48 protein-coding genes, 2 pseudogenes and 1 CRISPR repeat array are annotated in these 48,666 nt (G+C 41.4%); of the genes and pseudogenes, 31 read left to right on the plus strand and 19 right to left on the minus strand.

Annotated elements, in window-relative coordinates:
- Positions 1–52: 52 nt before the first annotated feature.
- Positions 53–1,471: a CRISPR direct-repeat array (repeat unit 32 nt; unit sequence GTCGCACCCTGTACGGGTGCGTGGATTGAAAT).
- A 537-nt stretch (positions 1,472–2,008) separates the two neighbouring features.
- Positions 2,009–2,248 carry a hypothetical protein gene (locus UB32_RS06345; RefSeq protein ID WP_044392162.1) on the plus strand — a complete coding sequence of 80 codons (240 nt, stop codon included), beginning with the start codon at positions 2,009–2,011 and terminating at the stop codon, positions 2,246–2,248.
- Positions 2,249–2,394: 146 nt separating this feature from the next.
- Here UB32_RS06345 and UB32_RS06350 read toward each other — a convergent pair.
- Positions 2,395–2,595: pseudogene (locus tag UB32_RS06350) on the minus strand (transposase); the annotation flags it as partial.
- 112 nt (positions 2,596–2,707) lie between these two features.
- Positions 2,708–3,172, minus strand: a complete 465-nt coding sequence (locus UB32_RS19350; protein WP_084221741.1) for a cell wall hydrolase — start codon at positions 3,170–3,172, stop codon at positions 2,708–2,710.
- A 348-nt stretch (positions 3,173–3,520) separates the two neighbouring features.
- Here UB32_RS19350 and UB32_RS06355 point away from each other — a divergent pair, with 348 nt between their 5' ends.
- The 14 genes from UB32_RS06355 (at position 3,521) to UB32_RS06420 (ending at position 18,993) form a co-directional block, all read left to right on the plus strand.
- Complete coding sequence (locus tag UB32_RS06355) at positions 3,521–4,330, plus strand: SDR family NAD(P)-dependent oxidoreductase (RefSeq protein ID WP_044392163.1); 810 nt, start codon at positions 3,521–3,523, stop codon at positions 4,328–4,330.
- Between the two features lie 10 nt (positions 4,331–4,340).
- Positions 4,341–5,393, plus strand: a complete 1,053-nt coding sequence (locus UB32_RS06360) for a ketopantoate reductase family protein (protein ID WP_044392164.1) — start codon at positions 4,341–4,343, stop codon at positions 5,391–5,393.
- Positions 5,377–6,036, plus strand: a complete 660-nt coding sequence (locus UB32_RS06365) for a GntR family transcriptional regulator (protein ID WP_044392165.1) — start codon at positions 5,377–5,379, stop codon at positions 6,034–6,036. The genes UB32_RS06360 and UB32_RS06365 overlap by 17 nt, the downstream gene beginning before the upstream one ends.
- Before the next feature lie 13 nt (positions 6,037–6,049).
- Positions 6,050–7,066, plus strand: coding sequence for an ABC transporter ATP-binding protein (locus tag UB32_RS06370; RefSeq protein WP_044392167.1), 1,017 nt, complete (start codon positions 6,050–6,052; stop codon positions 7,064–7,066).
- Positions 7,020–8,015, plus strand: a complete 996-nt coding sequence (locus UB32_RS06375; RefSeq protein WP_044392169.1) for an ABC transporter ATP-binding protein — start codon at positions 7,020–7,022, stop codon at positions 8,013–8,015. Before UB32_RS06370 ends, UB32_RS06375 begins: the two co-directional genes overlap by 47 nt.
- Before the next feature lie 20 nt (positions 8,016–8,035).
- On the plus strand, positions 8,036–9,049 hold the full coding sequence (locus UB32_RS06380) for an ABC transporter permease (RefSeq protein ID WP_044392171.1): 1,014 nt from the start codon (positions 8,036–8,038) through the stop codon (positions 9,047–9,049).
- A 15-nt stretch (positions 9,050–9,064) separates the two neighbouring features.
- Positions 9,065–9,883, plus strand: coding sequence for a nickel transporter permease (gene nikC, locus UB32_RS06385; protein ID WP_044392173.1), 819 nt, complete (start codon positions 9,065–9,067; stop codon positions 9,881–9,883).
- An 89-nt stretch (positions 9,884–9,972) separates the two neighbouring features.
- The gene (locus tag UB32_RS06390) at positions 9,973–11,613 is read left to right on the plus strand and encodes an ABC transporter substrate-binding protein (RefSeq protein WP_052806973.1); all 1,641 of its coding nucleotides are present in this window, start codon (positions 9,973–9,975) and stop codon (positions 11,611–11,613) included.
- A gap of 75 nt (positions 11,614–11,688) precedes the next feature.
- A complete protein-coding gene (locus UB32_RS06395; RefSeq protein WP_052806974.1) occupies positions 11,689–12,633 on the plus strand; it encodes a M14 family metallopeptidase in 945 nt (314 codons plus the stop codon).
- Positions 12,633–13,940, plus strand: a complete 1,308-nt coding sequence (locus tag UB32_RS06400) for an amidase (protein ID WP_052806975.1) — start codon at positions 12,633–12,635, stop codon at positions 13,938–13,940. The genes UB32_RS06395 and UB32_RS06400 overlap by 1 nt, the downstream gene beginning before the upstream one ends.
- Positions 13,941–13,955: 15 nt before the next feature.
- Positions 13,956–15,095, plus strand: a complete 1,140-nt coding sequence (locus UB32_RS06405; protein ID WP_044392175.1) for a M20 family metallopeptidase — start codon at positions 13,956–13,958, stop codon at positions 15,093–15,095.
- Positions 15,096–15,118: 23 nt separating this feature from the next.
- Entirely contained in the window at positions 15,119–15,838 is a 720-nt protein-coding gene (locus UB32_RS06410; RefSeq protein ID WP_157841617.1) for a creatininase family protein, read from the plus strand.
- A 13-nt stretch (positions 15,839–15,851) separates the two neighbouring features.
- Positions 15,852–17,096 carry a hypothetical protein gene (locus tag UB32_RS06415; protein WP_128721502.1) on the plus strand — a complete coding sequence of 415 codons (1,245 nt, stop codon included), beginning with the start codon at positions 15,852–15,854 and terminating at the stop codon, positions 17,094–17,096.
- 145 nt (positions 17,097–17,241) lie between these two features.
- The gene (locus UB32_RS06420; RefSeq protein WP_241768439.1) at positions 17,242–18,993 is read left to right on the plus strand and encodes a M28 family peptidase; all 1,752 of its coding nucleotides are present in this window, start codon (positions 17,242–17,244) and stop codon (positions 18,991–18,993) included.
- A gap of 20 nt (positions 18,994–19,013) precedes the next feature.
- Here UB32_RS06420 and UB32_RS06425 read toward each other — a convergent pair whose 3' ends face one another.
- The 3 genes from UB32_RS06425 to UB32_RS06435 form a co-directional block, all read right to left on the minus strand.
- A complete protein-coding gene (locus tag UB32_RS06425) occupies positions 19,014–20,672 on the minus strand; it encodes a sensor domain-containing diguanylate cyclase (protein ID WP_044392183.1) in 1,659 nt (552 codons plus the stop codon).
- A gap of 115 nt (positions 20,673–20,787) precedes the next feature.
- A complete protein-coding gene (locus tag UB32_RS06430; protein ID WP_044392185.1) occupies positions 20,788–22,059 on the minus strand; it encodes an MFS transporter in 1,272 nt (423 codons plus the stop codon).
- Between the two features lie 88 nt (positions 22,060–22,147).
- Positions 22,148–23,455, minus strand: coding sequence for an alkaline phosphatase family protein (locus UB32_RS06435; protein WP_044392187.1), 1,308 nt, complete (start codon positions 23,453–23,455; stop codon positions 22,148–22,150).
- A gap of 12 nt (positions 23,456–23,467) precedes the next feature.
- Here UB32_RS06435 and UB32_RS20275 point away from each other — a divergent pair, with 12 nt between their 5' ends.
- The gene (locus UB32_RS20275) at positions 23,468–23,659 is read left to right on the plus strand and encodes a hypothetical protein (RefSeq protein WP_044392189.1); all 192 of its coding nucleotides are present in this window, start codon (positions 23,468–23,470) and stop codon (positions 23,657–23,659) included.
- A 145-nt stretch (positions 23,660–23,804) separates the two neighbouring features.
- Here the strand turns inward: UB32_RS20275 and UB32_RS06445 are convergent, their stop codons facing one another.
- Positions 23,805–24,023 (minus strand): hypothetical protein, encoded by a 219-nt coding sequence (locus UB32_RS06445; protein ID WP_044392191.1) that lies wholly within the window; start codon positions 24,021–24,023, stop codon positions 23,805–23,807.
- Between the two features lie 181 nt (positions 24,024–24,204).
- On the opposite strand from UB32_RS06445, the gene UB32_RS06450 reads away from it, so the two are divergent.
- Complete coding sequence (locus tag UB32_RS06450; protein ID WP_044392193.1) at positions 24,205–24,753, plus strand: GNAT family N-acetyltransferase; 549 nt, start codon at positions 24,205–24,207, stop codon at positions 24,751–24,753.
- Positions 24,754–24,935: 182 nt separating this feature from the next.
- On the opposite strand, the gene UB32_RS06455 is transcribed toward UB32_RS06450, so the two are convergent.
- Positions 24,936–25,154 carry a hypothetical protein gene (locus UB32_RS06455; RefSeq protein WP_044392195.1) on the minus strand — a complete coding sequence of 73 codons (219 nt, stop codon included), beginning with the start codon at positions 25,152–25,154 and terminating at the stop codon, positions 24,936–24,938.
- Between the two features lie 97 nt (positions 25,155–25,251).
- On the opposite strand from UB32_RS06455, the gene UB32_RS06460 reads away from it, so the two are divergent.
- The 7 genes from UB32_RS06460 to UB32_RS06485 all read left to right on the plus strand — a co-directional run bounded on the left by UB32_RS06460 (position 25,252) and on the right by UB32_RS06485 (position 32,333).
- Positions 25,252–26,121: a formate/nitrite transporter family protein gene (locus UB32_RS06460; protein ID WP_084221744.1), complete on the plus strand. Its 870-nt coding sequence runs from the start codon at positions 25,252–25,254 to the stop codon at positions 26,119–26,121.
- Positions 26,114–29,095, plus strand: a complete 2,982-nt coding sequence (gene fdhF, locus UB32_RS06465) for a formate dehydrogenase subunit alpha (protein ID WP_044392196.1) — start codon at positions 26,114–26,116, stop codon at positions 29,093–29,095. The genes UB32_RS06460 and fdhF overlap by 8 nt, the downstream gene beginning before the upstream one ends.
- The gene (locus UB32_RS06470; protein ID WP_044392197.1) at positions 29,070–29,567 is read left to right on the plus strand and encodes a DUF1641 domain-containing protein; all 498 of its coding nucleotides are present in this window, start codon (positions 29,070–29,072) and stop codon (positions 29,565–29,567) included. The genes fdhF and UB32_RS06470 overlap by 26 nt, the downstream gene beginning before the upstream one ends.
- 12 nt (positions 29,568–29,579) lie before the next feature.
- The gene (locus UB32_RS06475; protein WP_044392198.1) at positions 29,580–29,792 is read left to right on the plus strand and encodes a heavy-metal-associated domain-containing protein; all 213 of its coding nucleotides are present in this window, start codon (positions 29,580–29,582) and stop codon (positions 29,790–29,792) included.
- Between the two features lie 23 nt (positions 29,793–29,815).
- Positions 29,816–29,956: a hypothetical protein gene (locus tag UB32_RS20005; RefSeq protein ID WP_157841618.1), complete on the plus strand. Its 141-nt coding sequence runs from the start codon at positions 29,816–29,818 to the stop codon at positions 29,954–29,956.
- A 63-nt stretch (positions 29,957–30,019) separates the two neighbouring features.
- The gene (gene fdhD, locus UB32_RS06480; RefSeq protein ID WP_044392199.1) at positions 30,020–30,814 is read left to right on the plus strand and encodes a formate dehydrogenase accessory sulfurtransferase FdhD; all 795 of its coding nucleotides are present in this window, start codon (positions 30,020–30,022) and stop codon (positions 30,812–30,814) included.
- A 352-nt stretch (positions 30,815–31,166) separates the two neighbouring features.
- The gene (locus UB32_RS06485) at positions 31,167–32,333 is read left to right on the plus strand and encodes a TraB/GumN family protein (RefSeq protein ID WP_044392201.1); all 1,167 of its coding nucleotides are present in this window, start codon (positions 31,167–31,169) and stop codon (positions 32,331–32,333) included.
- Between the two features lie 449 nt (positions 32,334–32,782).
- Here UB32_RS06485 and qoxD read toward each other — a convergent pair whose 3' ends face one another.
- The 4 genes from qoxD to qoxA are packed head-to-tail and all read right to left on the minus strand — an operon-like array spanning position 32,783 to position 36,658.
- Positions 32,783–33,082 carry a cytochrome aa3 quinol oxidase subunit IV gene (qoxD, locus tag UB32_RS06495; protein ID WP_044392203.1) on the minus strand — a complete coding sequence of 100 codons (300 nt, stop codon included), beginning with the start codon at positions 33,080–33,082 and terminating at the stop codon, positions 32,783–32,785.
- A gap of 1 nt (position 33,083) precedes the next feature.
- A complete protein-coding gene (qoxC, locus tag UB32_RS06500; protein WP_044392204.1) occupies positions 33,084–33,689 on the minus strand; it encodes a cytochrome aa3 quinol oxidase subunit III in 606 nt (201 codons plus the stop codon).
- On the minus strand, positions 33,679–35,658 hold the full coding sequence (gene qoxB / locus UB32_RS06505) for a cytochrome aa3 quinol oxidase subunit I (protein ID WP_044392205.1): 1,980 nt from the start codon (positions 35,656–35,658) through the stop codon (positions 33,679–33,681). Before qoxB ends, qoxC begins: the two co-directional genes overlap by 11 nt.
- Positions 35,648–36,658 carry a cytochrome aa3 quinol oxidase subunit II gene (gene qoxA / locus UB32_RS06510; RefSeq protein ID WP_044392206.1) on the minus strand — a complete coding sequence of 337 codons (1,011 nt, stop codon included), beginning with the start codon at positions 36,656–36,658 and terminating at the stop codon, positions 35,648–35,650. Before qoxA ends, qoxB begins: the two co-directional genes overlap by 11 nt.
- A 462-nt stretch (positions 36,659–37,120) precedes the next feature.
- Here qoxA and UB32_RS06515 point away from each other — a divergent pair, with 462 nt between their 5' ends.
- Positions 37,121–38,014, plus strand: a complete 894-nt coding sequence (locus UB32_RS06515) for an oxidoreductase (protein WP_044392207.1) — start codon at positions 37,121–37,123, stop codon at positions 38,012–38,014.
- A 50-nt stretch (positions 38,015–38,064) separates the two neighbouring features.
- Here the strand turns inward: UB32_RS06515 and UB32_RS06520 are convergent.
- The 4 genes and pseudogenes from UB32_RS06520 to UB32_RS06535 form a co-directional block, all read right to left on the minus strand.
- Positions 38,065–38,382: pseudogene (locus UB32_RS06520) on the minus strand (DUF421 domain-containing protein); the annotation flags it as partial.
- Positions 38,383–38,554: 172 nt separating this feature from the next.
- Positions 38,555–38,755 carry a cold-shock protein gene (locus UB32_RS06525; protein ID WP_044392209.1) on the minus strand — a complete coding sequence of 67 codons (201 nt, stop codon included), beginning with the start codon at positions 38,753–38,755 and terminating at the stop codon, positions 38,555–38,557.
- Positions 38,756–38,943: 188 nt separating this feature from the next.
- Positions 38,944–39,156, minus strand: a complete 213-nt coding sequence (locus UB32_RS06530) for a capping complex subunit for YIEGIA (RefSeq protein ID WP_044392211.1) — start codon at positions 39,154–39,156, stop codon at positions 38,944–38,946.
- Between the two features lie 4 nt (positions 39,157–39,160).
- A complete protein-coding gene (locus tag UB32_RS06535; protein ID WP_044392213.1) occupies positions 39,161–40,072 on the minus strand; it encodes a YIEGIA domain-containing protein in 912 nt (303 codons plus the stop codon).
- A gap of 86 nt (positions 40,073–40,158) precedes the next feature.
- Here UB32_RS06535 and UB32_RS06540 point away from each other — a divergent pair, with 86 nt between their 5' ends.
- The gene (locus UB32_RS06540) at positions 40,159–40,821 is read left to right on the plus strand and encodes a YitT family protein (protein ID WP_241768441.1); all 663 of its coding nucleotides are present in this window, start codon (positions 40,159–40,161) and stop codon (positions 40,819–40,821) included.
- Here UB32_RS06540 and UB32_RS06545 read toward each other — a convergent pair whose 3' ends face one another.
- The gene (locus tag UB32_RS06545) at positions 40,822–42,039 is read right to left on the minus strand and encodes an MFS transporter (protein ID WP_044392246.1); all 1,218 of its coding nucleotides are present in this window, start codon (positions 42,037–42,039) and stop codon (positions 40,822–40,824) included. It lies immediately after the preceding gene.
- 50 nt (positions 42,040–42,089) lie between these two features.
- Complete coding sequence (locus tag UB32_RS06550; RefSeq protein WP_044392215.1) at positions 42,090–42,590, minus strand: DUF3231 family protein; 501 nt, start codon at positions 42,588–42,590, stop codon at positions 42,090–42,092.
- Between the two features lie 152 nt (positions 42,591–42,742).
- Here UB32_RS06550 and UB32_RS06555 point away from each other — a divergent pair, with 152 nt between their 5' ends.
- The 3 genes from UB32_RS06555 to UB32_RS06565 are packed head-to-tail and all read left to right on the plus strand — an operon-like array spanning position 42,743 to position 45,288.
- Positions 42,743–43,723 carry a sulfonate ABC transporter substrate-binding protein gene (locus tag UB32_RS06555; RefSeq protein ID WP_044392217.1) on the plus strand — a complete coding sequence of 327 codons (981 nt, stop codon included), beginning with the start codon at positions 42,743–42,745 and terminating at the stop codon, positions 43,721–43,723.
- Between the two features lie 22 nt (positions 43,724–43,745).
- Positions 43,746–44,510 (plus strand): aliphatic sulfonate ABC transporter permease SsuC, encoded by a 765-nt coding sequence (ssuC, locus tag UB32_RS06560; RefSeq protein ID WP_044392219.1) that lies wholly within the window; start codon positions 43,746–43,748, stop codon positions 44,508–44,510.
- 19 nt (positions 44,511–44,529) lie between these two features.
- Positions 44,530–45,288: an ATP-binding cassette domain-containing protein gene (locus tag UB32_RS06565; protein ID WP_044392221.1), complete on the plus strand. Its 759-nt coding sequence runs from the start codon at positions 44,530–44,532 to the stop codon at positions 45,286–45,288.
- A 10-nt stretch (positions 45,289–45,298) separates the two neighbouring features.
- On the opposite strand, the gene UB32_RS06570 is transcribed toward UB32_RS06565, so the two are convergent.
- Both UB32_RS06570 and UB32_RS06575 read right to left on the minus strand, forming a co-directional pair.
- Entirely contained in the window at positions 45,299–45,574 is a 276-nt protein-coding gene (locus UB32_RS06570) for a YqhV family protein (RefSeq protein ID WP_044392223.1), read from the minus strand.
- A gap of 146 nt (positions 45,575–45,720) precedes the next feature.
- Positions 45,721–46,311 carry a biotin transporter BioY gene (locus tag UB32_RS06575; protein ID WP_044392225.1) on the minus strand — a complete coding sequence of 197 codons (591 nt, stop codon included), beginning with the start codon at positions 46,309–46,311 and terminating at the stop codon, positions 45,721–45,723.
- Between the two features lie 196 nt (positions 46,312–46,507).
- Between UB32_RS06575 and UB32_RS06580 the strand changes: the two genes are divergently transcribed.
- Together UB32_RS06580 and UB32_RS06585 are read left to right on the plus strand one after the other, a co-directional pair.
- Positions 46,508–47,236 (plus strand): response regulator transcription factor, encoded by a 729-nt coding sequence (locus UB32_RS06580; protein ID WP_044392227.1) that lies wholly within the window; start codon positions 46,508–46,510, stop codon positions 47,234–47,236.
- Complete coding sequence (locus tag UB32_RS06585; RefSeq protein WP_044392229.1) at positions 47,226–48,599, plus strand: sensor histidine kinase; 1,374 nt, start codon at positions 47,226–47,228, stop codon at positions 48,597–48,599. Before UB32_RS06580 ends, UB32_RS06585 begins: the two co-directional genes overlap by 11 nt.
- Positions 48,600–48,666: the final 67 nt, after the last annotated feature.

Consider the following 48,666-nt stretch of genomic DNA (forward strand, 5'->3'; position numbering starts at 1 on the left):
CGGGTGCGTGGATTGAAATATCTCCTTTGCGATCTGCTTCTAAAGCTTCGCTGTCGCACCCTGTACGGGTGCGTGGATTGAAATGTATGATTTCTTGCGTCGCAGGTCCTCTGCCAGGTCGCACCCTGTACGGGTGCGTGGATTGAAATATGCCACAGAAGTCAAAGATGCGGATGCAGACATCGTCGCACCCTGTACGGGTGCGTGGATTGAAATTTTACAACTCGTTTGGTCCGTCCGATGCGTACGTCGCACCCTGTACGGGTGCGTGGATTGAAATATGTCCGTGACCCGATTACAAATGAACGAACGGAAGGTCGCACCCTGTACGGGTGCGTGGATTGAAATTCCTGCGATTCGCCAATCGTTCTTCCTCCGCTTTGTCGCACCCTGTACGGGTGCGTGGATTGAAATCGGATGGATGACCGGGAAGCATGCTCCATCTGTGGTCGCACCCTGTACGGGTGCGTGGATTGAAATAAACTTATCAAAAGTGGAGCCTATGACTATTAAGTCGCACCCTGTACGGGTGCGTGGATTGAAATAAAATAATCACCTCATATTTTTTATTATTTAAAGTCGCACCCTGTACGGGTGCGTGGATTGAAATCATCCACCCGCGCCAAACGCGTTAGCATGGATAGAGTCGCACCCTGTACGGGTGCGTGGATTGAAATAAAAAATAAACCCACAAAACGAATCGAGTTTGAAGTCGCACCCTGTACGGGTGCGTGGATTGAAATTTTTCTCAAAGAACTCAATGAACTCATAATCATTGGTCGCACCCTGTACGGGTGCGTGGATTGAAATATCCGTCGTCACCAAGCCCCGGATCGAATACGACGTCGCACCCTGTACGGGTGCGTGGATTGAAATACAGATGTGACGGATAAGCAAGTGCTAGCTCGCGTCGCACCCTGTACGGGTGCGTGGATTGAAATAAATCTTTTATGATGGCTTTATCCCTCTCTGTTGTCGCACCCTGTACGGATGCGTGGATTGAAATTAATAACTCGGCTTGTGATAACTTGGATAAGTCGTCGCACCCTGTACGGGTGCGTGGATTGAAATTTTTCTTTGGTATAGAATGAGTATTCAAACTTTGGTCGCACCCTGTACGGGTGCGTGGATTGAAATCAGAAAGTGAAAAACAGCCATTTATACTGCTCTGCGTCGCACCCTGTACGGGTGCGTGGATTGAAATAAACAATTTGGCAATTGAGAAATCAGAATAATAGGGTCGCACCCTGTACGGGTGCGTGGATTGAAATCGCAAAGTTTCGGCAGCAGGGGGGTACGCAAAATGTCGCACCCTGTACGGGTGCGTGGATTGAAATCCAACCTCCGAAATAAAGATTCCGTGTCTGCGGCTTGTCGCACCCTGTACGGGTGCGTGGATTGAAATTTAATATTGTTCGTGTGGGTATATCTGTCCCATGTCGCACCCTGTACGGGTGCGTGGATTGAAATACATTATAATCAAGGGCAATCTCCCACAGTCTGTGGTCGCACCCTGTACGGTGCGTGGATTGAAATGACACATATGAAGCATGGACAAATTGGAATCAATGTCGCACCCTGTACGGGTGCGTGGATTGAAATCAAAATCCTAATTGATAGCCTGTAGTAAATTCTAGTCGCACCCTGTACGGGTGCGTGGATTGAAATCCATTACCAATTGTCGGTAGATTCATATACCGACATCGCACCCGTATAGGGTGCGTGGATTGAAGTGAAGAATCAGATACTATGGTATCTGATTCCGATGTTTGGCATTGTGTTCGTGTCTTTTGTTCTAGGTGAGGTGCTATTGAATTCTTGACGGTTCCTTATTTATGAAGGCTCACTATTGGTTAATCGCTTGTCGATTGTCAAAGACTTCTATTATTCCGATTAATTAAGTAATTAATGAATTAAAGGTTCTTGCAGGTGTGACTTTTGCTATACTCCATTGAGTAATCTATATGCTATGTTAATAGTGTTAAATACGTCATAAAGGAGTTTTTTTATGAGTTGTGGATGTTCTCAATTGAAGGATGGCAAAGCCATTGTCGACCATGTGAAAAGCAAAGGAAAAGAAAAAAATAAGCCGCGCATTGCCCATCAAATCGCCTGTGAATGCGGTGAAATGTTCACGATGGAAACGGTGATCACTAATTGCCCTAGCTGCGGCATGACATACGGCGTTACCCCGTGCAGTTCCGGGGATATCAATAAAGTGAAAGCAGCAGGAGTTCTGTATGCTTAATCATAACCACCCTTCCAAAGGGTGGTTTGCACAAAGGCTATAAGCCTATATTACCGGCCAGCGTCTAAAGGCGCTGGCTTTCATATAGAGCATTCAAGCCTCATTGCCTTTGCCTCTTTTGCATACCCCTTAAAGGAGTTCTTGTATTACTTGCCACCCTTAAAAGGGTCTTCGTATTCTTTCATACTTAATTTATCGAGAGCAATATCATGCTTTTCTTGCTCCTGTAAATACTTCCTTATTGTGGCCTCATTGAGTCCAACTGTACTAACATAATATCCTTCAGCCCAAAAATGACGATTTCCAAACTTGTATTTTAAATTTGCATGCTTATCAAACATACTTAAGATCTTTGCTATATAATTTGGCAGAAAAATGCAGGCTAAAAACAGTGCCATTTCTCGAATTATTTCTTGGGAAAGCGCAAAATATGACTTTCTTTTCAATCTTTGTCGAGTTTTAGGAATAGAATTTCCTCTGTGGATGTCTTGTGTAAACACCTTCACATGTATTCGCCTTTGGTTCATAGTAACAATGTTGTTTGTACTGTCCTGACCTAGGCTGATCATACCATGTAGGTGGACATGGTGCGTATGGATTGAAATACCAGAGTGCATACTTGGAAGGATGTTGTCTCCAATAATCCAAAGTTTGCTTTGCCAATCTTTTTTCCACACTTCTTGCCCTGTTATAAAAGACATTTCCTTTCTGTACTGCTTCAAACGAATAATTTCCACCCTGGATTTGGAAGATAACAGACGGTATCGTACGTAGATCTGTAAAATCCAGGCAATTGGATAATAATCGATTAACTATTACATTGCCCACCATCATCATTCCCAACTTACCTTCACCCTCGGCTTCTGCCCTCATCATCCTTGCCATCAATGCAACATCACTGTCTGTATACTTAACCCTTGGCATTTTAATCACCTCTACATAAGTATATTTATTACAGCCCGTCATCATGATAAATGAAAAAGTATGGGAGAAAAGGTTACACGGAATGTTTTTGAAAAAACATTTTTCGCTTATACATTAACTAGAGTAAATAAAATGATTTTCATACATGATAGTGATCTCTTTAGTTAAAGAAAAGAAATTTGTGTTTCTATAATATTATCGTTCCGAACTAATCTACTAGAACAATTAATATACAAAAATAGCATATTATTTTTAATATTAAAAATTTTCTAAAATTAATCTTTACAGAAGTAGGGATTTTGTTATATAGTGTTACCAATATACAGGATCTTACGAAGGGGTGATAGTGTGAACCAAAGTGTCAACAGTTTACAATCAACATTTTTCACGGAAAAAGTGGTACTGGTTACAGGAGCTGCACATGGAATTGGCAAGGGAATCTGCAAAGCGTTTCTAATGCACGGGGCAACTGTGATTGCTACGGATAAATTGAACAAGGAACTTGCGGAAGTAAAAAGAGAACTTAATGATTTTAATAAAAATGAGAACCGTTTCGATACATATTCTTGTGACATCACAGAAGCCAAAAGTGTGAAAGAGTTGGTGGAGAATACAATTCAAAAATATAAAAAGATTGATATTTTAGTAAATAACGCTGGCGGTGTCTGTGGCCAAATTCATCAGCCAGTTGAAGAAGTAACCCCGGATCAGTGGAGAAAGATAGTTGCTGTCAATTTGGATGCTGTTTTTTATATGACAAAGGAAGTTGTTCCCTATATGAAAAAGCGGCATTATGGCCGGATCATTAATATTTCAAGCGGGGCTGGACGCAGTACAAGTCTCACAGGAATTCAAGCCTATGCAAGTGCTAAGGCGGGGCAGATCGGTTTCACGAGACAAATGGCTCAAGAACTTGGCCCATATGGAATCACTGTCAATAACGTAGCACCAGGATTTGTCATTTCAAATCCTTCTACCAAAAAACAGTGGCAAAGAATGACGGAGGAGGAACAGACAAATCTAATCAAATCCATCTCAGTGAAGCGACTAGGAGAACCTGAAGATATTGCTCATCCGGTGCTGTTTTTTGCATCAGACTTTGCAAGCTATGTGAGCGGTCAAACCATTTCAGCAGATGGCGGTCAACAACTTTTTTAGGAGGTGTCTAATGGAAATCACAGTGATTGGTGCAGGCGCTATTGGCGGTGTACTAGGAGCCCATCTTATCAAGGCAGGCAATAAAGTAACATTTTGCGAAAAAGATCAGGAACATGTTTATGAAATGAATAGCAGCGGTCTACGAATCGAGGGACCGGATGAAACATTTACAGTAGAATGTGATGCTTATACTCCACAACAACTAGCAAAAGGAAACAACATTCTTGATACAGTTTTCCTTTGTGTTAAAGCACAGCATACAAAAGAAGCACTTGAGCCATTTTTACATCTTATTAAAGAAGAAACCATAGTCGTTTCTTTCCAAAATGGGCTGTGCGAGACTGAAATTGCCAGATTAATAGGAAAAGAAAAAACGATTGGCTGTTTCGTTAATTTTTCGGCGGACTACTTAGCGCCAGGCAGAATTCTTTATGGTGGAGTCGCAGCCCTCTATCTAGGGGAATTAGATGGAAAAATTAGTAAGCGAGTAATGAATTTGCAAAAAATACTTGAGTGTTGGGGGCCCGCCCAGATTACGGAAAATATTTGGGGTTATCTCTGGGGGAAAATGTCCTACGCTGGACTTTTATACGCGACAGCATTAGTTGATGAAACTATGGCGGCCGTTGTAAGGAAAATGGACCTTAGGGATACATTGATGGAGCTTTGTTCCGAAATACTGGAGGTTGCCGATAAAGAGGGCGTTAAGTCTATCGGTTTTGATGATTGGGTTCCCGAACTTGTCTACCCCAGAGAGAGTCGCAATCAACAAGTTCTTGACAACCAGCTTGAAAAGCTTGCACAAAGAATGGCGTCAAATAAGAAAACAAAAAGTGGAATCTGGAGAGATCTTGCTGTCCGAAAAAGAAGAACAGAAGTTGATTCTCAGTTGGTTCCCATTTTAGAAATAGGAGCAAGCCATCAGATACCTATGCCGTTAACGGAATTATTAGTGAAATTCATCAAAGAAATAGAATCTGGTACGCTCCAAATGGATTGGAGTCACTTATACAAACTTAAAGCCTTATATGAAAGTGGAGAAAAATATGCTGTTAAATCATGAAAATCTTTCTGACCATGTAGCGAAAATCATTAGAAAAATGATTCTAAACGGTTCATTAAAACCTGGAGAGAAAGTGAATCAAGCTCAGCTAGCTGAAAGTCTTAATATTTCAAGGGGACCGATAAGAGAGGCATTGAGATCGTTACAAAATGAAGGTTTGATCAAGCATGAAACGAATAAAGGAACGCACGTTACGACGCTTTCGTCTCAGGATGCATATGAGATTTATACGCTTAGGGCATTGCTTGAAGGCAAAGCAGCAGCGCTTGCAATTCCAAATTTAAACGGCAACGATTACAACAAACTGGAAGTTCTGATCGAAGAATTCAAAAATGCGATGGACGAGAAGGACTTGGAAACGGAAGCCAAATGTGACATCGATTTTCACCGCTTAATTGTCAATGCTTCCAAACATACAAGATTGATTCACATGCATCAGCAGCTGGACACACAAGTGGGAGCTATGTTTTTAACTGTTGCAAATACCCTTCCTATGAGAGCTGCTCTTGTAGTAGAAAACCACAAGAAATTACTTGATGCATTAAAGTCAAAGGATACAGTTAGGGTTAGCAGAGAATTTTCTAATCATTATGTCCACGCACTGAATGAACTAAAAGAAGGATATGACCTTCTGACAATATAAAGGTGGTGTCTTCATGTTACTCGAGCTGAAAAACGTGTCTCTTTCTCTTAAAAGAGATGGAAAATACGTGAAAATCCTAGATGAAATTTCTCTTCAAGTAAATAAAGGAGAAACAGTAGGAATTGTAGGGGAGTCAGGATGTGGAAAAAGTATGACGGCATTATCGATCATGCGCCTATTGCCAGAAAAAGCAAAGCTTGAAGGAGGCATCCTTCTTGAAAAAGAAGAAATATCTTCCTATTCTAAAAGGAAACTGGAAAAAATCAGAGGTGATAAAATGGCAATGATTTTCCAAGATCCTTTGACATCCCTGAATCCCCTTCACACAGTAGGCAGGCAGATTGAAGAAACGCTAATTCTTCATACGGATTTGAACAAGGAGCAACGAAAAAAACGTGTTATTGAGCTTTTAAACGAAGTAGGTTTGCCAAGAGCTGATGAAATTGCTTCGGATTATCCTCATCAATTATCTGGTGGAATGAGACAGAGGATCATGATTGCTGTTGCCATGGCATGCAACCCGAGTCTTTTAATCTGCGATGAACCAACGACTGCACTTGATGTAACTGTCCAAGCACAAATTCTTGATCTTATGAACCATCTTAAAGACGTGAACGAGATGGGAATTATTATGATTACCCATGATCTCGGTGTAGTTGCAGAGGTATGTGACCGCGTCATTGTCATGTACGCCGGAAAAATTGTCGAGCAGGCTGAGATAAAAGAGCTTTTTATAAATCCAAAGCACCCCTATACAAAGGGACTTCTTGATTCCATACCAAAACTTGCGATGAAAAAAACAAAACTTGGATCTATCCCGGGTATGGTTCCTTCTCCAGATAAAATGCCCAAAGGATGTCGCTTTTATGAACGTTGCAGCTCAGCAATGGAGATTTGCCGAGAGAAAACTCCTCCAATGAACTTGGTAGGAGAAGAGCATTTAGCAGCTTGCTGGTTATTTGAAGAAAAGGAGGGAGAAGCAAATGCCTCTTCTAGAAATAAAGGACTTGAAGCAACACTTCATCATTAAAAAAGGATTTCTAGGCGAGAAGAAGAAAGTGAAAGCCGTCAATGGAGTAAGCTTTAAAATGGAGCAAGGTGAAACGTTAGGAATTGTTGGTGAATCCGGGTGTGGAAAATCAAGCCTTGGCCGAACAATCCTCCAGTTAATTAAACCCACCTCCGGCGAAATTATTTTTAGCGGAAAAAATATCACCCACCTTCCAAGGAAGGAAATGAAAGCCTTGCGAAAGGATATGCAAATTGTCTTTCAGGATCCCTATGCTTCACTGAATCCAAGAAATACTGTTCGGACAATCCTTGAAACCCCTCTAATTGTTCATGGTGTAGGAAGCAGACTGGAAAGAGCAAAAATAGTCGAAAGCTTGATCGATAAAATAGGGATTCGTAAAGATCAGCTTGACCGATACCCTCACGAATTCTCTGGAGGACAAAGGCAAAGGATTGGAATTGCCCGTGCGCTCACATTGAACCCCAAATTAATTATAGCAGATGAGCCTGTTTCAGCACTTGATGTATCGGTTCAGTCTCAGGTACTGAATCTAATGGTTGATCTGCAGAAAGAATTTAATTTGAGCTACTTGTTTATCTCTCATGACCTTTCCGTTGTACAGCATATATCTGACAGAGTAGCTGTAATGTATTTAGGTAAAATAGTGGAAATCGCTGATGTAGAAGAGCTCTATCGAAATCCGTTACACCCCTATACAAAGGCTTTGCTGACTGCTGTTCCTCTTCCTGATCCAACAAAAAAGCGTGACAGAATTATTTTGCAAGGAGATCTGCCAAGTCCAACTAACCCTCCAACAGGCTGTGCTTTTCATACACGCTGTCCAGTAGCTACTCCTGAATGCAAAGTAGAAACGCCTGAGCTCAGGGAAAAAGTGATGGGACACTGGGCTTCTTGTATCCATGTACATCCTGAGCAGAGTTCCAAATCAAAAGTGAACATTTCTTAATCTTGAAGGAGGAGAGCTAAATGGATGCATTACGTTATACGCTAAAAAGAATTCTGCTCATGATTCCCATTCTAATCGGAATTAGCATGTTAACGTTCTTTATTTCGAATACTATACCCGGAGATCCAGCCCGTTTGGCTGCTGGTCCATATGCAGATGCAAAAGTAATCGAGGAACTACAGGAAAAAATGGGACTGAATGATCCAGTGTATATTCAATATTTCCGTTACATGAAAAGTTTGTTGCAAGGGGATCTTGGGAATTCTAACTATTCACATCAGCCAGTCATGGAAGATATCAAACAGTATTTCCCGGCAACCCTGGAATTAACTTTCTTCTCAATGTTTATCACAATTTTGATTGGTATTCCTTTAGGTGTAATAAGTGCGAGTAAGAAAGATAAAATTGCGGATCAATTTGCCAGAGTATTGGCACTTATTGGGGTAGCGATGCCGGCATTTTGGTTGGGTATCATCCTTCTATTATTCTTTTATTTAAAGCTAGGGGTATTGCCTGGTTCTGGCCGTCTAGATACAGGTCTAGCTCCCCCTGAAACGATTACAGGTATGTACACCATCGATGCCATTCTAACTGGGAATTGGACAGTTTTTACATCAGCGGTAATTCATTTAATCCTGCCGGGCATCACACAAGCAGCTGTTACAATCGGGATGATTACAAGAATGACACGGTCTTCCATGTTAGAAGTATTAAGGAGCGACTATATCAGAACAGCATTTGCAAAAGGAGGATCAGAAAGGCGGGTGCTGTATGGCCACGCATTAAGGAACGGGATGATGCCGATCATGACACTCCTCGGCATGACTTTTGGCCACTCACTCGGAGGGAGTGTCCTTGTTGAATCGGTATTCTCATGGCCCGGACTAGGAAAGTATGCAGTCAATGCCATTACCTATCTAGACTTTCCAGCTGTTATGGCCGTAACGATTCTTATCGCTGTTCTGTTCATTATTGTAAACCTTGTTATCGATATTCTCTATCAAGTTGTCGATCCTCGACTTAATTATGAGTAAAAGGAGGTAGGAAAAGTGAGCAGACGGATTCTGCAAAGTCCTTTAACAATAGTAGGGATTTTTCTAGTAGCACTAATCATTATATTAGCTATATTCGCACCATGGATTGCTCCAAGGGATCCCCTAGAGGTAAATCTTGGGCAAAAATTGCTGCCTCCTAGTTCAGAGCACTGGTTTGGAACAGACGAAGTTGGAAGAGATATTTTAAGCCGGATTATCTTTGGTACAAGAATCTCATTAAAGATAGGATTAATGGTCGTATTAATATCCTTCCCGATTGGGACCATCCTTGGAGCCGTCGCTGGCTATGTTGGTGGTATAGTAGACCAGATCATTATGAGGCTTACGGATATCTTTCTTAGCTTTCCAGGTATCATCCTATCAATGTCTATCGCCGCAGCTCTTGGACCATCGATTGAAAATGTTCTGCTAGCATTGGCTATCACCTGGTGGCCATGGTATACACGGATTGTTCGCTCGTCTGTTCTATCCATTAGGAGCTCAGAGTTTATTGAATCCGCCAAAGCAATTGGAGCAAATCCACTCAGAATTCTTTTTAAAGAGATCATTCCTAATGCTATTGCTCCAGCTAGTATTCAAGCGAGTCTAGATTTAGGTTTCGTTATTCTTGCAGCAGCAGGACTTAGTTTTATCGGTTTGGGGGCGCAGCCTCCGTCTCCTGAATGGGGAGCCATGTTATCCTCAAGCAGAGAAATTTTACGGGATGCCTGGTGGGCAGCTACATTCCCCGGTTTGGCGATTCTGTTGACTGTCTTAGGATTTAACTTATTGGGTGATGGTATGAGAGATTTGTTTGATCCTAAAAACAGGTAAATATATTAAAGGGTAGAAAGGGGGGATTTTTGCTTTTTGAAGCTTAGCAAGTAGAAAGAAAGTTCATTAAAAAAACTGGGGGGAAACTAATGAAGAGGAAAAGTATTTTATTTAAGGTGATGACCATGGCGTTGATCCTATTGCTTGCGTTGACTGGATGTAACAAATATAACCAGGATTCGGCAACACCTGCAGGGGGAGAAAACAAAGATCAGAAGAATGAAACGCCAGCAGAACCTCAGGGTTCAGGAAATCCAGAAGTCTTCAATTTCGCCACCAACCAGGATATACCTCACCTTGACCCACATGGCACTGCTGCTAATACCTCATTTCGTGTTACTTATATGCTTTATGATCGGCTTGTAACTTATGATGGTACAGATACAGAAGTAAAACCTCAAATTGCAGAAAAGTGGGATATATCTGATGATGGATTAACGTATACATTTTACCTGAATAAGGAAGCGAAGTTCCACGACGGATCTCCGGTTACGGCTGAGGCTGTTCAATATTCATTTACCCGGGCAATTGATATCGGGAAATCTGCCGCCGGTCAATTTCACAAGGTTATTTCAAAGGATAGCTTTGAGATCGTTGATGACTACACAATCAAAATCACTTTAGATCAACCTTTTGCACCTTTCTTGAAAACGTTGGGGACCGTTTTTGCCAACATCGTGAATCCAAAGCTTGCTGATAACCACGGCAATGATCTTGGCGAAAGTTATCTTGCTGATAAAGAAATGGGTTCTGGTCCATACGTTCTGGAAAGCTGGGATCGCGGCCAAAAGATAGTTTTAAAAGCAAATGAGGATTACTGGGGAGAAGTACCTAAGTTAAAAACCGTCAATATCATGATTGTCAATGAACCTTCAACCGCAAGATTAATGCTGGAAAAAGGAGAAGTCGATTTACTGGACTACACTATGCTTTCTCCTGATGTTATGAAGCAGATGGAAGGGACAGAAGGAATCGATATTATCACACAACCTGGGTACCAGATTGATGATATTGCAATTAACATGGAGAAGAAACCCCTTGATAATGTTAAGGTACGACAGGCATTGGCATACGCAGTAAACTACGATTCTATTAATAATGATATTCTTCTAGGAGCCGGTAAGCGTATCGGCGGAATCATTCCTGAGGGAATGTTCGGTTATAATCCAGATGTAAAACAATATGATTTTGACCTAGATAAAGCGAAAGCTCTTCTCGAAGAAGCTGGACTTGGAAATGGTTTTGAAACGGAAATCTTGATCTCTGAGAATAATGAGGTGCGTAAGAACATTGCAGTCATGATGCAATCAGACCTAAAAAAGATAGGCATAGACCTTAAAATCAAAACATTGGCATGGCCGACTTTCCTAGAAACCGTTACTTCTGGAGGCCATCAATTAGCACTGGCTGCATGGACACCAGATTATGCTGATCCTGATTATAATCTCTGGTATTTTGCTCATTCTTCCAGCAAGGGTCCCGGTTTTAATCTAGCGTTTTATGAAAACAGTAAAGTCGATCAGTTGCTTGAAGAAGGCAGAAAGACTGTTGATGAAGGTAGACGGGAGGAGGTTTATCAGGAAATCCAAGCTATTATGAGTGAAGAAGTACCGTATATCTTCCCTGCACAGCGATTAGTACAGGCTACACAAAGATCATGGGTAAAAGGGTATGAAATCAACCCGATGAATACATGGTATGTACCGTTCCAGAAGATGACGAAGGAATAAATGATCAACCGACCGCAGAACTTCATCATATGTATGTGGTCGGTTTGTTTCATCAAAGTCAGGAGGGAAAAAACAATGTGGAGTTTTGGAAATTTCGATGTTGATAAAGGAAAGAAAATTAAAGGGTACCTGGAGTTTGAGGATATGGAAGAAAAACTTCCTGTCTTTCTCATTAATGGAGAAAGGGAAGGGCCAACCGTGCTTGTGTTAGGTGGTATACATGGATGCGAATATACTTCCATTGACGCTGCATTGGAACTAGCAAGGGAATTGAAACCTAGTGAAATAAACGGGAAATTAGCAGTTATCCCTATAGCCAACCCAGCAGCGTTTTACTCTAGAAGTATTTATGTACACCCTGAAGACCAAAAAAACCTTAATCGGATGTTCCCTGGAAAAATTGATGGAACAGTCTCCGAGAGATTAGCATATTCCCTAAATAAAACTGCGATTCAAGCAGCTGATTATTTGATTGATCTTCATGGTGGAGACATGATTGAAGCGCTTGTTCCCTTTACTATCTTTCAAGTTACTAATGACAAAGTTTTAACAGAGCAATCAAAAAAATTAGCCTCTTTGTTGGGAATTGAATACGTAGTTGGTTCAACCGGTCAGGTTGGTGGATCTACCTACAGTTCAGCGGCAGAGCAAGGAAAAGTTGCCATTATTGCAGAGGCAGGTCAACAAGGCATACTAGATCATGGTAAATCTAAACTTCTTCAAGATGGGGTGAAAAACGCCTTCCGTTCAATAGGCATGATGAATGGAGATGTATTAGTATCTCAATCGAAACAGTTGCGAACCTTTAACTGGTCATTTGCCGATTACTCAGGTTTATGGTATCCAACAGTCGAGATTGGTCAAAAGGTAAAACAAGGAGATTTGATTGGAAAAATCACCAATGAATTTGGGGATACCGTAAAGGAATATCATGCAGGTGCTGGCGGGATCATCCTTTTTCTCGTCACAGCACTGGCGATTAATAAGAATGATCCATTACTGGCGATTGGTAATGAATAATGAAATGGTCTGAACTATCGATTTTAGAAGTGGCTGATTTATACAGGAAAAAAGAATTGTCTCCGGTTGAATTTGTCGGCAGAACTTTTGAAAAGCTTCATGAACTCGAATCTGGACTGAACAGTTTTATTACGGTCTTGGAATCTGAAGCGATGGAAGCAGCGGAAGAAGCTGAGAATGTATTTTTAAGAAATGAAACGAAACATGTTTTATACGGCATTCCGTACAGCGTGAAGGATCTCTATTATACAAAAGGTGTCAAAACGACATGCGGGTCCCGGATTCTGAAAGATTATATTCCTGATACCACTGCCCCATTGGTATCAAAGTTGAACAATTGCGGTGCAGTTCTCATTGGAAAAACAAATATGTTGGAGTTTGCCTATGGAATTGTTCACCCTGATTATGGCCAGACAAACAATCCGTTTGATGTGTCAAAGACTGCAGGAGGATCCAGCGGTGGATCGGCTGCATCGGTGGCCGCCGGGATAGGGTTATTTTCCCTTGGTTCAGATACAGGAGGATCGATAAGGATTCCCGCTTCTTATTGTGGGATCTCAGGGCTTAAACCTACAAAGGGTATGCTATCGCTCGAAGGAATATTTCCTTTATCACCCTCACTCGACCATGCAGGTCCCATGGCAAGAAGTTCCGAAGATATATTGGTGATAATGGATGCACTTGTGCCGGACTTTCTAGCTGCAAAGTTTCCAAACAATCATCAAAAGATCATTGGAATTCTTCCAGCAGAAAAAATATCAGAAGTTACAGCCGAGGTAGCAAGTATTTATAAAGAGGCATTGGAAAAAGTTCAGAAACTGGGATGGACTTTACAGGAAATCGACTTAAAATATTTAGATTTTACAGAAGAGATGGTTATGAATGTGCTTTTACCTGAAGCGGCTATCATTCATGAAAAATGGATCTCCCGGAAAAACGAATATGCTCCTTTAACCTATAAACAGATTGAAGCTGGTATAGTACATCGATCGCTTGATTACTTAAAAGCGAAAAATGAATTAGTGAATGCCAGGGAGGATGTAGATCGAGTATTGAAAGACGTGGATTTTCTGCTCACTCCTACAGTACCTTATCCTGCCCCTGATGAGGACCCGCCCCTTGAGGGAGATAATGAAATGAAATTTACCGGGCTATTCAATGTAACAGGACATCCAGCTATCACGATTAATGCAGGGTTTACTAACAGCAAGCTTCCGGTTGGACTACAGCTTGTCGGCGGATGTTTCGAGGACAAAAAAATGATTGAAGCAGCAATGGAAATAGAGCATATGCTATCCAATCAATGAAAGGAAACTAGATGCATGTCTGCTATTTTAAAGTATCTTAAAGAGCACAATAACCAAATTACTGACACTTTGTTTCGGTTGACAAAGGCCGAGTCGCCTTCCCACACAAAAGCATTGGTGGATGAGTGTGGTAACATCCTCAGAGAGGAATATGAGAGACTGGTAGGCGGTTCCGTTGAAAAAATCGAAAAAGGAGAAGTAGGCAATCAATACAAATTTACGTATGGAACTGGGGACGAAGAAGGTCAAATTCTAGTAATTGGGCACATGGATACGGTTTGGGACGTGGGGGCACTGCCAATAAAACAGGAAGGAGACCTGCTTTATGGTCCAGGTGTCTTTGATATGAAAGGCGGTCTCACGATTACACTTTGGGCATTAAAGGCTTTGAAAGAAACGGGTGCTCAGCTTAGCAGAAAAATCATCTTTCTGGTTACTAGTGACGAGGAAATAGGAAGTATCCATTCGAAGGAAATCATTCTAGCAGAAGCAAAAAAAAGCTCCGTCGTATTTGTTCCGGAATCAAGTATCGGACCGGATGGGGCAGTAAAAACCGAAAGAAAAGGAGCAGCGCAGTTTCTCATGAAAGTGGAAGGGATTTCCGGGCATGCAGGGATCAATGCGTGGGATGGTGCAAGTGCTATAGAAGAACTGGCTCACCAAATACTAGATTTAAAAAAACTAGCAAATCGTGAAGAAGGAATTTCAGTTAATATCGGTGTTGTGAATGGTGGAACTCGAGGAAATGTCATTGCAAAGGAAGCATTTGCAGAAATTGACGTTCGTATTACGAAAAAGGCACAGGTAGAAAAGATTACAGAAGCAATTTTGAATAGGCCAGTTTTTATTAATGGAACAAATGTCGAGGTGCTTGGAGAAATCGATCGATACCCTCTTGAACGGACAGAAGCAGTGATTCAATTATATGAGGAGCTGAAGGGAATTGCTTCAGCCCATGGATACGATTTGGAGGAAGGAGCATCCGGCGGCGCAAGCGACGGGAATTTCACCTCTGGGATTGGCATCCCAACAATCGATGGACTTGGTCCACTTGGGGATGGAGCCCATTCAGAGCAGGAACATGTCGATTTGTCTAATCTTCCATACAGGTCAGCCCTGCTGGCTGAGATTATCCAAAAATATGCTAACAAATAAGAAGGAAGTGCTGATTAATGTACATGATGGATTTAACTGCAGCGAAATATAAAGAGATAAAAAAGTCTGTGGATACAGTATTACTGCCTATTGGGATGATTGAAATGCATGGGCACCATTGTTCGCTTGGAACGGATGTTTGGATACCACGTGAATTTGTTCGGCGCTTGGACGCGAAAATTGGAGATCGAGTAATGATGGCACCTGAAGTTGCTTACGGTCATTCTTGGAGTCTTGCTCCCTTTGAAGGAACAATAGATATTTCTGCAGAAGCTTTTTCACATTATGTCTTCGAAATTGGAAAAGAGTTCCACCGGAATGGATTTGAACAAATAGTTTTGTTCAATGGGCATGGTGGAAACATTCCAAGTTTGGCTATTGTAACAGAAAAACTTGCTGATTTAGGAATGAACGTATTAACTATTAATTGGTGGGTGGATTATCGTGAACAAATCCTTGAAATTACGAAAGGACCTGGTCACGGAGGGGAAGATGAAACTTCCTTAATTCTGGCCATTGATGAAAAACTTGCTGATCCTACACTTGCTGGTAACAACCAAATAAAGATGAATCCGAAAATTAAGTTCGAGAAATCTGGCCTGAAATTATTTAAAGATGGCTATTTAGGCAATGCTGGAGCAGCAACGGCTGAAAAAGGTGAAAGATTATATGAAATGATGCTTGAACTTGTCATATCCGATCTGGAAGATCTATGGAGGGTAGCATATGAATCGCTCTATTAAGGAGGAAAAAAAGATGTTGAGATGGTCAGATGAAGCAGTTGGAGAAAAAATTGTGAATATCGTTGTCAGTTTGAATGAGCAGGCCCAAAAATTATATAGCCAGGAAGTAGCTACAGCTAGTTATAGTGACGTGAAGCCTTCGCTTTTTAGCTTTGATAAGATTGGTGATGAACTGGATGAGGTAGAAAATGCACTACTATCGAAAGAAGGCCATGAAGGAGAATATATGAGAGCGATGACGAATGGATTCCGTTATTTTGCTCGAAGTCTGCAGGGTGATAATGTCCCATATGACGAACTAATTGCCAACATCCAAGAATTGCCGACCACCTTAATAACCAATCAGCAAATAGAGCATGCAAGAGATCTTGTTGAAAAAGGTTTGTCAGATATTGGATATAAAGGAAACTTATTTGAAAAAACAGCGGCCTGGCGTTCCGATACATTGATTGATCCTGAACAGGTGACAACTGTAGCTGAAAAATTTCGTGAAACTAGTAAGCTAGGAACAATGAAGAGAGTGGTTGAACTGCCAGAAGAAGATGGAATCGATTGGATTAAGTCGACCAGGGGAGTTTTTTGGAGCGGATATTCAAAGTATACAGGTAGCTTCCGAGGGAATTTAACTTTTAATATTGACCGGCCATGGACAGAGCCAATTCTAGCACAAATCATGGCACATGAAGGCTATCCTGGACATCAGGCATTCTACTGTCGGTGGGATTACTTATACCAGCAAGGAAGACTACCACTTGAAGCTTCGTATTACCTAATCAACAGTCCAACCAATGCATTGTTTGAAGGTGGACCTGAAACAGCCTTGAGTTTTCTTGGCTGGGATGATGTAAATGAAGAAACTCCTGGTGTGACAGATGAACAAAAACAACAGTATTTGCTTGCAAGGAATTATCTAGATTACCAAAGGATGTTTACAACTAACGCCTGCTATCTGTATAATCTCGGCAAGGTATCCAAGGAAGAAACGATAGATTATTTAATTAACAGAGGTGGCATTACCGAGATTGAAGCAAACAACGCCTTCCGGTTCTTCTCGGATCCTATACAAAAAACTTATTTCCCTTGCTACTATTATGGCCGCTGGATGGTAGGGAATGCCTATAAAGAAACTCCTAAAGAAAAACGAAAAGAGTATTTCACTATTCTCTATGACACACCACATACAACAAAAACTTTTATCAAAGCCATCAGCAAGCTTCACGGGGAAGAATTTAATGCATTTCATACGATGAAACAATAAAAACGGGAGACTTTTTATTAAGCTCCCTTTCTTTGTAATATTTCTAGTCTGTATGAAAGTATTTTATCCGATAACTAAAAAATCGATGAATATATTGGAATTATCCAGAAATGAATTCCTAGAATCGGATTAAAGGGGTGGAATCTTGGATAAGTTGACGGTAGTGGAAAGAGAAATCCTATCTCTTATAGATTCAAATCAATTGATGGATTATAACAAGGAAATTGCCAAAGAAGTAAGGCTGTCAGGATCTGAGGAAGAGCTCCGCGCTTTCAAGTTTGTTCAAAAAACTTTGAAAAGTTTCGGCTTAGAAACGGAACTTTCTTTTCATGAAGCATATATTTCTCTGCCGGGAAAAGCGAGATGCATGATAGGGGATATCGAACTTCCTTGTATTACTCATTCCATGGCTCCGTCCACTGAAGAAGGTGGGTTAAGAGGCGAGCCTGTTTACATTGGTAAGCTTGAGGAACGTAAACTTCCTCAAATTTACAGGAAAATCCCTGTTATTGAAGGGATTGCAAGTCCGGTTGAAATAGGAAAGCTTTATGAAGCGGGTGCTATTGGAGCTATTTTTATTAATGGACCTTACACACATGAGATGATTGTTTCGACTGTTTGGGGAAGTCCAACTACTGAAAACATCTCTCAATTGCCGAAAATTCCTGTCGTTTCTATTAATGATGACAGTGGGGAAATTCTTTTACAACTCATTAAAGAGGGCAAGGACCAGGTGGAACTACAAACCGTGGTTGAAACAAAATGGACAGCAATACCAACATTGACTGCTGAATTGAAAGGCAAAGAAGAGTCTGACCATTTTGTTTTATTTAGTGGACATATTGATTCGTGGCATTATGGAGCAATGGATAATGGCTCAGCAAATGCTACAATGTTAGAAGTGGCAAGAGTGCTTTCAAACTACCAAGAGCAGATGAAACGGTCGCTACGTTTTGCTTTTTGGTCTGGACATTCACATGGAAGATATGCCGGATCACAGGCATACTGCGACCGTCATTGGGAAGAAATTCACGAAAATTGTGTCATGCATTTTTATATTGATTCTGTAGGAGGAAAGGGAGCTACCATTCTAAGCGAAAGCAATTGCATGAGCGAAACGAAGGATATAGCGTCCCATTATGTGAAAGAGATTTCCGGACAGGATTTTATCGGAAGCAGATATGGAAAATATGCAGACCAATCCTTCTGGGGAGCGGGGGTACCTTCATTGTTCATGGGGATGTCAGAGCAACCGCTATCAAATGATCCGAAATCTCAAAAAGTGTTTCAAGTTTTTGCTGGTAAGGAGGCAGGAGGATTTGGCTGGTGGTGGCATACCGTTGAAGACACAATCGATAAAATAGATCCTGAGAATCTAAAACGAGATTGTGAAATTTACACCCTCTCTATTTTTAAAGTATTAACTGATTCTATACTGCCTATTAATCAGCTGGAAGCAGTAAAAGAAATCAAAAAAACAATGAGAGATTATCATGCTGTTGCAGGGGAGAAGATTGATTTTAGTTTATCGCTAGAACGCTTGAACCAACTAGAGGATACTCTTTCCAAAGCATATACCATTTTGTCGTCATCGGATCTGCCGCCTGAAAAACAGAAAGAAATAAATAAGAGAATTATAGCAATCTCTCGCATTTTGGTGCCTCTTAACTATGTTAAATCCGATATTTTCGAACATGATGCAGCTATAGGTACACGACCAATACCAGCACTTTCTCAAATTTACAAAATTACTGACTACGAAAAGGGAACACAGGACTACCATTTACTGCAGACATCGATAATTAGACAGATTGCGAAAGTGAACTATTATCTAAAAAGATCACTCGTTGAGGCTAGAGATTTATTAACTACAGTATCAAAATCGAATAGGCTATAATAATCAACCTCCAAATAAAATCACCTGCCAGGCGATTGTGCACCTGGCAGGTGATTTATTTTTGAACTCCGATGAAAGGTAAACTGGTTTTTTCCAGCTTTTTTAGAAGCATACAGTGCTTTGTCTGCATAACTAATGACAGTAAAGGGATCAAGATCGTGCTCTGGCCAAATTGCGCATCCGATACTGCATCCAACCGTAAGCCGTTCATCCATGATGTGATAAGGTTGGTTTATGTTATGGATGAGTTCGTTCGCAATATTTGCAAGACCAGATTCTCCTGACTCTGATGGTGTATCGAGTATTACAAGGAACTCATCGCCGCCGAGCCTGTAAATCTTATCCGTCTTACCTGTACTTTCTTTCAGTCTATTCGCTACTTCCTGAAGCAATAAATCCCCAGCATGATGTCCATGCGTATCATTGATGTTCTTAAAACCGTCCAGATCCAAGTACATAAAAGACAGAGACTGATTCGTCAATTTTGCTATTTTCATAAAATGATCAAATGCTACACGGTTACCTAATCCGGTTAATTGATCCTGATGGGCGAGGGTTTCCATTTTTCCTAAATTGGACTCGGTCTGGAGCAAAGAGTCTACGAGATCCCGAATAGAACCGGATAGAAATTCAAGGTCTTTTATTCCTTTTATATAAGGAATGACTGCTTCATTCCCCGTTCTCAGGCTATGGGCTGCTTTTGAAATTTTCTTTAAAGGATTGGTAACGTAACCGGCAAGAAACCAGCCGAAGATTGCAAAGATGACAGCAGAAATCGTGCCTATTTTGATAATGTAGGATTTCAGATGATCAACAGGCGAAAACGCATGCTCTGTTGGGATGCGGACAATTACTTTCCAGCCGAGACCAGTATAATCATAATTTCCATCCCCGACGGCAAATCCAGTCAGATATTCTTTACCATCTGGCCATTTTTCCACAAGCCAGCTGTTAGCTCCCTTTTTTGCACGATCAACGCTTTGGATCTCAAGAACTTTTCCCAACATTTCGTCTGGTCCCAACAGAATGGTATCGTCCAAACCGCTTACCACAAACACTTCCGCTCCACTTAGTTCGTCTTTTAAAGGTTGGACAACCGCATCCTTTACTTGCTCTGACCATTCCCAGCTTAAATGCGCTGCCAGCACTCCGGTAATATTTCCATTTTTATCAGTCAAGGGCCTGCTGATATCGACGAATTGCAAAGGTTCTTCAGAGGTGCTTGACAGCAGGTTCGTAAGGAGGAAGGCATCATGGACATCCCCCGTATATGTTCCTTTTCTTCCTTCTTGATAAACTGGTCGATTTGATATGTCAGTGCCAACCAGGATTTGGTCTGACGCTGCAACCACCTTACCGGCTGAGTCAGTCATTCCAATCCAGGAAAATACGTGTATGCTTGATTTTAGTTGATCCATTAATGCTTGAGCTGTTTGGAGATCCTCCTGTGATCTAATATCATCTATTTGGCTTAAGACTTCAACCTCTCCAATGCGTGACCACATGAATGAATCAAGCTTATCTGCCATAAGAAAGGCAGTAGTAGACAGACTATTCCCAATTTCTCTTTTGATTGTTTCCCCTGAATGTCTGCTGATCGCTATGCTCAACAGCATGGTAAGCGCAATAATGATGACACCAAAAAATAGAGCCATATAGGCTCGAAGATTGATTTTCATATAAAAATTCCTTTCGTGCACATGCAAAAAATCTCTACTTGTTTATTTCGACATATTTTGTAGATTCTTTAGTAGAGTGTTATGTAAATTTTTAAACGAGTCCCCAGATGGATGGTCATGCCAATTCGGGCATATGGGCTTGTTTTTCCGGTTCTGGGACGAACGAGAGTATGATCATGCCAATGACAAAGAGAATGACGAGGCTTAAAACACCAATGCTTGAATTTCCTGTAAGCTGTGCTGTCAGACCAACCATAAGCGGTCCCATAATCGAAGCAAACTTCCCAAAGATATTATAGAAACCAAAAAATTCATTTGCATTTGCTTTCGGGACCAATTTTGCAAAATAGGAACGGCTTAGTGCTTGGATGCCACCCTGTGAAGTCGCGACAAGCATTGCTAGAATCCAGAAATCAGTCGTGGTTTCAAGGAAGTAGGCGTAAATACAGACAAAAATATAAACGATGATTCCAACATAAAGCATTTTTTTCCCAGTAAACCGTTCGGATAATTTACCAAACAAAATTGCAAACGGCCAGGCAACAACTTGCGTAACGAAAAGGATGATTAATAGGTTGGTAGAACTGATTCCTAGATCCGTTCCATAGGCTGTTGACATCGTAATAATTGTTCCCACACCGTCAATATAAAAGAAATAAGCTAATAAAAATAGAAATAATGCCTTATATTGGCGAATTTCCTTGAAAGTTTTCCCTAAACGTCTAAAGCTTTGCAGAACCAACTGGGGTTCACGCTCGATATAATGCTTCTGCTGGACATTTTTAAACAAAGGAATCGAGAAAAGCCCCCACCATAACGCAGTGATAAGAAAAGACGTCTGGCTTGCCAAGGTCATCGAAACCGGCAATACCTTTGTCTGAGCGAGAATAATGATCGCGATGCTGATGATAAACGGGATCGTACTTCCGATGTAGCCCATTCCATACCCGCGTGCAGACACTCGATTCATCCTTTCATCGGTCGTAACGTCCACGATGAACGCATCGTAAAACACATTGGACCCGGTCGAACCAAGTACTGCTAATGTATAAATCACCAGAAGCATGAGCCAGTTTTCGTTTGGCACAAAAGCTAGTCCAGCAGTAAATACAAGTCCCAATGTGAAGAAAATAGTGAAGAATCGTTTCTTCATTCCTTGGTAATCTGCGATCGTTCCGAGAATCGGTCCAATCAAGGCGAGAATGAAGGTGGCGATGGCAATCGTATATCCAAGATAAGCTGTTGAATTCGACAGGCTAACACCTGCTTCGGTTGCAGAAGCCTTGTAAAACAGTGGGAAAACAGCTGTAGAAATGATGATCGAATAAGCCGAACTAGCCCAGTCATAGCGGATCCAACTGCTTTCTTCCTTCGAAAAACTTTTCATCTTTTTGCCCCCAATACCTTTATATTTTTGAATTGCACGTCCCACTTGAATTCGCCTTTAAATCTGGAATTACCTCTATTTTCATTTTTTACAGATCCAAAAGGTCTTCGATAACCCGGCCGTCTGTATCGCCAAGGTCCAGTCCAAGCAAACGCGCAAAGGTAGGACCTTCGTCCACAAGATGCATGGAACGGACGGAAATTCCGGGGCGAATTCCTTTTCCTGCTGCAAAGAAAACGGTGTGATAATCAGCTTTTTCAGGGGAATAGCCATGACAGGCAAGCGTATATTTTTTGCTCAGGGCATCCTGTTCGCTGACATCTTCTATGTAAGCACCGTCGAGGGCCTCGCTAAAATAGAAGCCTCGGGCCGCTTCAAGCATTTTAAAGACGGTACCATCTGCACCCATCCTATTTGCTTCCTGGCCGGTGATAATTTTTTCGATTCCGTTGGATTGGTCTAGAAGTAGCTTAGACAGCAGTTCTGTTACCGTCTTTTTAGTGTCAATATCGTTCTCCTTATTTACGTAAATATACGCTGATCCGTCACAGCTTTTGCAGTATGCTTTCCATTCTGTCACTTTGCCGGCACCATTAACGTGGATTAGTCCCAGTTCCTTTAATAAAACGTTCAATTTCACGACTTTAGACTCATCAAGGGCACTGTGATCACCGAGTAGAACAAAGGTAGTGTTTTCAAAAATACCGGCTTCCTTGGTGGCATCAAGGATTTTACCCAATCTTTGGTCATGACGGTACAGTGCGTCCTGTGCTTCTTTTGATGAAAAGCCGTGCATATGTCGTTGAGAATCCAGGTCGACAAAGTGGACCAGCATCAGATCAGGCTTCTTCCTTTTAATTGTTTCCACTGTGGCTGCCAGTACAAAATCATCTAACTCTGGCTGACTGAGTCCTTTTCGAATGTGGCCAAATTTAGAATTCATCTCTAGTTGATACAGGGGACTTCCGTTGAATAGAGAAACAGGAATCTGGTGATGCCAACGCCTATTCGCAAAAATTTCGGGCATATTGTAGTCGATGTCGGCTTTTGCCGTGACAGGCCAGAGCAGGGCAGCTGTTTTCATACCTGCCTTTTTCGCCTCATCATAAAGGGTTGTCCCTCTAATATGGCGACGATGCCAATACCAGTCCGGCGAAATTCTCCCCGGCTGGATGAATGTATTGTTCACGATGCCATGACGATTAGGGAAGTTCCCCGTCACAATTGTCGCATGACACGGATAAGTCACAGAAGGATATATTGTTTCTACTTTTGTACAATAGGAACTTTTTTCAATGAATGCTTTGAAATTAGGCAGCTCCCTGAGCAACGGGACATCATGCTCAGAAAGGCAGTCGAATGAAATAACAATTAAATGGTCTGTCAGTTTTGTCATGGAGACCTCCGAATGATGGATATATTCTTAATATATCATCATATAGAAAATGCTGCAGTTCTTTTTAGAACATCCACACAAGGCAGACAGATTAACCAAGACAGCGTGGTCGGCAGCTGCATATCGGAAAAAGACCGAGCGGGTAGTATTATTATAAAAAGTGGTGATCCTTTTGGATTCTCCACTTTTTATAATATGGTATAGAAAGTGATGTTATGTTATTTTGACAGGTTTGGGGAAGTTGAGCGAAAAGTTGTCAAGAAAACCATGTTATTTTGACAGATTCGGCGGGAGCAGGGGCAAAGCTGTCAAATGAAAACCACCAATTCACATTGGTGGTTTTCATTTGTTACCGTTTCTTCTTTTTACCAGGATCCGTAGCTAAGACTGGTTTCGTTTTCGATTCAAGTGCTAGCTGTACATGGAATGTTTTCTCGTCAATTGCCACTACTTTGGTAACTTTCCCTTTCCATCCCTTGATTTTCACATCATCCCCAACAGTCGGAATCTGTTGGCGGAGCTGATTGAGAAGCTCCTTTCTATTTTCAAAAAAATGGACAACATACATAGCAAATCACCTGTTTTCTATAAATTCCTATCACTAATTTATGGACGGGTTGCTAGGTTTAGAACAGATTGGTAGTACGAATTTTAATAGGTGGCAGAAAGTTTTCTGAAACAGTTATAAAAGGAAAAATGAGTGATTTGTCGAATAATACTTTGTTAGGAATTGACGAGGAGGAGTATGAATGTTTTTATACAAAATAGATGACGAATTATCATTAAAGCAGGCAGAATTGAATGACGCAGAACGACTTTTTGAATTAACCGAGAGTGGCCGGGAATATTTAAAAATGTGGCTGCCATGGCTTGATTTTACAGTGACTGTTGATGATACAAGGGAGTTCATCAAGGGCTCGATGTTAGGTTATGCCGAAAACAGAAGCTTAACGACAGTGATTATATATAAAAGCGAAATTGTGGGTACTGCTGGATTTAATAACATCAATTGGTCAAACAAAACAGCGTACATTGGCTATTGGCTAGGGCATGACTATCAGGGAAAAGGAATCATGACCAGAGTGGCTAAGGGATTGACTGACTACGCTTTCCAACTTCTAAAGTTGAATAAAGTAGAAATCAGGGCAGCGGAGGAAAATAAAAAGAGTAGGAGTATTCCCGAACGGTTAGGATTTGTGAAGGAAGGAAGAATCAGGCAGGCAGAATGGTTGTACGATCATTATGTAGATCTCATCGTATACGGTGTTTTAGCTGACGAGTGGGATAAACATCAATAAAATAGAAAAAAAAACATTTTAAAAAATCCGGTCTGGTCAATTTTCCGCCAAGTTGGTTATAAAACAGTTTTTAAGTAACCATAATATTATTATGTAAACTTCTGCACACAAAAAAACCTCAGAGAAACCATACTCTGAGGTTTTTAGTGTTGTTAAAATTGAAAAAGCCAAGAGTCATTTATTTAAGGCAGCAAAAAGATATCATGAAAAGGCGGACTGTCGAGTTTTGACTGTTTTAAATATCCTTCCTCTACTAAAGCATCCAACCCTTTTTGGATTTCCTCTGGTTTGACTCCAAATAGATCTGCAACCTTTACGGTTGAGATGGTCATATACTTTGGTTTTTTGGCTGATGACTGAATCATTGTTTGAACACGTTGCAGCAATTGGTTGGTATCCATGAAATCACCTCATTTTTTTAAAATATTGTCTGATGCTAAATAATTTTCCCTGTAATGTAAATATTATTTAGAGAAATGAAAAGGAGTTGAATGTTCTGTGGCATACCTTCCACCTTACAAAATTGCACAACTGACCGTTGAAAATGGACAGAAAAAAGCGAATCTTCCTTTTTCAAGTGTACTCGTATTAGGTTTTCTCGGCGGAGCTTTCATATCCCTTGGCTACCTGCTTGATATTCGGGTTATTGCCAGTCTGCCAGAGGAATGGGGTTCCCTTAACTCATTGATCGGTGCGGCTGTTTTTCCTGTAGGACTTATTTTGATCATCATTGGTGGCGGGGAGCTGTTGACAGGAAATATGATGGCTGTTTCCATGGCTTATTTGTCAAGACGAATTTCGTTAGGATTACTATTGAAGAATTGGTTTTGGATTACTATATTTAACTTTATTGGAGCCTTGTTTATTGCTTATTTCTTCGGCCAGGTTGCGGAATTGACATCTGCTGGCCCTTACCTTGACAAAACGGTGGCGATTGCCGGCGGGAAACTAGAAGATGGTTTCTTTCCATCACTCGTCTCGGCAATTGGCTGTAATTGGCTAGTTGGCTTAGCTGTTTGGCTTGCATACGGTGCCGAGGATATCGGCGGTAAAATCCTGGCGATCTGGTTTCCAATCATGGCGTTTGTTGCGATTGGTTTCCAGCACGTTGTCGCCAATATGTTCGTCATTCCAGCAGCAATCTTCTCTGGCTATTACAGCTGGATTGATTTTATCAGGAATTTTATTCCGGTATTTCTTGGCAATGCAATAGGGGGCTCTGTATTTGTCTCGATGTTTTATTGGATTGCTTACCGTGGAACTATGGAAACGGAATCCCAGAAGGAATCAAAGCGAAAGCCAAACCATGCGGGAACAAAATGGTTTACCTTCCCGAAAGCAGGATTAAGGAGGCAAGGAAATGAGTAATTCAAAATTTACCATTGAAATCAACGGCAAAGAATACAATGCCGTGGAGGGACAGCGAATTTTAGAAGTCGCAAGGGCGGAAGAGGTATTTGTTCCTGGCGTCTGCTACCATCCAGACTTGGGAACCATCCAGACATGTGATACATGCTATGTGATGGTGGATGGGCAATTGACACGGTCCTGCACGATGAAGGTCGCGCCAGGGATGAAAATCGATACGGTGTCTGATCAAGTGAAGAAAGCCCAGTATGAGGCGATGTCTAGAATTCTTAAAAATCATGAACTGTATTGTACCGTTTGTGATAATAACAACGGCAACTGCACAATCCATAACACAGTAGAAGATATGGGACTAGCCCATCAGAAGTACCCATTTGAAGCAAAACCGTATCCACCTGATAATTCTCATCCTTTTTACCGTTACGAGCCTGATCAGTGCATTCTTTGCGGACGTTGTGTGGAAGCCTGCCAGGATCTTCAGGTGAATGAAACCCTCACGATTGACTGGAGCCGGGAAGTGCCAAGGGTTATATGGGACAATGACGTTCCGATCGACCAATCCTCTTGTGTTTCCTGCGGACATTGTGTGAATGTATGTCCTTGTAACGCTCTCATGGAAAAATCAATGCTTGGCAATGCTGGATTTTTGACGGGGATTGCTCCAAATATACTAGCCCCAATGATCGATATGACCAAAGAAGTGGAACCTGGATATCGTGAAATTTTTGCTGTATCTGAAGTGGAAGCAGCAATGCGAAAGGCTCGAATTAAACGGACAAAGACAGTCTGTACTTATTGCGGAGTCGGATGCAGCTTCGAGGTCTGGACGAAGGACCGGGAAATCTTGAAGATTCAGACGAAAACAGAAGCTCCAGTTAATGGAATCTCAACTTGTGTAAAAGGAAAATTCGGCTGGGATTACGTAAACAGTGAAGAACGGCTAACAAAACCGCTCATTCGGAAAGGGGAAGAATTTGTTGAAGCAACATGGGATGAAGCACTCTCCCTGATTGCCGAAAATCTATCTAAAATTAAAGAAGAGCATGGTCCAGATGCGATTGGCTATATCGCTTCATCCAAATGCTCAAATGAGGAAAACTTCCTGTTTCAAAAGTTTGCCCGTGGAATCATGGGGACCAATAATGTCGACAATTGCTCCAGATACTGTCAGTCTCCAGCGACGACTGGATTGATGCGGACTGTAGGCCTTGGCGGAGATTCAGGAACCATGGAAGATATCATGGCTTCTGATCTTGTCATCGTAGTAGGCGCTAATCCGGCTGAATCACATCCTGTTTTAGCGACTAGAATCAAGCGTGCCCACAAGCTCCATGGACAAAAGCTTGTCGTCGTGGATTTAAGGGAGAATGAACTGGCAGAGCGTGCCGATTTATTTCTTCATCCAAAGCCAGGAACTGACATCATCATGCTGAATGCGATTGCCAAATACTTTCTTGATCAAGGCTGGGAGGATGCAAGTTTTCTTCAAGAGCGTGTCAATGGTTTAGAAGAATACAAGTCGTCGCTTAAAAAATTCTCCCTTGAATATGCGGTGGAAAAAACCGGTCTCACTATGGAACAGCTGCTTCGTCTTGTCAAAATGATCAAGGAAGCAAAATCAGTCTCGATCCTCTGGGCTATGGGTGTTACGCAGCATATGGGGGCATCGGATACTAGCACCGCTATTTCCAATTTGCTGCTGGTAACTGGAAACTATGGGCGGACCGGTACAGGAGCTTATCCATTACGGGGGCATAACAATGTCCAGGGAGCATGTGATTTTGGGACACTTCCACCATGGATGCCTGGGTATGAGCCGGTAAATGATGAGACAGTCCGGGCTAAGTATAAGGCAGCGTGGGGAGTCGATTTGCCTGAAAATCCTGGTTATGACAACCATCATATGGTGGAGGCCATTAGCAAAGGGAAGATGAAAGCACTCTATCTATTTGGCGAGGATATGGCCATAGTGGACGCCAATTCAAACTATGTCCATTCAACTTTTGAAAAACTCGACTTCTTTGTAGTCCAAGATATGTTCTTCAGCAAAACCGCTCAATTTGCGGATGTTGTGTTACCTGCTGCACCAAGTTTAGAAAAGGATGGAACGTTCACGAACACTGAAAGGCGGATTCAGAGGTTCTACAAAGTATTTGAACCACTGGGAGACTCAAAGCCGGACTGGCTTATTTTCCAGGAACTAGCAAACCGACTGGGAGCAGACTGGAACTACCAGCACCCCTCTGAAATTATGGACGAAGCGGCCAAGCTTGCCAATCTATTCGCGGGAGTTAGCTATCAACGACTGGAGGAATGGGAATCGCTTGTATGGCCGGTAAAAGCGGATGGAACGGACACTCCGTTGCTTTATACCGAAAAATTCGCTTTCCCAGATGGAAAGGCAAGGCTCGTGCCTGTTGATTGGACTATACCATTTGACCCTGGCGCGGATTTTGATTTGCATCTCAATAACGGACGCATACTTGAACATTTCCACGAAGGCAATATGACTAACAAAACCGAGGGGATTGTGCACAAAGTACCTGATGTATGGCTCGAGATTTCACCTGAGCTTGCAGCTGAACGAAGTCTCGAGGATGGAGCACTTGTCGGGCTGACTTCGCCGTATGGCCATGTTGAAGTTCGGGTTATTGTAACGGACAGAGTAAAAGGGCATGAATTGTATTTGCCAATGAATACTGCCGATGATAACGAGGCTGTGAACAGGCTGACAAGCAGCTATCACGATATCATTACCCATACTCCTGCCTATAAGGAAATGGGAGTGAAAATGGTGGTGTTAGAACTTTCAGGAGTGCCGCCGCTTCCGAAACATAACCACCGTTATGGCAATCGAATTCCGCAGATCAGCGTGAAGGTAGAGGAAAAATGGCAGCGCTCCGACTATACACCCATTTCAGAAATAGATGACTTAAAGGAGGGATTTTATGGCGAAAGCGATCAGGCTAATTAGTAGACAGGTCCGGAATGAAACGGAAGAACGAGCTCAGGCAGCGGAAGAAATCTTGAAGTCGCTGGCTGACAATAAGGATGCCGTCCTGTCAATGATTGAAATGGCGAAAGAACTTCATGAAATGAAAGTCTTTGAGACAGCAGGAGCATTGTTGAAGCAGCGAAATGAGGTGGGAGTCATTGCCATGCAACAGGTCAATCAGCCTGCCGTGCACAATGTCATTAAAAGCGGTTTCGGATTGTTCCAATTTCTTGGCGGATTGCAGCCAGCCCAGCTTGAGACCCTTTTAAATGGTGTTACGCTTGGGTTGAAGCGAATGTCGCAAACTGGAGAACAAGGCAAGAAGCAAAGCCTCTGGAAAATGAGAATCAGGCTACGAAGTCCAGCAATCCGGGCTGCGATGACCACGATGGTAGATTTTATGGAGGGAATGGGGGAGGCCTTCCTAAGGAGCAGGGAAAAACGCGAATAGGGGGGAGTCACTGTGCAAGAAAAAATTTTCAAAATCAGTAATTTACATTCCGACGAAGATGCTCGTAAATTGACAGGAGCGATGCTTGACGTCTGGGGAATTTCCCAGGCAGAAGCAAGCACGCAGCACAAAACAGTTACCATCAAATTCGACGAAAGAATGTCTTCACAGGAAGACTTTAAACAGGCGGTGCGGGAAGCCGGTTTTGATCTGATTAGTGAATAACTACATTAAAAGAGGTGACAAAGATGAGAATATGCGAAGTTTGCGGGAGAAAAGAAGGCTTTGAAGAATACAAAGAAGATCTGTTCCAAGCTGTGATGCTCCATGTTTGCGACAGCTGCCGTGAGGATCGGAAAACTCAGCCGTTAGGAGATTGGGCATATTGATCGCGGAAGCAATTGCGGGTAATAGGTCGAGCGACAAATGAAGCTGAACCGAGGTGGCAGACGATGGAACCTATTGAAGTGAAACGGGAAATCATCCGGTACGGAAATGGACTTGCAGAACGAGTGGAAGACAGTATTGTTACAGAACACCCAGTGACAATCAAAATCAATGGCACAGAGTTTGCTACGATCGTTTGTTCACCTGATTTTATTGAGGACCTTGTCATCGGCTTTTTGGCATCTGAAGGCGTGATTCGAAAGTATGAGGATTTAGAAACGATCTGGATAGAAGAAAAGTCTGGCACAGCCCATGTTAAAACGAAAAAGATCAATCCATATTACCTTACTTTCCAAGGGAAAAGATATATTACATCCTGTTGTGGAGCAGGAAGGCAGGGCTACGTTTTTATTAACGATGCTCTGACTGCGAAAAAGATGGATCAAGTAAGAGTAACGATTTCATCTCAGGAATGTTTTTCTTTGATGAAGGACATGCAGGAATCATCCCAAGTGTTTCAAAATACGGGAGGAGTTCATAATGCGGCACTTTGCCAATCAGATAAAGTAATAATCTCAAGAATGGATATTGGCAGGCATAATGCTTTGGATAAAATTTATGGTCACTGCCTGAAAAACAGCATTCCACTTTCGGACAAAGTTCTTGCCTTTAGCGGGAGGATTTCTGCGGAAATCCTCCTAAAGGCATCCAAAATTGGCTGCGAGATTGTATTATCGAAATCTGCGCCTACAGAACTGGCCTTAAAGCTTGCAGAGGATCTGGGCATTACTACAATCGGCTTTGTTCGAGATGAATCCCTTAATGTGTACACTGGACAGGAAAGAGTATTCTTGGATTAATCCAAAGGAATTGGAAGTTATTTTTTGGATAGTTTAAGTTTTTCCCAAAATATACACGGTTGTCCTCATTGATATCTGGGTATATAACCTGTAAGAATGAGGAGGGATGTCTCATGAGTAAATTACTAAAAACAGCTATCAAATGGGGACCTGTTCTATATCCGATCGTCAAGAAAATAATGGACAGCAGGAAAACTTCCAAACTTTCCTCCAGATAAAACCAATGAAGGCCGTACAATGTCTGAAAAATGGCGATGTACGGTCTTTCTATGTATAATATCTATTTAGACCCGTTGTTCATGTTATAATAATGAAATAAAATAAATTTTTTCGTTTTTAAAGGAAGGTATCTATGGTTGAGGATCATATAACGAGAATTGAAATGAATGGCAAGGAATACATATTAATCGGTACGGCGCATGTATCGAGGCACAGCGCAGAGCAGGTAAAGGAAGTTATCGAGGCTGAGATGCCAGATTCCGTATGTGTGGAGTTAGATGAACAGCGTTATAAAACGATTACGGAAGGCTCTAAGTGGCAGGAAATGGATATCATTCAGGTCATTAAGGAAAAAAAGGCCTCGTTGTTACTGATGAATTTAGCTATCTCTTCGTTCCAAAATCGAATGGCGAGGGAACTTGGCATCAAAGCAGGCCAGGAAATGATTCAGGGGATTGAATCAGCAAAGGAAGTCGGTGCCCAGCTTATTCTAGCTGATCGTAATATTCAGATTACTTTTTCACGAATCTGGGGCAATCTAGGATTAAAAGGGAAGGCTCTCCTGCTTAGTCAAGTTATCACCAGCATCTTCAGCAAAGACAGCATCTCTGAGGAAGATCTTGAAAAGCTGAAGCAACAGGATACAATCAACGCTATGCTAAATGAGTTTACCGAGGCTTTTCCTCGTTTAAAAAAGCCGTTGATCGATGAACGCGATCAATATTTAGCTCAAAAAATTAAGGATGCACCAGGACAAAAAATTGTTGCTGTCCTTGGTGCAGCCCATATACCTGGCATCAAGGAACAGATTAAAAAAGACCATGACCTGAAAAAACTAAGGGAGGTTCCGCCAAAATCCAACTGGCCAAAAATCATCGGATGGAGTCTTCCAGTGTTTATTCTGGCAATCATCGTCTATACATTTTTAGCTAATCCTTCTGCGGGTTTTTCCCAGACGTTCAGTTGGATTCTATGGCATGGGAGCCTTTCAGCTCTGGGAGCAGCCATTGCCATGGGACATCCGTTAACCATCCTGACTGCATTTCTAGTAGCTCCGATTACATCGTTGAACCCGTTGCTTGCAGCAGGCTGGTTTGCCGGGCTAACACAAGCGTATATCCGCAGGCCAAGCGTGAAGGACTTCGGATCCCTTTCCGAGGATGTTTTCAGTGTAAAAGGGTTCTGGAGAAATAAAGTCAGCCGTATTTTGCTGATTGTTGTCCTTGCCAATCTTGGTAGCTCCATCGGAACTTTCATTGGTGGTGCCGATGTCATCCGGGTATTTCTAGAAAATTTATAAAATGACGGAACGGAACCATTAACAGGTTCCGTTTATTTGTGGCTTGACGAATAATTCTAAAGAAAAAGTGAAGAGAATGTGAAAAAACAAGATTAAATATGAACATTTTGTGACATTTTTTCGTAAATTCTGTTAATATTAACAGTACAAACGAAAAAGTGGAGGAATGAGAAGTGAGGAAACTTCTTATGTACTTTTATTTCATTGTTGGTATTTACTGTATTGTAAGCGGATTCTTGGCGGTGGTCTCGCATGGATTCCAACATGTTATCCTGTCACTGTGTCTAGCTGTCTTTAATTTTGGGATGTTTATTTTGTTTAAAAAAGAAGGGAGGATTCCTCAGCTTAGGTTAATTAAAGGACATAAAAGGGAAATAGCATAGACTTATCGGTTGATCTTTAAAATCAAAACAAAAAAACCAGACTCAGTGAGAGCCTGGTTTTTGTTTCTAATGCGAATGTCCGGACGTCATGACCCAGATAGAGCCTGCAACTATAACCACTGCAATGAACGCTGAATAGATAATATTGATATTGTTTGCGATTCGATCATTGCTTTCGTTGATGTGCATGAACATATATAGCTGGATACCGGCTTGGATAACTGCCAGTGTTCCAATGATCCACATAACGGCCGTCATGGAGAGGGAACTTTGCAGAGCAATCCATGCTGCTCCGAACGTCAAGACAAGCGACATGAAAAATCCGATGACATGACTGATTGGGAAGCCCTTAGAATGATTATCCATATTACATCACCAACCCTCTTAAATATACGAAAGTGAAGATGAAAATCCAAACGACGTCAAGGAAATGCCAGTAAAGCCCGAAGATAAACGTCTTGCGGGCAGTCACTGGAGTCAACCCTCTTTGCAGCATTTGGATGATCAGCAGGATAGCCCAACCGATCCCGATCGTAACATGCAGTCCATGCGTTCCCAGCAGGACGAAGAAGCTGGAAAGGAATGCGCTTGTTTGCATCGTTGCGCCTTCATGTACATAGTTTATGAACTCGCGGATCTCCATGAATAAGAATCCACCGCCGAGTAATAATGTAAAGACAAGCCACATCAACATGCCTTTCTTATTGCTGCGTCGCATCTCAAAAATCGAAATTCCCATCGTAAAACTGCTCGTTAATAGCAGGAAGGTTTGAATCAAAACGTCTTTTACGATAAAGAGATCACTCTGTCCTGGACCTCCTGCATGGCGTTCACTAAGGACACCATATACGCCAAAAAGAGTAGCGAAAAGTACTATTTCTGCTCCAAGGAAGATCCAGAAGCCAAGAATATTCATTCTATTTTGTTCTGTTTGGTATTCGAGCGGCAAAGCGGCGTTAACTTTAGCTGACATGGTTCTTCACTCCTTTGTTCCCGCCTTTTCTCCATTTGCGTTCAGTTTCAGAGATCTCATCCTTGTGAACATGGAAGCCTTCATCATAGTCAAACGAGCGGAAAGCCAATCCGACAAAAATTCCAAGTGCGGCAATGCCCGCAGCAATTGTCCATTCAAATACAAGCAGGAATCCTGAGATTCCGAACACTGCACCCATGTAAATCGGGATCCATGTGTTGCTTGGCAAGTGGATTTCTTCCACTTCATCTTCAGAAAGCGGCTGAAGTTCATTGTTCTTTTTCATATGCCAGAACGCATCAAGCTTCGTTACTTCAGGAAGGGAAGCGAAATTATATTGTTGGACAGGAGAAGCAGTTGCCCACTCTAGTGTCCTTGCATCCCATGGATCATTTCCAATATTGCGGTCCGCATGGCGAGCACTCCAGTAAATATTATATACAAGAGCGGCAAACCCTGCTGCAAGAATGATCGATCCAACAGCAGAAAGTAGCATCAGTGGCCCAAAGCCAGTTTCAGCAGAGTAGGTGTATGCACGGCGGACTGCACCATCAAGCCCTAAGAAGAACATTGGCATGAATGTAACATTAAAGCCAATCACGAATAGCCAAAAATGCCATTTTCCGATTTTTTCATTCAGCATGTAGCCGAACATTTTCGGCCACCAGTAATAAAGGCCAGCAAAGATCGGGAACACAACACCAGGAATCAAAACATAATGGAAGTGTGCAACCAGAAACAACGTGTTGTGATATTGATAATCAGCTGCTGCCATAGCAAGCATGACACCTGTCACTCCGCCAATCACAAAGTTTGGAACAAATGCAAGTGCCCAAAGCATGGAAGTCGTAAACTTGATCCGTCCTTTTCTCATTGTGAACAGCCAGTTGAACACCTTCACACCAGTTGGAATCGCAATTGCCATTGTTGTGATCGAGAAAAAGGAGTTCACAGCTGCATTATTGCCCATTGTGAAGAAATGGTGTACCCAAACAAGCATGCTTAGAACAGATATCAGCACAATGGAAACGACCATTGATTTGTAACCAAAAAGCGTTTTGCGGGCGAATGTAGAGATAATATCTGACAGCATCCCGAACGCTGGCAGGACGACAATATACACTTCTGGATGTCCCCATAACCAGAACAGGTTTGCCCATAGCATATCCATCCCGCCACCGGAAATGGTAAAAAAGTGTGCCCCAAATGTGCGGTCAAATGTCATCAACGCTAGCGCAACTGTAAAAATAGGAAAACTAGCAACAATAATGATCGATGTAATGAACGAAGTCCAGGTGAACATTGGCATCTTCATCAATGTCATGCCTTTGGTTCTCATTTTTAACACTGTAACTATGAAGTTAATACCGGTCATCAAAGTTCCAGCACCAGCTATTTGCAAAGCCACAGCATAAAAGTTATTCCCGATGCCTGGACTGAATTCTTTGCCGGCAAGAGGGAAGTAGGAAGTCCACCCAGCATCTGGGGAACCACCGATAATGAATGAAAGGTTAAACAGCGCAGCAGCGCTTGCAGTCAGCCAGAAACTAAGTGCGTTTAGCTGAGGAAAAGCAACGTCCCGAGCACCTATCTGTAATGGCACTGCAAAGTTCATGAGACCGATCAACAATGGCATCGCAACAAACAAGATCATGATGACACCGTGAGTCGTAAAAACTTCATTGTAATGCTGTGCATTCAAGAATTCATTTTCCGGAACTGCTGTCTGACTTTTCATCATCAATCCATCAACTCCGCCGCGGAAAAACATCACGACACCAAGCAAAATATACATAATACCTATTTTCTTGTGATCAACAGTTGTCAGCCATTCAGTCCAAAGGTAATTCCATTTTTTAAAATAAGTGATTCCGGCTATTGCTCCAACTAACGACAGAGCAATCCCGATCTGTGAAGCAAAAATCAGTGGATCGCCGGTTACGAAAAATTCATCCCATTTAATGCCCACTGTGCCCACCTCCGTTTGGATCCTCAGCTTCTGAGTCTTTCTGATTCATCGTTTCCGAGTTGTTACTGTCTGTATTTTTGTACTTGTAATTATTCTTGTCTTCAAAAATTTTACCTGGCCAGCCATGTCCTCTGTCATACAATTCAGGGTTGGTGTAATTCTTGGAGTGAGGATCGGAATGATCAACCCATTCAAGATGACTATTGGAGAATGTCTTGCGGCCGAAGTGTGATGGCTCCAGCATTTTCTCATACTCTTCAAGAGTCATTTTAGGTGCCGTTTCTTTTACGTCCTTAATCCACTGGTCAAAATCTTCCTGTGTCTGGGAGAGGACTTCGAATTCCATTCCTGCATAGCCTTGGCCATTGAAGTTTGTATTTCTGCCTACAAATGAGCCAGGGTTGTCAGCGACAAGGTAGAGCTGGGTCTCGGCATGGGCCATAGAGTATTTTTGGCCGCCAAGTGCAGGTACCCAGAAGCTTTGCATCGTACCTGCGGAAGTCAATTTAAAATCAATTGGACGATCTTCAGGAATATTCACATAGTTAACTGTCTCAATCCCTTGTTCTGGATAGCTAAAAATCCATTTCCAGTCAGCGGAAGTGACATTAATAACAAGCGGTTTTTTATCTTCGTAGCCTTTAGGTATTTCGTCTATTGCATAAATTGTTTTGACAGTTGGGATGGTTAAGGCAACGATAATCAAAATAGGAATCACTGTCCAAATAATTTCCAATGCTGTGCTTCCGTGCTCTTCCGGTGGCTCATAATCCAAATTGTCTTTTCGCTCGCGGTATTTCCAGACAATAAAGGCGAACAGTCCAAAAACAACCACTGTAACAAGTAGCAACAAAGCTATCGAAAAGTTGATTAGCTCAAGAATTTGCCTTGCGATTGGTCCCTCTGGGTTGAAAACTACCATATTGTTTTCACAGCCACTAAGCAGCAGCACAGTTATGATCGAGGTGAGGGAGACCAAAAAAAGTTTTGATTTCTTCATCACTGCAACTCCTTTCAAAATTAATCCTTGTACATTTTATCACAAACTTATGTTTATAAGTTCACAAATTTATCATACTTTCTCCAAAATAAACGGTAAGTTGTGGTAAAAAGTGTGATAAATATCACACATGTTTGTTTATAACTATTCTAACATGGCAATTGTTACAGTTTTGAGGATAATTGTGAACAAATTATGAAAACAAAAATTGGCATCTTCGTGAATTTCTAACAACAGATATTGACGTAAAAAGGGAAGCTAGGAGGGATGAATTTAATGGGAACGAGGAAATGAAAGCTAATTGTGTAGATTTTTTGATTAATCATTCACGAACATGTTGATATCAGAAATTGGTATGGTGAGGATAGGGTTGGATTAACCATTTAAAAAGCCTAGTTATGATACAATAAGAGGCGGATTAACAGAATTCGGCTCGCGTTTGAATGGAGGAATAAAGTAGTTATGTTAACAGACAACTTATCAGGGAAGATAGCCGTTATCACAGGTGCAAATAGTGGAATCGGCTTTGAGGCAGCAAAGTATTTTTCAGCAAAGGGAGCATTTGTCATTCTAGCTGTTCGAAATGAGAGTAAGGGCCAGATAGCTTTGGAATCCATTTTGAGGGAAAATCCAAATGCTAAAGTAAATATAATGAAGCTTGACCTTGCTGACCTTAAAAGTGTTCGCAACTTTGCAAAAAGTTTTATGGAGAAGTTCGAATTCTTGAATCTCTTGGTTAATAATGCCGGAGTCATGATTCCTCCTTATGGAAAGACAAAGGATGGTTTTGAACTTCAGTTTGGCAGCAATCACTTAGGTCATTTTGCTTTAACCGGACTATTACTGCCACTATTAAAAAACACACCGGGTTCACGTGTGGTTACTTTGAGCAGTATTGCCCATAGAGGAGCAAAGCTTGATTTTGACAATTTAGATGGGTCAAAAGGTTATAAGGCAATGAAGTTCTATGGTCAGAGTAAACTTGCAAATCTTTTGTTTGCCAAAGAATTGGATAATCGCTTCAAACAGCATGAGATAGAGAGCATAAGTGTTGCCTGCCATCCTGGATTATCAAATACGAATCTATTTCATTTCGGAAAAGGAGAAACACCTGCTTTTATAAAAGGACTGATGAAATTCATTACACAACCTGCTGAAAAGGGTTCTTTGCCAACAATTTATGCAGCTACGGAAGACAGCCTTAAAGGCGGGGAGTACATCGGACCGGACGGAAGAGGGAATCGAAAGGGGAATCCTGCGATTGAAGTACCGGCTTCAAATGTGTATAACATAGAAACGATGAATAGATTGTGGTCCATTTCTGAAGAAATGACAGATGTTTTTTATCATTTTTAGGCTTTTTATAATAGATGGTCTTGCTCAATCTGGCAGGACCATCTATTTATTTAATGCACCAAATCATCTCTTTTATCTATATAGAGTGTTCCATCAGGCTGGATTTCTGCAAAAAACACCTCATCCAATGAATTGGTACCAGATTGATGCAGCTGTTGCACGAGCCAGCTTTGATCTTTATTCATTTTAGCCAGATTTTGAAGATTGACCTGACCGTCAGCTATGAGTTCTGTCGAAAGCGGAACAAAATTACCTTGTGTAACGGCAATATTTAAATCTTTTTTCGTAACTATTTGTTTGTTCGGTTTTTTCATAACAGAAAGCTTTCCATCCGTTTCAAAGATAGCATAATCGACATCGCTTAATGAAAAGACATTTTTTCTAAATTATTTGCAATCAGGTAAAATATATTCTATGAGTTTGAAGTTGGAAATGTAAAACCGTGAGTGAGGGAGTGTGGAAGAAATCCGTAGCAGGAATGGGATCTGGAATAATAAAGAAGAAGGTTCCGAAAGGAACCTTCTTCTTTTCAGAAAACGATTATAGTTTTGTTACGTTAGCAGCTTGTGGTCCGCGAGCGCCTTGCTCCACGTCGAAAGATACTTTTTGTCCTTCGTCTAATGATTTGAAACCTTCGGATTGGATAGCAGAGAAGTGTACGAATACGTCGTCTCCACCTTCGCGCTCGATGAATCCAAAACCTTTTTCTGCGTTAAACCATTTTACTGTACCTTGTTCCATTACTTTTACCTCCTAGTGCCATTCGCACAAATGTTACTATCCTTGCCCAAAGTGATCATTAAGACGAAATAATTTCTATCCTTTACACCGAACAAAAATAATTCTACTCCATCATATCAAATAATGGTGTTAAAAGCAAACGAAAAAGAGAGATTTCATTCTATTTACCCATTTTAAAACGAAGGGATTTATTGAGTCCTCCTAACCACCATCTGGTCGCCAAATGTTAGTTTCACTATGTCTCCCTTGAGCGTTGTTGCTAGTTCCTGAGAGATTGCATCTTGTTCTTCTTTATTCTCCGCAAGCAAGGTTAGCTGCCGTCCGCCGATCACCCGGTCTTTAGAAAGGGTGACCAAGGCAATGATATCAAATCGGGGAATTCCGCCTATTTCCTGTCCCATATTTTTAATTCCTCCCAACAAAATTAGTGCTAAGAACATCTTTGTTCTTTTTTGTACTTTCAAGCAGTGGAGTTTTTTTGATTGCTTCGATTAAACGGTCGGCGTCTTTAAGTATGGGAACAAAGGTAATGATGACTTTTCCATTTTCAAAATCCTTTCTTGTATAGTGGTAGCGTTTAAGGCCAAGTGTCCGTGTAGCTTCAAACAAGGCAGCTTGCTGCTGACCAAAATGATCCAAAGTGATTCGGAATCTTTCCTCATTGGGACTGATCACAGCGGCAATTCCCTCTTTTTGAAATAAAGACGATGCATCATCCGATCCAAGCAGATTTGTTACATAGATACCATTAACATATAAATCATTGTTTTTAAGGGATATGATTCCTGATTCAACTTCCGCTATGTCTCCAATCGTTTTTCCTTTAGAGAATCGTTTCAGTACAAATAAAAGGATAAAACCGGTGATAATACCTGACACGATATTAATCGCCATGATCTTGCTGTTGATTAATTGCATTGTCAGTGCAGATCCGAATGAAACGATCAGTGCAAAATAATTGCGAGCCTCGAAAGTTTTGGCGATTCCATCGATATAGGCATTTCCCCTGCTTGTATATTCTGCATCTTCCAGATCTTTCAAGCTTTCTCTTTCGGCTTTTCTGACGTCTCGGAACTGCTGGATGGCCAATGTCAGGAAGGTAACGGCAATAAAGTTCTTTGTCATTAGAGCTGGAATTGCTACGGCTCCGAGAGCTGCTGCTACAAATCCAGTCACAAGGTTCGTAAGATAACCATTAGGGTAACTGGGATATTGCCGAAAATCCTCCTTAACAGTGAGGATGCGGGCGCAGGTCCCTGTACTAATGGCAACTATGATCATGATAATATGTTCGGTAGAAATGATGTCTGTTTTCATATAGTCACTCCGTTGTTTCCTCCATTTGATAGCTTCCATGCTTAAATCTTTGATACATATAAAATGGACAAAAGGAATAATAATGAATGATAGCTTATCCAAAAAGATCTAATACTTTAAAAAGATGGGATGCGCTTATGATCGCTTTTTTCCAAAAAAACGGTTTGGTTGTTGCAGGAGGAACCATTCAAGGGTTGGGAATGGGGCTTTTTTTATTTCCACACGCGATCCCTTCGGGTGGCGCAGGTGGAATAGCTGTTCTATTAAATTATTTTTTTCACCTTGATATGGGATTTGCTCTTTGGATCGTCAATTTCTCCATGCTAGTGGTCGCCACAAAATACCTCGGGAACAAAAGCGCATTATGGACGATGCTTGCTATCACCATAACCTCAATAACGGTAGCGTTTTGTGAACAATATTATCTGACTGTGAACCGAAATGAATGGTTTGATTTACTCATCGGATCGATCTTTTTAGGAACCGGAATCGGCATATTACTTAGGGAAGGAGTTTCCAATGGTGGTGTCGGGGTCATTGCCCTCATTCTTGCCAGAAGGAGAAACTCGCTTCCCGGTCCTGCACTTTTTTGGATTAATAGCAGTATTTTTATTATGACTGGCTTCCTTATTAACATCGAACTCATTGTGCAAGCACTGATTAGTCAATGGATTTCCACGAAAATCGTGGATATTGTGTATTACTATCGTTTTCATCAGGCATACACTTTAGACTGGCGAAGAAAATAGTTAAACATAATTATATCGGAAGGCTGAATATTTCTCCTTTTCTCCGCTTGGCTTACTAACGTGAATCGTCAGAATTGCTAGCAAACCTACAATAAATGTCAGAGTAGCGATTGACAGAAACATACCCGTACGCGACCAATCCATTAACCGAGTGAAGACAGGCGGACCGACTGCAACACCTAGAAAACGCACAGAGCCATATAGCGATGTGACAAAACCGCGCATTTCCTTGCCAACTGAACCTGTGATTAAACTATTGAGACAAGGGAGTACCAATCCTGTTCCGATACTGCTAAAGATCAGGATAAACAAAAATGGGACTATTTTTTCCACAAAAACTAAACTGACATAGGACAAGGTCATCAGCAGAAAACCAAGAACGGTCAGGCGCTTCATCACCAGCATGTTTTTCCCGATTTTTGCGCCTGTTATATAGGCAGTACCACCTTGAACAAGCAAAGGGATTGCCAAAATCAGTCCCTTTTTGACCCCATTAATGCCGTATTGGACCTCTAGAGTATCTGAAAGATAGAAGAGTATTCCAAATAGGGTAAATAAACAGGTCGCACCCGCAAGATAGGTAGTAAATAGCCATCTGCCCTCCATTTTAAAAACATTCATTAGACCATGTACATACTTTTCAAATGGAGGAGGTGCCTGTCGATTTCGCTTTTCTTTAATGAACATCCAGGTGAGGATGATAGATATAAGACAGATCGCCGGAAAGGCATAAAAAACGGCAAACCAGGCAACAATTGCAAGCAGCGAGCCAATGATCGGCGATAAAACTTTTCCTAAGCCGTTTGAAGCTTCCACAATGCCGAGAACGCGGCTTTGTTCACCGCCTTTAAATAAATCGCCTGTGAGCGCCATTGCTATCGGCGCGGTCCCAGCTGCACCGATTCCTTGGAGAGTCCTGCCAATAAGAATCCAAATATAGGAATTCGTCAGCACATTAGAAGCAAAACCGGCAAGTAAACCACCTACACCATATAAAATCAGCGCTGGCAGGATAACGATCTTCCTTGAGAATCGGTCAGACAAGTAGCCAAGAATGGGAATAAAAATTGCTGCTGCAACCGAAAAAACGGTAATGGTTAAGCTAACCTGAAGCTGTGTCAATCCTAGTTCTGATTTCATTTTTGGGAGAATGGGGATAAGCATCGAATTCCCCAATGTCATAATTAATGGGATAGACCCGATGGCAGCAATCAGCATCCCTTTATTTTTTTTTGCCAAAAATCCTGCACATCCTTTATGAAAAATTCTTATTTTAGATTGATTGGCGGCGCTACAATCCAACCTTTTTCTTTCATGATTTTCATTAGCTTGTCTTCATACTCACTTTTTTGAACATGAAACTCACCAAACATTTCTGGTATATCTGATCTGATTGCGATGCCCATTATATAACTGTCCTTTATTTTGCCGACCACCAATTCCCGTTGTACTAATAAAGCAATTTCCGGATCATTGAAACGTGCACCTGCAGGAATATCTTCCACCTGTACATCAGGTCGGGCAGGAGGTGCTGGCGGAAGACGGATTCCATTTTGCTTCAATATCGCTTCTGTTTGCTGCTCCTCTTGCTTATAACAATTCTCCAGCAAATCCTCTAAAAAAACCTTCAAATCATGATCCCCAGTATGATTGATAAAAATTTGCAGTGTGACCATATACCCTTTTGTTGCATAAAGATGCGACCATAAATTAAATACTTCACCTGAATGTAGAGGTTCATTTTCAGGTTTTTCACTAAACATTCCCATCTATGTTCCCTCCGAATCTTCAATTCACTTTCTGGTTAGTTTACCTGCTTTGATTTTTTTTATGTTTTTTATTTTGTTCGATTCAGGAACCTACTTTTTTCCTTTTACATAGGCTAAATCAGTTACAAATGGAGTTCAAGGGGAGTAGGGAAATGAGATTCAATTCATTGTTTTACAAAAAAATTTTTACAGGTTTTGTATTGTTTTTCGCCCTTGTCCTGACGAGTTGCAGTCAAGATGGGGGAACGCAGCAAGGGAAAGATGCTATGTCTTCTGATAAATCCATTCGAATTGGCTATCAAAAAAATGGTCCGCTAGTTATATTAAAGTCTTTGGGCACGGTGGAAAAGGAGCTGGAGAAAAAAGGAGTAAAAGTTGAATGGAAGGAATTTCAGGCAGGACCTGCATTAATGGAAGCTTTAAATGCGGGAAGCATCGATTTTGGAAGAACAGGGGATTCACCGCCAATATTTGCACAGGCCTCCGGTTCGCCAATTGTCTATGTTGCTGCTGGATATTCAAAATATGAGGGTAGTGGAATTCTCATTCCAAAGAATTCTCCGATTCAATCTCTGGCTGACTTAAAAGGGAAGAAGATCGGCTTTGTCAAAGGTTCAAGCTCCCATTACCTACTTGTTAAGGCATTAGAAAAAGCAGGTCTTGATTATAGCGATATCACTCCAGCCTACCTACAGCCAGGGGACGCTCGAGTCGCCTTCGAACAAGGAAGTATTGATGCCTGGGTAACGTGGGACCCATTCACTGCTGACACTCAACTAAATTCTGATGCTACATTGCTTGTGAATGGAGAAGGATTGACATCTGACCGTGATTTTTTCGTTGCGAACGCGAACTACGCGAAAAAAAATAAAGAAATCCTTGAGATTATTGTAAATCAGATCCAACATTCATCAGAATGGGCAAATGGTCATCAGAAAGAACTTGTGACCATGATTGCCCCACTGCTGAAAATTGATGAAAAATCGATAGAAATGGCCGTCCAAAGACGAGAGTACGGAGTCGACCCCTTAACAGATGAAATCAAAAAGGAACAGCAAGCAAAGGCAGATACTTTCTATCATCTGAAAATCATCCCTAAAGAAATTCATGTAGAGGAAGCAATGATGGATTGAGTGGGTTAGGAGGAGAAATTTTATGCAAGCTCGTTTTAAGGCTGGTATACGCCGGATGATTCCCTGGGCTTTACCGGTATTATTATTGGTATTATGGCAGCTGTTTTCATGGAATGGAGTCATTTCAGATAGAATATTGCCGGCCCCGAGTGACGTATTTACAGCGGCAATTGAATTGACGAGTACAGGGGAGTTGACTGATCATATCTCGATCAGCCTGGGAAGGGCAACGCTTGGATTTCTGATTGGTGGCCTTCTTGGCTTTTTCCTTGGAATCATGAACGGAATCTTCCGTTTTTCTGATCTATTGCTTGATACGTCGATACAAATGCTAAGGAATATTCCGCACCTCGCGCTGATTCCTTTAGTGATCTTATGGTTTGGAATAGATGAGACTTCCAAAATTTTTCTCGTCGCTCTCGGTGTTTTATTTCCGGTGTATATTAATACGTATCACGGAATTAAAAATGTGGAAGGTGATTTGATTGAAATGGGCAAAGCATATGGATTACGAGGATCCAAATTGTTTTTTTCAGTCATTTTCCCCGGAGCTTTATCCTCCATCTTAGTTGGCATCCGATTTTCACTAGGAGTGATGTGGCTCACATTGATTGTCGCAGAAACCATTTCTGCTCACTCAGGAATTGGCTATATGGCCATGAATGCAAGAGAATTTATGCAGATGGATGTCATTGTGTTAAGCATTCTCATCTATGCTTTGTTTGGAAAATTCTCTGATATGGTTGCGAAGTATATGGAAGAAAAATGGCTTAAGTGGAAGACATAATCAACGAGGAGGTTCGGGAATGAAAAAGGATGCTCGAGTACCGCATATTCACCTCAATCAATTGAAAAAGAGTTTTGATCATACTGTTGTATTGGATGGAATCAATTTGAAAGTAAACCAGGGTGAATTTATTGCCATTGTAGGAAAAAGCGGCTGTGGAAAAAGTACCCTTTTGCGGTTAATTGCAGGACTGGAACATTACAACGAAGGATCGATTTCGATTAAAGACAAGGAACTTGCAGGTCTCAATACACAGGCAAGAATCATGTTTCAGGATGGACGTCTGCTTCCGTGGAAAAGAGTCCTCGAAAATGTCGGATTGGGCTTGAAAGGGGACTGGCGACAAACTGCAATCGCTGCGTTAAGAGATGTAGGGCTCGAAGGTAGAATGCATGATTGGCCCTCAAAGCTTTCGGGAGGGCAAAAACAAAGGGTTGCACTTGCAAGAGCGCTGGTGCATAAACCGGAGATTCTGCTCCTGGATGAACCGCTAGGAGCATTGGATGCACTTACAAGACTGGAAATGCAGGAACTTATTGAATGTATATGGGAGAAAGAAAAAATCACAACCATCCTAGTAACACATGATGTAGAAGAAGCTGTTGCTCTTGCTGATCGAGTCATCCTAATTGAAGATGGAAAAATTGTCTTAAGTAAAAACATTAATCTTTCAAGACCAAGACAGAAAACTCAGCAGGTTTTTGTTAATATTTCAGAAGAGATTTTATCTAGAATTGTCGACCCAAACGAACAGAATCTGCGTCTCATTATAAAATAGCAATTTAAACCTACTCGGTTTTCACGCCATATAAAATACACGCAACACCACAAAGGATCCATATCATTTTTTGAAATGAAATTCGATCAGAAAGACCAAGTAACCCTATCGCCGTGGTTGCGATAAGGATGAGAGGGCCAACAAAAGCAAGGGTGCTATTAACAATAAGAGCTTTTTCTACATCATTAAATTTTAAGATGAGTACGGCTGCGAATATTTCAAGGCTCCCCGAAAAAAATCGTAACAGAGCCATTCCGATTATTGCTTTTTCAAATAACTGTACCATCGTAATCCTCCCCGGAAACCTTTTAGCATTTTATTGTATGCACGGTGCCAAGAATAAAGGACAAGAAAAAAAGCATATCAGAACTTTATCTGTTATGCCTTTTCTTCTATATTGAATAGGTTTCTGCTCTCTTCGCTTCTTTGACGTTAAACAGCTTTTCGTAAATGTTTGAAACTTCCCTTTGAAAGAATAGTTCTTTCGAGCCTATGGCCCATCATTCCAGCTAAAACAGCTAGAATAATGTCTTTTGGAAGAGGAGCAACCATCCAGAGCCATGCCAGCTTATACGTGAATCCTTCTGGTGCTGCCGCCCATAATTTATAGGCAAAATACATCCAGTTTGTACCTACTACATAATTAATAAAAAGACCTGCGAGTGCTGCTGAGATGAAAGCTGCAAGTGAACGATTATTCTTAACAACCTTGCCTGCTACATAAGCTGTTAAAATAAACGATAGAATAAATCCGAATGTAGGGCTGATCAATGTGGAAAATCCTGCGCTGAACTGCGCAAAAACAGGAACACCTGCTAGCCCAACCAAGGCATATACCGTCATTGAAATCGCTCCTAGCCGGCTGCCCAGGATGATTCCCGCTAAAATGGCAAAGAAGGTTTGCAAGGTAATGGGGACACCTCCTATTACCATGAATGGTACAAGTGCGGTGATGTTCGCTCCAATCGCCATTAGACCAACAAACATGGATGCAAGTGTTAAATCAAGTGCTTTTAATTTCAACTAAAACGCCCTCCTTTTTCCTCTAAAACAAGAATAAACTTTCTTGATTATTTATGTCAACTAAAAATAATATTGGTTAACAATTTTAATATCAGCAGACGGCTGTCGTATTTCCTTGATGGTTTGGATATTGCGGCTACTCCCCATATATACAAACACGAGAAATTGTGCGACAATAATGAATTAGAGGTGAGCTATGATGTCTACAATCGCAATTGTGGAAGACGACCCAACAGTATTTGAAATGCTTCAAGTTTTTCTAATTAGAGATGGATATAAAATTCAGAGGTTCTCTGATTCTACTGGAGTGATCGAGTATATTCAACAAACCCCTCCCGACTTACTTTTGCTAGACTGGATGTTACCAGGGGTCAGCGGGATTACTTTGTTGCAGGAAATTCGCAAAATTACAACTACGCTTCCTATCATTATGTTGACTGCAAAAGATGATGTCGTCGATTTAGTCATCGGCCTTGAAGGAGGCGCTGATGATTATGTTACTAAGCCATTTAGTCCGTTCGCGCTCTTAGCACGGATAAAAGCTCATTTGCGGCGCATGGAAACTTTTGGTTCCATTACTCAGGTGGTCACCAGCAATCAAATTCAAGACAATTTTATTGCGGGGCAAAACTATCAAATTAACCTAGACACTCGTGAGGTTGTCTTACATAATCAAATGATCGAAAGTTTAACGCCAAAAGAATTTGATATTCTTGTTTTCTTAGCAAGACATCCAAAACATGTATTTTCACGAGAACAATTAATCGAAACTATCTGGGGATATGATTATATTGGCGATGATCGTACCGTAGATGCTCATATTAAACGGTTAAGAAGGAAAATTTCTACTCCGCCTTATTCTTGGATTCATACTGTGTGGGGATCTGGTTACAAATTTGATGGGGATATCGTCGATGAAACTTAGATTTTTCCACCAGCTTTTTATCAGTCATATATTCGTATCGGGACTTTTGTTGACTCTGATCGTCGGCTCAACTTACATGCTGCTTCCGAATCTCCTATATCAATTAAAAATACAGCAGTTTGAAAAAATAGGGTCTTATTTAATTTTAAACCCAAGCCTTGTTCAGCCATCAAATGGTCGAGATGTATCATTGCACATACAATTAATCAAAAAAAATGTACCGATCCAAAACACACCTAATCCAAACGCTTCCAATATAAATCTGGGAGATTCGGATTGGGCAAAACTGAACAAGGGAGAAAAATTAGAATTTCGCCAAGACCGACAACACTTTAGCATTCCTATGACGGTTCTCATCATGCCTGTTCAACAAGATGAAGCTTTGCTTATCGCTTCCCCGTTAAACGAAATTGAAATAGCAACCAAAGAATTACAAAGTCTTTTATGGAAAGTAACTGCCATTCTCATGCTATCTGTATTTTTTATAAGCATTTTATTAGCTAGACGATTACAAAGTAGAATCTCCACCATGCGTGAAATGACCCGGATAATAGCCGATGGGGAATTTGGCAAACAAATTCCAGTAAAAGGTCAGGATGAAATTGCGGACCTTGCCCATGATTTGAATCGAATGAGCCAAAACCTTGAAATCACTTCAAAAGAAGTCGAACGGCTTGAACTCTTACGTTCACAGCTATTTGCCGACTTATCTCATGAAATAAAAACACCGCTCACATCGATTCGTGGCTGGATTGAGGCGCTTCGGAACGGATATATACAGAATGATCAACAGCAGCGAGTTTATTTTATGATTGAAAATGAAACCTTACGATTGATCCGAATGGTACAGACCACTATGGATCTGGAACGATTGCGCAGCGGTCAAGCACCACTCCAATATAAAACCATTGATTTATGCAAGATGGTGGAACAAGTTACAGATCAAATGCGTATATTGGCTGATGAGCAGGAGCTTCAGCTTACCAACGAATGTTCTGGTAGCCATCATAACCTCACGATAATGGGAGATGAGGACCGTCTCCGGCAAGTACTGATAAACCTTTTAAAGAACGCATTGCAATTCACTTCTTCAGGCCTTATAAAAATAAGCTGTTCTGCCGATGCGGATGAAGTTCGGATTGAAGTGGAAGATACCGGAATAGGAATGACGCCCGAGGAGCAGAAGCTCATTTTCGACAGATTTTACAAAGTTGATCCATCTCGTTCCTTGCAAAGAGGGGAGATGGGATTAGGACTATCTTTGGTCAAAGCCATCGTCGAAGCTCATAACGGAAAGATTGAATTAACCAGTATAGTTCAGCAAGGATCGATATTTCGTGTGATACTTCCGCGACTTCAGTAAGAAACTCGCCACCACTAGCAGTGACGAGCATGTATAATGGATTACAATTTATCTAATTCTGTTTGAA

It is taken from the genome of Mesobacillus subterraneus (assembly GCF_000934845.1).
GTDB classification, from domain to species: domain Bacteria; phylum Bacillota; class Bacilli; order Bacillales; family Cytobacillaceae; genus Mesobacillus; species Mesobacillus stamsii.

Bases quoted from the DNA above. Each gene is read 5' to 3' on its own strand.
- fdhD (WP_044392199.1), top strand. From the start codon at position 30,020: ATGGAACCTATTGAAGTGAAACGGGAAATCATCCGGTACGGAAATGGA.
- UB32_RS06470 (WP_044392197.1), top strand. From the start codon at position 29,070: ATGGCGAAAGCGATCAGGCTAATTAGTAGACAGGTCCGGAATGAAACG.
- UB32_RS20275 (WP_044392189.1), top strand. From the start codon at position 23,468: ATGATGGATATATTCTTAATATATCATCATATAGAAAATGCTGCAGTT.
- UB32_RS06585 (WP_044392229.1), top strand. From the start codon at position 47,226: ATGAAACTTAGATTTTTCCACCAGCTTTTTATCAGTCATATATTCGTA.
- UB32_RS06430 (WP_044392185.1), bottom strand. From the start codon at position 22,059: ATGAAAAGTTTTTCGAAGGAAGAAAGCAGTTGGATCCGCTATGACTGG.
- UB32_RS06400 (WP_052806975.1), top strand. From the start codon at position 12,633: ATGAAATGGTCTGAACTATCGATTTTAGAAGTGGCTGATTTATACAGG.
- UB32_RS06555 (WP_044392217.1), top strand. From the start codon at position 42,743: ATGAGATTCAATTCATTGTTTTACAAAAAAATTTTTACAGGTTTTGTA.
- qoxD (WP_044392203.1), bottom strand. From the start codon at position 33,082: ATGGATAATCATTCTAAGGGCTTCCCAATCAGTCATGTCATCGGATTT.
- UB32_RS06535 (WP_044392213.1), bottom strand. From the start codon at position 40,072: ATGAAAACAGACATCATTTCTACCGAACATATTATCATGATCATAGTT.
- UB32_RS06530 (WP_044392211.1), bottom strand. From the start codon at position 39,156: ATGGGACAGGAAATAGGCGGAATTCCCCGATTTGATATCATTGCCTTG.
- fdhF (WP_044392196.1), top strand. From the start codon at position 26,114: ATGAGTAATTCAAAATTTACCATTGAAATCAACGGCAAAGAATACAAT.
- qoxC (WP_044392204.1), bottom strand. From the start codon at position 33,689: ATGTCAGCTAAAGTTAACGCCGCTTTGCCGCTCGAATACCAAACAGAA.
- UB32_RS06580 (WP_044392227.1), top strand. From the start codon at position 46,508: ATGATGTCTACAATCGCAATTGTGGAAGACGACCCAACAGTATTTGAA.
- UB32_RS06365 (WP_044392165.1), top strand. From the start codon at position 5,377: ATGCTGTTAAATCATGAAAATCTTTCTGACCATGTAGCGAAAATCATT.
- UB32_RS06435 (WP_044392187.1), bottom strand. From the start codon at position 23,455: ATGACAAAACTGACAGACCATTTAATTGTTATTTCATTCGACTGCCTT.
- UB32_RS06545 (WP_044392246.1), bottom strand. From the start codon at position 42,039: ATGCTGATTGCTGCCATCGGGTCTATCCCATTAATTATGACATTGGGG.
- UB32_RS06485 (WP_044392201.1), top strand. From the start codon at position 31,167: ATGGTTGAGGATCATATAACGAGAATTGAAATGAATGGCAAGGAATAC.
- UB32_RS06395 (WP_052806974.1), top strand. From the start codon at position 11,689: ATGTGGAGTTTTGGAAATTTCGATGTTGATAAAGGAAAGAAAATTAAA.
- UB32_RS06415 (WP_128721502.1), top strand. From the start codon at position 15,852: ATGTTGAGATGGTCAGATGAAGCAGTTGGAGAAAAAATTGTGAATATC.
- UB32_RS06515 (WP_044392207.1), top strand. From the start codon at position 37,121: ATGTTAACAGACAACTTATCAGGGAAGATAGCCGTTATCACAGGTGCA.
- UB32_RS20005 (WP_157841618.1), top strand. From the start codon at position 29,816: ATGAGAATATGCGAAGTTTGCGGGAGAAAAGAAGGCTTTGAAGAATAC.
- UB32_RS06550 (WP_044392215.1), bottom strand. From the start codon at position 42,590: ATGGGAATGTTTAGTGAAAAACCTGAAAATGAACCTCTACATTCAGGT.
- UB32_RS06405 (WP_044392175.1), top strand. From the start codon at position 13,956: ATGTCTGCTATTTTAAAGTATCTTAAAGAGCACAATAACCAAATTACT.
- UB32_RS06390 (WP_052806973.1), top strand. From the start codon at position 9,973: ATGAAGAGGAAAAGTATTTTATTTAAGGTGATGACCATGGCGTTGATC.
- qoxA (WP_044392206.1), bottom strand. From the start codon at position 36,658: ATGAAGAAATCAAAACTTTTTTTGGTCTCCCTCACCTCGATCATAACT.
- UB32_RS06455 (WP_044392195.1), bottom strand. From the start codon at position 25,154: ATGGATACCAACCAATTGCTGCAACGTGTTCAAACAATGATTCAGTCA.
- UB32_RS06570 (WP_044392223.1), bottom strand. From the start codon at position 45,574: ATGGTACAGTTATTTGAAAAAGCAATAATCGGAATGGCTCTGTTACGA.
- UB32_RS06360 (WP_044392164.1), top strand. From the start codon at position 4,341: ATGGAAATCACAGTGATTGGTGCAGGCGCTATTGGCGGTGTACTAGGA.
- UB32_RS06450 (WP_044392193.1), top strand. From the start codon at position 24,205: ATGTTTTTATACAAAATAGATGACGAATTATCATTAAAGCAGGCAGAA.
- ssuC (WP_044392219.1), top strand. From the start codon at position 43,746: ATGCAAGCTCGTTTTAAGGCTGGTATACGCCGGATGATTCCCTGGGCT.
- UB32_RS06425 (WP_044392183.1), bottom strand. From the start codon at position 20,672: ATGAAAATCAATCTTCGAGCCTATATGGCTCTATTTTTTGGTGTCATC.
- UB32_RS06370 (WP_044392167.1), top strand. From the start codon at position 6,050: ATGTTACTCGAGCTGAAAAACGTGTCTCTTTCTCTTAAAAGAGATGGA.
- UB32_RS06540 (WP_241768441.1), top strand. From the start codon at position 40,159: ATGATAGCTTATCCAAAAAGATCTAATACTTTAAAAAGATGGGATGCG.
- UB32_RS06445 (WP_044392191.1), bottom strand. From the start codon at position 24,023: ATGTATGTTGTCCATTTTTTTGAAAATAGAAAGGAGCTTCTCAATCAG.
- UB32_RS19350 (WP_084221741.1), bottom strand. From the start codon at position 3,172: ATGCCAAGGGTTAAGTATACAGACAGTGATGTTGCATTGATGGCAAGG.
- UB32_RS06525 (WP_044392209.1), bottom strand. From the start codon at position 38,755: ATGGAACAAGGTACAGTAAAATGGTTTAACGCAGAAAAAGGTTTTGGA.
- UB32_RS06380 (WP_044392171.1), top strand. From the start codon at position 8,036: ATGGATGCATTACGTTATACGCTAAAAAGAATTCTGCTCATGATTCCC.
- UB32_RS06375 (WP_044392169.1), top strand. From the start codon at position 7,020: ATGCCTCTTCTAGAAATAAAGGACTTGAAGCAACACTTCATCATTAAA.
- UB32_RS06565 (WP_044392221.1), top strand. From the start codon at position 44,530: ATGAAAAAGGATGCTCGAGTACCGCATATTCACCTCAATCAATTGAAA.
- UB32_RS06345 (WP_044392162.1), top strand. From the start codon at position 2,009: ATGAGTTGTGGATGTTCTCAATTGAAGGATGGCAAAGCCATTGTCGAC.
- UB32_RS06410 (WP_157841617.1), top strand. From the start codon at position 15,119: ATGATGGATTTAACTGCAGCGAAATATAAAGAGATAAAAAAGTCTGTG.